We start from the raw sequence: 52,914 nt of genomic DNA, 5'->3' as shown, positions 1-52,914 counted from the left end.
TAAATTCAAGGCGTTGCATAGGTCGGGTCTCAGTCCAGGGCATAGTGAGTCTCCTCTTCTATGCCAGTTATAACTGTTACCCATGTATCCGGTCTAAAGTGTTACCCATGTTTCCGGTTCATACCCTTCGCTTACCCGGCCTACAAAACCCACACAACCGTAGGCCGGATAAGCGCAGCGCCATCCGGCAGAATCTGCGGGTTTACTCCGGCTTAAACTCCACACGTTTCTTCGAAATCAAACCGTGCCCGTTCTGGCAGAAATAATCCACCGCGCCGCAGGCTTTCAACACCTGCAGCGGCTGATGGCAATCGGGGCATAGCGCTTGCAGCGCGATATCTTTATCGCACGTTTCGCAGTGCGCCATTCCGTTGACGGGTTCCAGCTCTGCATGGCAATCCGGACAGATAACAGACATCGTGACTCCTTAAAAAGGTTTTGAGTTATTTTACCACGCCGCTCAGTGCGGGCCACGCAGCTGCTGCTGTAATTGCAGTAGCAATTCGACCTCTTCCAGCCGACGCTGAGTGGTGAGACTCACCTCCTCTGGCGCGCACTCGTACAGGCTTTTCTCGCCCAGAATATGCTCTGCCAGACAGTGCGCGTAGATGGCGCCTGGACGCGTCCAGCGCTGCACGTTTTCATCCTCAATCAACTCAATCACATCCTCAGCGCCGCGCCTGTCATGGCTAATGATTCGACCATCGCGCAAATGCAGCCGGATCCCTTTTTGTCCGCCAGCGGGTCCGGCGTACTTATTGAGCCAGATATCGACCGGAATACCGCTCACGGTCCCACGAAGATGCGCTTCGCCTTCCGCGGTGTGCAGATCGCCTTTGGCTATCGGGCGGCCAAGCCTGTCTTTTGCCGAGATTAACTGCAACGACAATTCACCACCTCCCCCCAGACCACGCAGGGTATCGCGCATCATCGCCAGAACGTGAGTGCCAATATCAATAATCACCCCATCAGGATGACTAAGCTGACGGGTATCCGGCTGGCCCGTAGCAAAGTTCAGCGCGATTGGCTCGCCCGCCGCGTTGAAACCGCTTGGCTCCTGCAGAAAGCCCTCGATTTTGACGATCTCATCAAGTTGGCCCTGCGCGACCTGTATAGCCCCCGTGCGCGCCATCCAGTGATCGAGCGCCATCACGCGAGACGCGACCCCAGGTTCTGCGAGCAGCGCTTTAAGTCTTTTGATTTGCGCCAGCGTAGCTACTACCGGTTTTTCCACCACGATACGTTGAACTGGCGAGGCTAAGGCTTGCTCCAGCGCGTCGAGGTGATGCAGTGACGAGGTGGTGATAAACAGAGTATCCAGCGGCGTCGCCAGCAGTTGTTCCAGAGTCTGGCAGCGCGTCACGCCTTCCAGCTCGCGCTCAGGGCGAAGATCATAGCCCAGGCAGCTGACTGTATGACCAAAAATCTGGCGTAACGCCGGTAAGTAGGCCGTCTCCACCACGGCGCCAAGCCCAATAAAACCTAACCGCATGTTTCACTCCACACTTAACTTGTCGGGAGACAAAAGACAAAAAACCCGACGGAGTCGGGTTTTGGATTTCGCAATTACTTGCCTTTCTTGATGTGCTTGATCAAACGCTTACGTTTACGCATCTGGTTCGGCGTCAGGGTGTTACGTTTGTTGGCAAACGGGTTATCCCCTTCCTTGAACTGGATGCGGATAGGCGTGCCCATCACGTCCAGCGATTTACGGAAGTAGTTCATCAGATAGCGTTTATAGGAATCCGGCAGGTCTTTCACCTGGTTACCGTGAATCACCACGATTGGAGGGTTGTAACCACCTGCGTGAGCATATTTCAGCTTCACGCGACGGCCACGCACCAGCGGCGGCTGATGGTCTTCTGCTGCCATGGTCATAATACGGGTCAGCATCGCGGTGCTTACACGACGAGTGGAGCTGTCGTAGGCTTCGCGAACGGATTCGAACAGATTGCCCACGCCGCTGCCGTGCAGCGCAGAGATGAAGTGCACGCGTGCGAAGTCGATGAAGCCCAGACGGAAGTCCAGCATCTCTTTAACTTGCTCACGCACTTCGTTGCTCAGACCGTCCCATTTGTTGACGACGATAACAAGTGAGCGCCCACTATTGAGGATAAAGCCCAGCAGGGACAGGTCCTGATCGGAGATACCTTCGCGCGCGTCGATGACCAGCATGACCACGTTGGCATCTTCAATCGCCTGCAGGGTTTTGATAACGGAGAATTTTTCCACCACATCGGTGATTTTCCCGCGCTTACGCACCCCGGCGGTATCGATCAGCACGTATTCGCGCTCATCGCGTTCCATCGGGATGTAGATGCTGTCACGGGTGGTGCCCGGCATGTCATAGACCACAACGCGGTCTTCGCCGAGAATACGGTTAGTCAGTGTGGACTTACCGACGTTAGGGCGACCGACGATAGCGAGTTTGATAGGCAGATCCTGCGGATTGAAATCATCCTCAGGCTCTTCTTCTGCGCCCTCTTGATCGGCTTCGAACTGTGCCCAGTATTCGGCATCTTCGTCCACTTCTTCCGGCGGGTTCACTTCGTCAACCCACGGCAGCAGAACGGTTTCGAGCAGGCTGGTGACGCCGCGGCCATGAGACGCAGCAATCGGATAGATTTCACCCAGGCCCAGGGCCCAGAAATCCGCGACCGCCTGATCGGCATCGATGCCGTCAGTTTTGTTCGCCACCAGGAAGGTAGGTTTTTCGCGGGAGCGCAGGTGTTTGGCGATAGCCGTATCGGCAGGCATCAGGCCCGCACGTGCGTCTACCATGAACAGAACAATGTCCGCCTCTTCAATCGCCAGCAGAGATTGCTCTGCCATGCGCGTTTCCACACCGTCTTCTGTACCGTCGATACCACCGGTATCGATACAGATAAACTCGCGACCTTCCACTTCAGCACGACCGTACTTACGGTCACGAGTCAGCCCCGGGAAATCCGCCACCAGCGCATCACGGGTGCGTGTTAAACGGTTAAAAAGAGTGGATTTTCCAACGTTCGGGCGCCCGACAAGCGCGACCACAGGTACCATGTTTGAAGCCTCATAAAATTCAAATAAACGTCGCAGTTGCGGCGTTTTTATAAAAGTCAAAACGGCCCCTGAGTTAACAGGAGCCGTTTATTATACTACAAACGAGACGATTAACGCGTGATCGCGTAGAGCGTACCGTCTTTTGCCTGAATCAGCAGTTTGCCGTCAGCCACAACCGGATCGGTCAGGAAACCGGAGCTGTCGACTTTTTCCTGCGCCACGAAGCGGCCCGTTTCCGGATCGATCCAGTGCATATAACCTTCGCTATCACCAACAACCAGGCTGCCATTGTACAGCGCAGGCGCGGTCAGCAGACGGTGCAGCAGATCGCTTTGCGTCCACAGCGTCACACCGCCATCGGTGTTCAGTGCCAGCAGGCGGTCGTTTTGGTCAACCAGGTAGATACGGTTGCCATCGACGATGAAATCGTTCACTGAACCCAGCTCACGTTTCCACATGACCTGACCACTGCGCAGATCCAGCGCCGTCAGGTTGCCGTTGTAGGCCAGGGCATAAACCACGTTGTCGACGATAACTGGTGTGGTATCCACATCGCTCAGACGGTCGATTTCAGTCGGACCGGTTGCCTGAGAGATACGCTGCTGCCAGATCATCTGACCCTGCTGCATCAGCACGGCGCTCACGCGACCGTTGTCACCACCGACGATGGCTGCACCAAAGGCGGTAGCCGGTGCCGATTCGCCGCGCAGAGACAGGGCTGGCATGTCCAGGTTCACGGTCCATTTCACCGCACCGTCAGCTTCGTTCAGCGCCTGCAGCTGGCCGTTGCTGGTATGAATCAGCACCACGCCGTCGCTAACAACCGGACGAGACAGGGCTTCACCCGCTACGCGAGTCTGCCATGCGATAGAACCATCGCTGGTGTTCAGCGCATAAACCTGCGCTTTTTCGCTACCGATATAAACATGGCCACCGGAAACGGTCACGCCACCCGAGAGCAGCGCCGGAGTACGGGAGAACCAACCGTCTTTCTCGGCCAGATTCACAGACCAGACTTCTTTGCCGTCGTCCGCGTTAAACGCGCGCACGGTGCCTTTGCGGTCAGCCGCATAGACCACGCTATCGGCAAACGCCGGATGCAGGTTGGAATAGAAATCACCAATACCGCTACCTACGGAAGAACTCCACGCGGTAGACGGGGTAAACTGGTTTTCAACCGTCGGCAGCGGGGACATTTTGACAACATCTTCTTCGCCACTGAACAGTGAACAGCCACTCAATAACGTAACGGAAAGCAGTCCTGGCAGAAGTAATTTACGCAATTGCATCGGGTCCCTCTCAGACGGACAAATTATTTATTTTCATCTGCATCATTTCGCTCAGTGCAGGAGAGGCGTTACTTTTCACACCCGCTTCCCACGCGCTGCGCGCGCCTTGTTTGTCGCCTTTGCTCAGCAGAGCTTCACCGCGCAGGTCAGCAACAATCGCTGCAAAACCTTCGCCTTTCACGGTGTCGAGCGTTTTCAGCGCGTCGTCGGCTTTATTCTGCTGAACCTGAATACGGGCGAGGCGTAAATTAATGACCGCTTTCAGATTATCGTCGCTGGCCGCAGCCAGTCCCTGATTCAGCTGAGCCACCGCTTTATCCAGTTCGTTTTTATCCACAAACTGCTGAGCCACTTCCAGCGCAGCCAGTGCACCGTAGGTGTTTTTGTTGTCAGCTGCAAATTTCTCTGCGGCAGCCAGCGTTTGTGGCTGATCGGCGCGAATGGCGCTCACAGTATTTTCATACGACAGGGAAGATTCGCGCGCGGAATCAGCCTGATGGCTGTTCCAGTAACGCCAGCCCATCAGCGCACCGACACCCAAAATCACACCAACCACCAGAGCTTTGCCATTTTCGGCAAAGAAGCGCTTAATCGCATCAACCTGGTCGTTTTCGTTCTCGTACATTTCCACGCTGTTCTTCCTCTTACCAAGTCAAAGCGCGCAAGTGCGCAGCAACGCTGTCCTGCGTTACGGTTGTTTGCTCACCAGAGCGCAGATCTTTCACCACTACTTCGCCAGCAGCCACTTCGGACTCGCCCAGCACCAGTGCGATAGTTGCGCCCCACTTGTCGGCACGGGCAAACTGCTTTTTGAAGTTGCCACCACCGTGGTTGGTCATCAGCTTAACGCCCGGCAGCGCATCGCGCAGACGTTCGGCAAACTGCATTGCTGCAGACTGCGTATCCGCGCCTGAAGCCACCAGGTATATATCGACAACAGATTCTGCTTTAAATTCCGGATTAACTGCCTGAACCAGCAAAACAAGTCGCTCAAGACCCATCGCGAAGCCGACCGCAGGGGCAGCACGACCACCGAGCTGTTCAACCAGACCGTCATAACGACCGCCTGCACAGACAGTACCCTGCGATCCGAGGCTGGTGGTGACCCACTCAAACACCGTGCGGTTGTAGTAATCCAGACCACGCACCAGACGCTGGTTCACGGTGTAGGCAATACCTGCATCTTCCAGCAGTTTGCACAGGCCAGCGAAATGCTCGCGGGAATCTTCATCCAGATAGTCACCCAGCGCCGGGGCATCGTTCAGCAGGGCCTGCACTTCCGGGTTCTTGGAATCCAGAACACGCAGCGGGTTGCTGTACATGCGGCGCTGACAGTCTTCATCCAGCTTATCTTTGTGCTGTTCCAGGAACGAGACGAGCGCATCACGGTAGTTCGCACGCGCTTCGAGGGAACCGATAGAGTTCAGCTCCAGCGCAACGTGCTGGGAGATCCCCAGCTCACGCCACCAGCGCGCGGTGAGCATGATGAGCTCGGCGTCAATGTCTGGCCCTTGCAGACCAAAGACTTCAACACCCAGCTGATTAAACTGACGGTAGCGGCCTTTTTGCGGACGTTCGTGGCGGAACATCGGGCCGATATACCACAGGCGCTGCTCCTGATTGTACAGGAGACCATGTTCGATGCCGGCGCGTACGCAGCCCGCTGTACCTTCCGGGCGCAGAGTCAGGCTATCGCCGTTTCGGTCCTCAAAGGTATACATCTCTTTTTCAACGACGTCGGTCACTTCGCCGATCGCACGTTTAAATAACGGGGTCTGCTCTACAATCGGCAAACGGATTTCGCTGTAACCGTAGCTGCCGAGCACCTGTTTCAGTGTGCCTTCAATGCGCTGCCAGATGGCGGTTTCGCCAGGCAGATAATCGTTCATGCCGCGGATGGCTTGAATGTTTTTTGCCACGTTTATTCTCTTTCTATATACAAAAAAGAACCCGAAGATTCATTAATCCAGGGTTCAATCATACATGGGAAGCCTTTGGCTTCCCATCACGTTATTTTTCAACTTGCTGAATGCTGATGCGCTGGGCTTCATCCAGCATCGTCGCTTTCGCGCGGATGCGGGCTTCCAGCTGATCGATCATGTCGTTGTTGTCCAGACGATCTTTACGCACACCATCTTCATAAAGGCCGCTTTTCTTGTTGCCGCCGGTCACGCCGAGCGTTGACACCAGCGCTTCACCCGGACCATTCACGACACAGCCGATAATGGAGACATCCATCGGCGTGATCAGATCTTCCAGACGTTGCTCCAGAGCGTTGACCGTACCAATCACGTCAAACTCCTGACGCGAACAGGTTGGACACGCAATGAAGTTGATCCCGCGCGCGCGAATGCGCAGGGATTTCAGAATGTCGAAACCGACTTTGATCTCTTCAACCGGATCCGCCGCCAGGGAAACACGCAGGGTATCGCCGATCCCTTCAGAAAGCAGCAGACCAAGGCCGATCGCCGATTTCACGGAGCCACTGCGCAACCCGCCCGCTTCGGTGATCCCGAGGTGCAGAGGTTGCTCGATCTGCTTCGCCAGCAGACGATAAGATTCCACGGCCAGGAACACATCGGAGGCTTTCACGCTGACTTTGAACTGATCGAAATTCAGACGATCGAGGTGATCCACATGACGCATCGCGGATTCGAGGAGCGCCTGCGGCGTCGGTTCGCCGTATTTTTCCTGCAGATCTTTTTCCAGCGATCCGGCGTTGACGCCGATGCGGATAGGGATATTTTTGTCGCGAGCACAGTCAACAACGGAGCGGATGCGCTCTTCGCTGCCAATGTTACCTGGGTTGATACGCAGACAATCCACACCATATTCCGCGACTTTCAGCGCGATTCGGTAATCGAAGTGGATATCGGCAACCAGCGGAACGTTGACCTGCTGTTTGATGAGTTTGAACGCCTCAGCGGCATCCATGGTGGGCACAGAGACGCGGACGATATCCGCGCCAACGCGCTCTAATGCTTTGATTTGATTGACCGTCGCCTCAACATCCGTGGTACGGGTGTTGGTCATCGACTGGACGGCAATGGGTGCACCATCACCAATCGGCACATTCCCAACGTAAATCCGTTTAGATTTTCTACGTTGAATCGGAGCCTGGTTATGCATGAATTGTCTCCCGCGTTACTCGCCTGTTACTGTGCTGCAGATTGTTCGGCATTAACGGTAAGACGCGCAACCTGGTTAGTTCTGATAAAACGGCTCAGATCGACAGGTTTTCCTTGATACTGGATCTGTACCGCTGCCGGAGCACCGATTTTAAGCTTATACGGCGCCTGACCCGTTAGATTTAATGTGCCATCTTTACGCTGCAGGCCGCTGAACAGCTTTTTGCCTGTCGCGTCAGTCACTTCCAGCCAGCAGTCGGCAGAGAAGTTCATCACCAGCGCGTTTGGATCGGCTGCAGTGGTGCCCGCGACGCCCGCCTGGTCAGTCGGCAGGGGTTGAGCGGTGTTAGCCGTAGCAGCTGGTGTGGTCGTTGCCGCTGGAGCGGTGTCCACATTCGCCTGAGAAGGCGCAACCACGGCGTTTTGCGCCGCCGTTTGATCCGGAGTCGTCACCGGCGCTGGCGTTTGGGTAGGTTCAACAGCCTGAGAATCGGTAGCCGCTGTTTGCGGCTCGCCAGAGGTAGCGCTGCTGTCGGTGTTTAACGGCACGCTTTGCGCGCCGTCGTTACCGGAATTGTTAAGCTCTGCAGATGACTGATCGGCCATGGTGGTGATCTCTTCCTGCTGCGCTTTGTGGTTTTGCCACCACCATGCGCCCGTCAGACCAATCACCACAAACAGCACCAGCCAGGTAAAACTCATCAGCCAGCCATCACGTTTTTTACGACGTTTGCCCAGAGAGAAGGTCTGCATCGGCGCGACTTTCGCCGCACGTACCGGTGCCTGTTTTTCCATCATTGGCAACAGTTCTTCTTCAGGGATATGCACCAGTTTTGCATAAGAGCGGATGTAACCACGCAGAAACGTTGAAGCGAGATCGGCCGGAGCCTTATCTTCTTCAATATCGCGAACCGTGGAAACCTTCAGGCATAAGCGTTCTGCAACAGCTTGCTGGCTGAGTCCGAGTTGTTCACGGGCGTTGCGAAGACGAACGCCGGTGGAGAGTGCTTCATTTTGGTCGTGAGTGGCTTCAGTATTCATTCGCTACAACTACTTACTGGTACGTGTAAATTAGGGTTCAGGCGCCGGTGAGTCACAATGCCACCCGCACCGCGAAACTTCTGGTCATTTAACCTTAGACAGACAGTTAGTATAAGACGGTCCGGCCTTAGTTGACAGTGAAGCGCTTCTCATGAGGCTAAACTGTTGTTGCGACGTTACATACTGCCTTAAAGTCGTCTGAAACGCACCGTAATTATTCAGCAATCACAATCTGGCTGACTGAATATTCAGTAAGCTAATGCGTCACGGCGTAAATCTGCACCGTGACGCATAATAATCACACAGCTTTGACGTCAATCGCCTCACCCTGCATGCGCTTACGCAGCGTACGCTTGGTGCGGTCAATCACATCGCCGGCCAGCTGACCGCAAGCGGCATCGATATCATCACCACGGGTTTTACGCACGATGGTGGTGAAACCGTACTCCATCAGAACCTTGGAGAAACGGTCGATACGGCTATTGGAGCTGCGACCATATGGCGCACCCGGGAACGGGTTCCATGGGATCAGGTTAATCTTGCACGGTGTGTCTTTCAGCAGTTCAGCCAGCTGATGCGCATGATCGGTTTCGTCATTCACATGATCCAGCATCACGTACTCGATAGTCACGCGGCCCTGATTGGCGTTGGACTTCTCGAGGTAGCGACGCACGCCCGCGAGGAAGGTTTCGATATTGTACTTTTTGTTGATCGGTACAATTTCGTCACGAATTTCGTCGTTCGGCGCATGCAAGGAGATTGCCAGCGCTACGTCAATCATGTCACCCAGTTTATCCAGCGCTGGCACAACGCCAGAGGTGGAGAGGGTCACGCGACGTTTGGACAGGCCAAAACCGAAGTCATCGAGCATGATTTCCATCGCCGGAACGACGTTAGTCAGGTTCAGCAGCGGCTCGCCCATGCCCATCATCACCACGTTGGTGATTGGACGCGTACCGGTCACTTTTGCCGCACCGACGATTTTCGCCGCGCGCCACACCTGGCCGATAATTTCAGACACGCGCAGGTTACGGTTGAAGCCCTGCTGCGCCGTTGAGCAGAATTTACACTCCAGCGCACAGCCAACCTGAGAGGAGACGCACAGCGTGGCGCGGTCTTCTTCGGGGATGTACACCGTCTCAACGCGCTGATCGCCTACCGCAATCGCCCATTTGATCGTGCCGTCCGAAGAGCGCTGCTCTTCCACCACTTCCGGTGCGCGGATTTCAGCCACTTCTTTCAGTTTGGTGCGCAGCACTTTGTTGATGTCCGTCATGTCATCAAAGTTGTCGCTGCAATAGTGGTACATCCATTTCATCACCTGGTCGGCACGAAACGGCTTCTCGCCCATCTCTTTGAAAAACTCGCGCATCTGCTGACGGTTCAGATCCAGCAGGTTAATTTTTCCATTTTTAGTAGGAACCGCGGCAATGGCGACTTCAGAGGTGTTAACTAGTTCAGACATAATATTTTCCGGCCTCGTTGTTACACGTTATGGCCCGTGGAGGGTTGAAAAGAAACGCCCCGGTAGGCGGTCTGCTTTTCCGGGGCGTTGCATTGTACAAAGTCTGGCGCAGGGATGCCACGTTTGCACGCGGCATTTACGAAATTTATACCCTTCCCTGAGGAATTAACGGGTACGTGGGCAAACTTCGCCTTCTGCGAAGAAGTACGCGATTTCGCGCGCAGCAGACTCAACAGAGTCGGAACCGTGGGTGCCGTTCTCGGTGAAGCTGTCCGCGTAGTCAGCACGCAGGGTGCCAGCCAGTGCGTTAGCCGGGTTAGTTGCGCCCATCAGATCGCGGTGACGCTGTACTGCGTTTTCGCTTTCCAGCACGGAAACCACGATTGGACCGGAAGTCATGAACTCAACCAGGCCGTCGAAGAAAGGTTTGCCGTCGTGCTCAGCGTAGAAACCGCGAGCCTGTTCAACGGTCAGATGCAGCATTTTGGTGCCAACGATTTTGAACCCTGCAGATTCAAAGCGAGCAAAGATGCTGCCAATAACGTTTTTTGCCACCGCGTTTGGTTTGATGATGGAAAAAGTACGTTCAATAGCCATGATAACCTCTGTGTTATGTTCTGTTGTTTTGCATACGTCTGTATAGATGGCGCGGATTATAGAGAGCAAAAACGCCATTGCCTATGGTTCGAAGTAACATTTTTTTAAAATAAGACGAGTTTTAGCAACAGGTCACATCTCAGACGGACGTTTCGCTACTGGAGGCTGAAATTCACCGTGGCGACTTGCCCCGTCTCATCCAATACCAGTAACTGATAATCCCCTGCTTTATCAAGCTGTAAAGTGTAAGCACGTCCTTTAACATTGAGAGGTTCCCCGTTCAGGAACCACCAGCGCTGGCTATCGCTGCCGATGGCCTGTAACGGGAGAGATACCCGTGACTCACCGGGCAGACGTTTGATCAGTGCTCCTTCACGCACACCGGAGAGCATCAGCGGCGCGGGGGAATCTTGCGACAGCGGCGGACAAACAGCCGACGAGGCCGGGATGCGCGCGGCTCTGCGCTCAGACGCAGGCAGCCAGGGTTCAAGCGGTAGCGGCCAGACGTCGAGGATTTTCTCCTGCGCACCAGGGCAGTCGGCTGCGACGCGTTTGCCTGCATTATCCAGCCAGACCGGGAATCGAATCCCGCGAATCCCCTCTTGCTCCGGCAATAACAGGGTTGGCGGCTGGCTCCCGTCGAGCAGCCAGGTCGCCAAACGGCGGCGGCAGTTCTCGCTCCCTTCCGGCAGAGATTGCCCACCCGGCCAGCAGATCACCCCACGGCTGACCGAGGCCGGACGCGGATCGCGCGGTAAACGCCCTTCGTCGACCGTCGAATTTGACTGCAGCATATTATTCACCTGGTTCAGCAGCGGCACGGCGCTGGCGAAACCAAACTGCCCGGCAACCGGCGTTCCGTCCGGGCGCCCTGTCCAGATGCCAATGATGTAGCGCGCATTGAGCCCGATAGCCCAGGCGTCGCGATAGCCGTAGCTGGTGCCGGTTTTCCACGCCAGCGGCGCAACCTGCGGCAGTGCGCCATCCGGCAGCGGCTGCGCTTCGTTGCCTAAAATTCGGCGAATGATCCACGCCGACCCCGGGGAAAGAAGCGGGCGCTCGATCAGCGGATCGCCCGGCTGCACGCGCAGCTGCCCCGCTTTCCCCTGACGGGCAAAGGCGCTGTAGGCTGCGGTGATATCGGCCAGCCGCGCGCCCGCCCCGCCGAGAATCAGCGACAAGTTCGGCTGCGCGCCAGCCGGAAGGATCAGACGTAATCCGACGTTGCTTAACATCCCGGTGAAACGTTTAGGACCGTAGGCCTCCAGCACCTGTACGGCAGGCAGATTCAGCGAGCGGACCAGGGCTTCACTCATACTGACAGGGCCGTGGAATCCGCTGTCGAAGTTGCCAGGCCGATAGTCACCCGTGCGGCGAGGCACATCCTGCAATAACGAGGCGGGATGGATCAGGCCATCGTCCAGCGCCATGCCATAGACAAAAGGTTTAAGCACCGATCCCGGCGATCGGATCGCGCTCACCATATCGACGTGGCTAAACCGGCTGTCGTCACTGATGTCCACCGATCCCACCCAGCCGCGCACTTTCATATTGGTATGATCGACCACGATCATCGCCAGAGAGCTGCGCGGCGGCAGGCGGGATTTCCAGTTCATCGCCAGCTCTTCGAGCTGTCTTTGCAGCGAGGCATCCAGCGTGGTGACAATTTTGTTGTCACGGCTTTTACCGAGCATCATGCGGGAGAACAGCGGCGCCAGCTGCGGCATTTGCCGCGGGGCCAGCCAGACCGGCTCCTGACGCGACTCTTTCACCTGCTGCGCGCTCCAGACGCCCTGCGTCACCATGCGTTCGAGCACTTTATTGCGTGCGGCTTCCGCGCGATCCGGCCAGCGGTCCGGGCGCAGACGGCTCGGCGCCTGCGGGAGTACCGCCAGCAGCGCGGCTTCGGAGTAGCTTAACTGCGCCGGTGATTTCCCAAGATAGGCCCAACTGGCCGCCCCGACGCCCTGCAAAGTTCCGCCAAAGGGGGCGCGGTTGAGATAGAGGGTAAGAATGTCGCGTTTGGAAAGATGCCACTCCAGCTGCATTGCCCGCCAGAGCTGGCGAACTTTACCGCCAAAGGTACGCGGATGCGGATCGAGCAGTCGCGCCACCTGCATGGTAAGCGTACTGCCGCCCGAGACCACTTTGCCGGAGCTTAAATCCTGCCAGGCTGCGCGCAACACGGAGAACGGATTGACGCCCGGATGATCCCAGAACCAGCGATCTTCATACTGGATCAGGGCATCGAGATAGCGAGGCGAAACCTCTTCGATGGTAACCGGATAGCGCCAGATCCCGTCGCTGTCGGCAAACCGCCACAGCGGCGTACCTTTTTCATCGACCACCACGCGCGCCGGGTTGACCTCTTTCAAAGGCAATGGCCACAGGCGATCGGCGACGACAATCAGCCCCCATAAAACGAGAATCGCTCCCGCCAGCCACAGCCAACGGGAGCGAATGAGTCGGGATAATCTCACCTTACGGAACGATAATCAGCGGGCCGCTGGCGGCACCCGTTGCCCGCCACTGCGGAACATACATGGATTCCACCATCGGCACCGGCACCTCGTAGGTTCCAGGCGTCACGGCACGCGCCAGGTACACCAGCGTTACCGGCTGGCCTTCGTTCACCGGAACCGCCGCGACAAAGCGATCGTCGCGGAACTCCATGTGCTGAATATCGGCCTGTTGCATCTGATTAAGCAGGTTCTGCACCTCGCTGCCGCTGTCCTGAAGGCTGGCGCTGCTGCTGGCGAGATTCTGGTTTTCCAGCTCAAGCCCTGCCGGGAGCAGATCAACCACCAGCGCATCCGGTACGTTTTGATTGGCCTTCACTTCCAGCCAGACCAGCACCAGCTCACCGCTCTTCAGGGAAGAGAGGGATTTAGTGCTGCCGTCGGTCGCCAGAATATGGCGCTCGATTTGCAGAACGTTGGACGAGGGTTGCGGTGCATATTCCGGATAACCGGTGCTATCGAGGCGCACCCACAGCGGTGTGGTACCGCTGTTGGTTACCTGCAGCGTGCCCAGTTGATCGCCAGTCACATTTTGCACCTGAGACTTGTCGCTGCTCAGCGCTTTGTCAGAGAGACTGGTGGTCGCTTGCCAGGCACCGGAGATCGTCTGGAGCGAACGTCCGGCCAGGAACAGGGCATTACTTTCCTGGGTCGAGAGCCAGCGCTGGCTGAACGCCTGCTGAGACAGCGTATTCAGCAGCGTGTTTTGCGCATCTGGCAGCAGCTTGTACTCTTCCAGCAGGGAGAGCATCAGGGCGTTATCGCGCAGTTGACTGCCGTAATCCGCCATCCAGTTTTTGCTGTCGCTGCGCGGGGTTTTCATCGCCAGATCCAGCGCCTGCTGGCTGCGTGGCGCATCGCCCATCAGTTTCAAAGCCATCCCGAGCTGCATCAGAGGCAGGCCCGAACCGGTCTGCGCACGACGATCCCAGATTTCACGCAGTGCGCCGAGCGGTGCTTTTTGCTGGCGCGCCAGCACCAGCGCGGCATACGCCTGTACGGCAAATTTACTCGCCTGGGTGTCATCGCTGTAGCGAATGGACATCATGCCTGGATCCTGCAGATAGCGCAGCAGGCGGCTGTTCGCATTGTTCACCGCGTCGGCTGGCACGCTGTAACCCTGCTCACCCGCACGGACCAGGAAATCGGTGACGTAGGCCGTCAGCCAATACTCTTCCGGACCATTTTTATCCCACAGGGCAAAACCGCCGTCATCGCGTTGCATCTGCAGCAAGCGGGAGATCCCGATATCAATCGCCGCGCGACGTTTGTCATCCGTATCACCTTTGATGCCGAGCGCGCTCAGCTGTGCGGCGTTGGTGTAGAGCGACGGGAACAGGCCGCTGGCGGTTTGTTCCAGACATCCATACGGATACGCCTGCAGTTCGCGGATATAGCGCGCCAGATTGAGCGGCGGTTTACCGCTGAGCAGCAGTTGCCCTTGCAGCGTGGCCGGAGAGAACCCGGTGATATGCTGCGCCGGAGCCGTCCAGCTTTCGCCTGGGTTTAGCATCGCGCCGGTATTGACCGTCTGCGCCGGGAATGCCGGACGCACGCCGATTTTCCAGCTCTTCTGCTGCGGCGCGAAGGTTTCGCCCGGCAGCTGAAGGCCGGTCACCTGGGCCGTAATTTCACCGTCGCCGTACCCTTCCAGCGCACGCACTGGAATGAACAGTGTGGTACGCACGCCCGGATCCAGTTGAACAGGCTGCGGCTGTGCGCCTTCGAGCGACATTAAGCCCGACGCGGTGAGCGCGACGTTCAGCGTCTGCGGTTTGTCGGTCAGGTTGGTCAGATCCAGCGTCAGCCGGGTGGCATCACCGCTTGCCAGGAAGCGCGGCGTATTCAGTTCGGTAATCACTGGCGCGGCGACAATCACTTTGCCTTCGTTACTGCCAAAATCATCCTCGGTCCAGGCCTGGGCCATGACACGCAGCTCACCGTTGAAATCGCCAATCGGTAAAGTGATCGTCCCTTCACCGTTCGCATCCAGTGCCACAGGCTGCGCCTGTTGAGCGATAATGGTGACGTGATTCACCGGCGGTTTACCGCCGCGTTTCAGCTCATCACCATCACCACCAAAGCGCAGCGCCGCCATACGACCCTGTCCTTCAATGACCTGGCCGTAGATATCATAGATGTCTGCGCCGTAACGTTTCTGACCGAAGAATGCCTGCCACGGATCGGGGGTGTCGTAATCGGTGATATTCAGTACGCCGCTGTCCACCGCAGAAACCAGGACGTTCGCTTTCTGCGGCACACTACCCTCTTTCACGCTGGCTTTCACTTTCACCGACAGCGTCTGATTAGGGCGCATTTTCTGCGGAGTATCGAGGGCAATATTCAGACGACGGTTTTCATCGCCCATCGGCAGATGCAGCAGACCGACGGCGCGTTTAGGGGTCGCTGATTTGGATTTATCTCCCGGACGTACCACCAGCGTGCTGAGATACAGATCGTGACGCTTCCAGGCTTTGTCGACTGGAATAGCCATATCCAGGCCATTGGCCGGAACGTCGATCTCTTTCCACCACAGCGGGCCTTCGCTGGATTCGATCATCGCGTAGCCTTTACCTGCGGCAGGTGCGGCGATGTGCAGTTTTATGGTGTCGCCTGGCTGGTAAGACGGCTTATCCAGTTTCAACATCACCCGGTCCGGGCGCGCCGCGCCGGTGCCGTCGCTGTTATCCTGCCAGCTGTAACCCGCCCAGAAGCGCACGCTGCTGACTATCTCGTCAGGCGCTTTGACTTCCAGACGGTAAGAACCCCACTCCACCGGGAAGGTCACTTTGCCGGTTTCGTCGGCCTTGAGCGTCAGTTCCTGCTCGCCCTCCACCAGATCTTTTTGATCGAACTGAGACAGCCAGCCGTCGCTTTCCGACCAGTTCCAGTAGTAATCGCGACGCTCGCGGATCAGGCGAACCTGAAGATCCGAGACCGCTTTTTTGGCCCCGCTGGCATCGGCATAGACAATGTCAAAACTGGCGTTGCCGTTTTCATCGACAATCGGCTGATTCACCGTGGTGTCGGTACGATAGTCATACACCGCTTTGCTGGCAAACTGCGGACGAATGCCTGGCAGCGTATCGGCAGGCCAAATAGCCTGCTCCGCGCGGCGGGTGATCGGACGACCGCCCGACTCCAGCAGGCTGGCCTGGAGGATTAGCTGCAGCGGCGAGTGGGTCTCTTTCCACTGGCTTTCCGTCGAGACCTGGCCGCGCCCCTGATCGTTCAGGGTGAGCTGGACTTCATCCAGACTGCGGCTGAGGTTCTCTTCAGCGATGTCACCAAACTGGAAGCCCGGTAACGCACTCACCGCCTCGCGCAGCGGACGCAGGAAAAGCTGCCCCTGCAGGCTGTTGCCGTTAGCCGGTGCGCCGTACAGGTAGTAACCAACAACATCGAAATTGACTTCATCCTGGGTCGAAACGGGGATTTTCTGACCGGTCAGATTCAGCGCCATGCGCTCAGGCATGAAATCTTCGACGTGAAAATCCCACAGTCGCTGCTGGTTGTCGCCGGTGTTGGCGCGAACGTGCCACATCCCCGTTTGCGCGCCGCTGTCCAGCGGATAGTTAAAGCGATAGAGACCGTTTTCCGGCTGGGCCACCACCGTGCGCGCTACCTGTCCATCCGGACGCAGCACTTCGAGTTTGACGGGCTGGTCCGGGAGCGGTTTGCCGTCGCTGTCGCGCAGCAGACCGTTGAGGATCACCGTTTCGCCCGGACGATAGAGATCGCGCGGACCGAACATGAAGAATTGCTTGCTGTAACCTGGCTCACCGGCGATATCAAATTCCGCCAGGTCGAGCGCAGGGAGTTTGAGATCCAGAAGCGTAGTCTGGCCGTCTTTGCGGGCCAGAATCAGCGCTGCCTCTTTGTCGGTTTCGAGCTTCGCATGGCCGTCAGCGTCGCTGGTGCCCTGCGCCAGCGTCTGGCCTTTATCGTTGAGCAACAGGACTTCAACGCCGGACTGCGCCGCGCCGTTTTCCAGGCTCTGAGTGAAAATATCGAGACGATTGTGATAGCGGTGCGCGGATAAACCGACGTCACTGAGCGTAAAGAGCGTGGCGGCGTTGCTGTAGTTGTAATGCCCTGCCTGATTCATCACCGCGATGTAAACGCCGGACTGTTGCAGCGGTTTGATATCGCGCAGCGGCAGCAGCAGTTTTTCACGGGTGTTACGCGCCGGATTGAGATCGAATCGTCCGGTGTAAACCAGCTCAGCCATCTTCAGAAGATTGTCAGATTCCCAGTTGGTCAGGGAGTTACGGTACTCCCACTGGCTGACAAAGGAGGCCAGCGATTCGGGCTTCACGCGGTAGAAGTTCACATCCACGTTGTTGACGTTAAGCGCCATCACCGGCAGGCCTTCAACGACTTTGCCCGGCAGGAGCGAGCCGCGGCTGGCAAAGCCGACGGTCGGTTCGATGTCCCGCGTGGTGATCGCTTTTTCGTAATCAATGCCGAAGGTGGCTTTGTTAAGTGCCTGCAAGTCACGCTCAACGGTGACCACCAGATTGCGGTTCGGCTCCAGATGGCGCAGACGCAGCTCTTTCAGATTAGGAGCCAGTTCCCATGCACCGTCCACTTTGCCGCTCTTTTTATCGACGACGTGAACCGTGCGGGCGAAATCCTGTTCGGGATTTAGCGGGACGGAGAAAGTCAGAACCAGGGTAGATGCGCCATCGAGCTGCACTTCGGAAGCATCCAGCAGCGTCAGGGCTTTGCCTGCACTTTGCGAAGCCAGCTTCGCGAGCTTTTCAGCATCCGGTTTTTCAGGCGTTTTCGGTGTGGTCGCGGAAGCGGCTGGTGCAGCCGCCTGAGGTTTATCGTCGTTGTTATCGCAACCGACGAGCGTAAACGTGGTGAGTAGCGCGAGAGAGAGCGCAGCTAAGCGAAACGGTGTCATCCTTTATCCCTGGTCCGTGGAGCCTGTTAGTCGTCGTCCGACTAAGTATTATCCGCAAGTTTCACTAATACAAAAGTCCAATTTTAGAATCTGGAAAGCGCCTCGCACATTGCTCGCGGAAAACGCGCGGCAGCCACCGGGATCACAGTGTCGAAGGTTACATGTTACCTTTCGCGTCATTTGTTTTTAAAACAATAAGATAGCTGGATAAGTTGACGCGCCACCTGCTAGCTTAATACTCAGACGCACCCTGAGTGCGCGGTTCACTTAGAGAGATAGCCATGAAACGAGCCGTGAACGCCCTACAAAATTTCGGAAAATCATTGTACGGACCGGTACTTATCTTACCGATTGTCGGGCTGTTTATCGCCTTCGGCAACGTATTGGGTAACGGTAATCTTGCCGAGTATGTGCCATTTCTCGGCCATCCTCTGATTCAACATACAGGACAGCTGATTGCTAAATCGGCGGTCTCGGTGCTTGTGAATCTGGCGCTGGTCTTTGCGGTCGGCATTCCCATTGGCCTCGCCACGCGTGACAAAGGTTACGCAGCGCTGATCGGCCTGGTGACTTTTGTGGTGTTTATCAATGCCATGAATGTGACCCTCCAGCTGCAAGGGCATCTGGCCCCCGCCGATCAGATGAAAGCCGCCGGGCAGAGCATGGTGTTAGGCGTTCAGGTGCTGGAGATGGGCGTGTTCGCCGGGATCCTCACCGGTGCTCTGTCGGGATATCTGTACAACAAATACTCCGGCGTACAGTTTAACGGCGCGATGGCGATCTACTCCGGGCACTGCTTCGTGGCCATTGTGATGCTGCCGGTGTCGATGGTCCTCGGCGTGGTGATGAGCGAGCTGTGGCCTTTTGCCCAGCACGGGATTAGCGCCATGGCGCTTGCGATCAAAGGGTCTGGTCCGTTTGGCGTCGCGATTTACGGTTTCCTGGAGCGCATTCTGGTGCCAACCGGCCTGCATCACCTGGTTTATACCCCGTTCCTGTATACGGAGCTGGGCGGGACGCAGGAGGTGTGCGGCGCCGTCTATCAGGGCGCGCGGAATATCTACTTCGCCGAAATGGCCTGCCCGGAAGTGAAACAGCTCAGCAGCACGGTGGTGTGGGATGCGCGCGGGATCAGCAAGATGTTCGGTCTGCCCGCCGCGGCGCTGGCGATGTACGTCACTGCCCGACCGGAGCGTAAAGCGCTGGCGAAAGCCATTCTGATCCCGGCGGCGCTGACCTCGCTGCTGGTCGGCGTGACCGAGCCGCTGGAGTTCTCTTTCCTGTTCGTCGCCCCGCTGCTGTTTGTGGTTCACGCGGTGCTGACCGGTCTCGGCATGATGCTGTTCTACCTGTTTGGCGTCCACGCCATCGGTGCCAACGGCATTATCGATTTCATTCTCTACAACCTGCCGCTGGGCACGGAGAAGTCGAACTGGCCGATGTACATCGTGGTCGGGATGATCATGTTCGCCCTCTATTTCATCGTGTTCCGCTTCCTGATCCTGCGCTTCAACATGAAAACGCCGGGTCGCGAGGATGACGAACAGGAAACCCGTCTGTACAGCAAGCAAGAGTATCAGGCGAAAGGCAGCAACGACGGACTGGGCGAGTCCATCGTGGTCGGCCTCGGCGGGCGGGAAAATATTGAAGTAGTGGATAACTGCTACACCCGACTGCGCGTCACCGTCAAAGATGTCGACATCATCGACGAGCCACGCCTCAAGGCGACGGGCGCGAAAGGCATTATCAAGCAAGGTAACAACGTTCAGGTGGTCTACGGGCTGCACGTCAAAAAAATGCGAGAAGCCGTTGAGACGTTTCTCTGAAGGAGCCAAACATGTTTAAACCTCCCTTTATTCTCTCCATTGCCGGTGGCGGCAGCACCTACACGCCGGGCATTGTGAAAAGCCTGATGGTCCAGCTGCAGGATTTCCCGCTGGCGGAAATTCGCCTGTACGACATCGACGCCGCTCGCCAGGACACCATTGCGCCAGTGGTCGAAAAAGTGATTCGCGACCACAGTCAGAGCATCAAATTTACCGTTACCCACGACCCGGAAGTGGCGTTCAGCGGGGCACACTTTGTCTTCGCCCAGATGCGCGTCGGGCAGTACAAAATGCGCGAGCAGGATGAGAAGATCCCCCTGCGACACGGCGTAGTCGGCCAGGAAACCTGCGGTCCCGGCGGGCTGGCCTATGGTCTGCGCACCATTTTACCGATGGTGGAGCTGATCGACCTGGTCGAGCGTTACGCTCACGAAAAAGCCTGGATCGTGAACTACTCCAACCCGGCGGCGATTGTGGCGGAAGGCGTGCGTCGCCTGCGTCCCAACGCCCGCGTGCTGAACATCTGCGATATGCCGGTGGCAGCGATGCGTAATATGGGCGCGATTCTGGGTGTGGATCGTCACAAGCTGGAAGTGGACTATTTCGGCCTGAACCACTTCGGCTGGTTTACCCGCGTGCTGGTGGACGGCGTCGACCGATTGCCGGAGCTGCGCCGTCACATCGCGAAGTACGGCCTGCTGACGGAAGACGCCGCCAAAACCGACCCGCAGCACTCGGACCCGTCGTGGGTGAAAACCTGGCGCAACATTAAGCCGATCATGGATAACTTCCCGGAATACTTGCCGAACCCGTATCTGCAGTATTACCTGATGCCAAACCAGATTGTGGAGCATCAGAACCCGGACTACACCCGCGCCAACGAAGTGATGAACGGGCGCGAGAAAAAGCTGTTCGCGGCGGCGGAAGAGTACAAACGTACCGGTATTCTCTCCGACGCTTTCCACGTCGGCGTGCACGGCGAGTTTATTGTCGATGTGGCGCGTTCGCTGGCGTTCAACCTGCGCCAGCGTCATCTGGTGATGGTCGAAAACCGTGGGGCGATCACCAACCTGCCGTACGACGCGGTGGTGGAAGTCCCGGCGTATATCACCTCCGAAGGGCCAGAGCCAATTCGCGTGGGCCAGGTTCCGCTGTTCCATCAGACGCTGCTCCAGCAGCAGCTCGCCTCTGAGCAACTGCTGGTGGAAGCGACCATCGAAGGCAGCTACGAAAAAGCGTTGCAGGCATTTACCCTGAACCGCACCGTGCCGACGATGGAGCACGCGAAAGCCATTATCGATGAGATGATCGAGGCCAACCGCGACTACTGGCCTGCGCTGCAAAAAGCGTGGCAGGACGGCGAAGCGGTGAAAAAATAAGGGCTTGCTCGCGAGTTGAACGTGGTGTGCTTGTCGGTGTCAGATAAAACACCGACAATCCTTTTTTAAGGAAAAAATGGAGGCACCCATGTCCACCTCATATTTTGTCGCAGCCGACTGGCTTATCGAACACAGCGACGATCCGGAAGTGCAAATCCTCGATGCGCGCATGGCCCCGCCAGGGCAAGAGCATCGCGACGTTCCCGCGGAGTACCGCGCCGGACATCTTCCGGGCGCGGTCTTTTTTGATATCGAAGCCCTCTCCGATCACACCTCTCCCCTGCCCCACATGCTGCCGCGCCCGGAAGCTTTTGCCGTGGCAATGCGTGAGCTGGGCATCAGCCGCGATAAACACCTGGTGGTGTACGACGAGGGCAATCTGTTCTCCGCCCCGCGCGCGTGGTGGATGCTGAAAACCTTCGGCGTCGAGAATGTGTCGATTCTGGCCGGTGGACTGGCGGGCTGGCAGCGCGACGAACTGCCGCTCCAGCAGGGTAATGTTTCCCTTGCGGAAGGTGATTTTGACGCCACGCTTGACGCGAGTGTGGTGAAACGGCTGACTGACGTCCTGCTTGCCAGCCACGAGAAAACGGCGCAAATCGTCGATGCCCGCCCGGCTCCCCGCTTTAATGCCGAGGCCGACGAACCGCGTCCCGGCCTGAAACGCGGCCATATTCCCGGCGCGCTCAACGTGCCGTGGGGCGATCTGGTGTTTGAAGGCGAGCTGAAAACCACCGACGAACTGAGCGAGATTTTTGAGCGTCAGGGTGTGGATTTGCACAAACCGGTGATTGCCAGCTGCGGCTCCGGCGTCACGGCCTGCGTGGTAATTCTGGCGCTGGCAACGCTCGGCGTGACCGACGTGACGCTGTACGACGGGGCGTGGAGCGAATGGGGCGCACGGGACGATCTGCCGATCGAACCTGCTCAATAATGGATAACCGACTGGCAACGCTGCTGACGCGCGGGGAGTCTCTGACCCGCGCGGAATATCGCGTCCTGGCCCATCTCACGGAACATCCGCTGCTGGTGGGCAATATCACGGTACGCGAGCTGGCGCAGGCGACCTTCGTCTCAACGGCGACCATCATGCGTCTGTGCCAGAAGCTGGGGTTTAGCGGCTTTAGCGAGTTCATCTGGCACTGCAAACAGTTACTCACCGATACGCCGCACATTGCGAGCGAGGCTCAGGATTTACCCCACCTGCCCGCCCTGTTCAGCCAGTTTATCGCCAACTATCAGCAGACCTTTCAGTGGGTGACGGAAGAGAAGCGCCGTCAGTTTGCGACGCTGCTGCGCGAGAAAGAGAGTTTCTTCCTCTACGGGGCCGGGTTTTCCTATCTCTTCGCGGAGTACCTGACCAAAAAGCTACAGGTGCTGGGCAAAACGGCGTTTATTTCCGGGCCGGGCGACAGCCGGAATATCTTTCTGAGTAACGCCGCGCGCTATCAGGTGTTTATCGCGGTGTCGCGCAGCGGCGAGACGGAGCAGGTGCTGGATAAAGCGCGGATCGCCAAAAACGTCGGCATGACGGTGATCGCCTTTACCCGCGCATCAGCGAATACCCTGGCCGGGATGGCGGATTTGCATTTTGCGCTGTATGACGAAGCGGTGCATTTCGCCGCCGAGGCCGCAGGGGTGACGTCGTTTGAATCGAATCTGGTGTTACTGATGGATTTGCTGTTGCTGGAAGCGACGGGGTGAGTGCTCACCCCGACCGCTTTAGATAATGCGGGTAGTTTTCAGATCGCGCAGGAAGCCGCCCCAGCGACGTTCGTAGAACGGCGTGATGTGCTCGGTAATAAAGTGGCTGATGCCCTTCTCACCTTTCACGACCTGACAGATATCAATCGGCTCGTCGCCCGGTAGGGTGTCGGTGGCCACGCTGCCTGCCGCCTGAATGATCTCTTCGATGTCGCCGTCCGCTTCAATGCCGATCAGCAGAACGGGCTGTTCTTCGGCGCTCTCTTTGATCGAGCAGAGAAACGCGCGCTTCACCGGCTTGATGGTTTTAAACAGCGTGGTCAGGGAGTCGATCATCTGCGCCGGGGGTTCGGCCACTTCGGAGAGCAGCAGCGTTTCGCCGCCTTCCAGCACTTCCTGCGTGCTCAGCGGGTTGCCCTCTTCACCAATCAGATGGCTGATTTCGCGCGGGGTGAACTCTTTCCCGGTCGGGAGTTTGGCGTTGAGGAACAGGGTTTCGCCGAGCGTCATTTCAAACAGTGTGCGCACGGGCATGACCACGAACGCCTGTTCGTCTTCGACCGCCTGCTGCAGGGCTTCCAGCGAGGTGAAGAACGGGATGACGGAAGTGCCGTCGTCTTTCTCCCAGTGCAGCAGATCCAGCGCGCTGTCTTCAACAACCTGCTCGCCTTCCGCCGCGGTTCCCGGCACCCAGACGGTGGATTCCAGCAGGGTGCGGAAAAATGCCGGACGGTGGGCGGGTTCAGTCGCCGCCTGCTCCAGCAGGGTTTCTAATTCGTTTTTGGTTTCGGACATAGTTTCGTTACGTTTATCGCCCGGCGGCGCTGCGCTTGCACGGGCCTACGGGTTTTGTAGGCCGGGTAAGCGCAGCGCCACCCGGCATTAAGCCAATTATTCAGCCGTCAACAGATTCGCAATAGTACGCACACCCAGACCGGTGGCGCCCGCAGACCACTGCTCGACGCCCGCTTTACGGTAGGTCGCGGAACAGTCGATGTGCAGCCAGCCTTCGCGATAGTTTTCAACGAAGTGGGACAGGAAACCTGCCGCGGTGCTTGCGCCTGCCGGGTAGGCTGCGCTGGCGGTGTTGTTCAGCTCGGCAAAGTTAGACGGCAGCTGGCTGCGGTGGAATTCCGCCAGCGGCAGACGCCAGAACGGTTCGTTCTCAGCGGCGGCACTCGCCAGCAGACGCGCGGCCAGTTTGTCGTCGAAGCTGAACAGGGCGTGATAGTCGTTGCCCAGGGCGGTTTTCGCCGCACCGGTCAGGGTCGCCATGTCGATGATCAGCTCTGGTTTCTGCGCGGAGGCGTCAATCAGGCCATCGGCGAGTACCAGACGGCCTTCGGCGTCGGTGTTCATCACTTCAACGTTTTTACCGTTGCGATAGCGAATGATATCGCCCAGCTTGAAGGCGTTGCCGTTCACCATGTTGTCGGCGCAGCACAGGTAGAGTTTCACGCGCTTGTTCAAACCACGGGTGATGGCAAACGCCAGCGCGCCGGTGATGGTGGCTGCGCCGCCCATATCGGATTTCATGGAGTCCATGAAGGCGCTCTGCTTCAGGCTGTAGCCGCCGGTATCAAAGGTAATGCCTTTCCCGACCAGGCACGCAAAAACAGGAGCCTGTTTGTCGCCGGTTGGGTTGTAATCCAGTGCCAGCAGGACCGGTGGACGCTCAGAGCCGCGACCCACGGTGTGAATGCCCATGTAATTTTGCTCACGCAGATCTTCACCTTTGGTGATGCGATACGACATTTTGTCGCCCGCCGCTTTGCACAGCAGATCGACCGCGCGCTGCGCCAGCTGCTCAGGACCGAGCTCTTCCGCCGGAGCGTTGATGGTGTCGCGCACCCAGTCGATGATGGTCAGACGGTTTTCCAGCTCTTTCTGCGCGGCTTCATCGAGGTTTGCCCACTCGACTTTACGGGTGCCTTTCGGGCCTTTGTAGCCCGCCCAGAATGCCCAGCTGCGATCCGTGTCCCAGCCAACTCCAGCCAGCGTGACGTGCTTGATGCCCAGACCGTCGATTTTACGCGCGGCGCGCTGGATCAGGCCCAAATCATCGGAATCGTTCAGGTGCAGGGTAATGCCGTCATTGTTAATGCTGTAGGTGGCTTTGTCGCCCCAGCGTGCGTCCGCAGGCTGTGTAGAGAGCGTAATTTTCATCGCTTCGGTCATTTTATTTTTCCTTATTAGCAACTAGCAAACGGGCCGCCAGAGGCAGCCCGTATGATCTTTCCACTAAACGTCTGCTTCATCTAACCAGACTAACAGAATCGCCTCCAGAATTTTTTCATTGGATGCGCTGGGATCGTCGTCAAAATCTTCCAGGTCGCAGATCCACTGATGCATATCGGTGAATCGTACGGTCTTCGGATCGAGATCCGGGTTGGCGTCGTATAGCGCCTCGCCGATTTCGCGGCTGTCGGTCCACTTCAGTCCCATACTACCCCCTGTTAGTGCTCGCGCGCATGGTTGATAGTGTAACGCGGGATTTCGACCACCAGGTCTTCATCGGTGACGCGCGCCTGGCAGCTTAAACGGCTGTCTGGCTCCAGACCCCATGCTTTATCCAGCATGTCGTCTTCGTCTTCGGTGCTTTCCGCGAGGGAGTCGAAACCTTCACGCACGATGCAGTGGCAGGTGGTGCAGGCACAGGATTTTTCACAGGCGTGTTCCACTTCAATACCGCCCCGCAGGGCAACATCGAGGATAGTTTCGCCGGTCTCAGCTTCCAGAACTGCGCCATCCGGACAGAGGTCCGCATGAGGCAGAAAAACAATCTTTGGCATATTAAACCTCGTCCACGGACTGGCCTTTCAGCGCGGTACGGACAGACTGGTCCATACGGCGTGCGGCGAAATCCTGGGTTTGCTTATCAACGTTTTTAATCGCTTGTTCTATTGCGTCAGCGTCATCGCCTTCGGCCACGGCGCGTAACTGCGCAACGGCGTCGTCAATCACCTGGCGCTCTGCGGCGCTTAGCAGCGCGGCATCAGCAGTGAGTGCGCCTTCCAGACTTTCCAGCACGCGCGCGGCTTCGACTTTCTGCTCCGCCAGCATACGTGCCTTCACATCCTGTTCGGCATAGCTCATTGAATCCTGAATCATGGAGGCGATTTCGCCATCGGTCAGACCGTAGGACGGTTTCACCTGAATGGAAGACTCCACGCCGGTCGATTTTTCCATCGCCGTGACGCTCAGCAGGCCGTCAGCATCCACCTGGAAGGTGACGCGAATATGCGCCCCGCCAGCTGGCAGCGCCGGGATACCGCGCAGCGCGAAACGCGCCAGCGAGCGGCAATCCTGAACCAGCTCGCGCTCGCCCTGCATCACGTGGATGGACATCGCCGTCTGACCGTCTTTGAAAGTGGTGAACTCCTGCGCGCGGGCCACCGGAATGGTGGTGTTACGCGGGATCACTTTCTCGACCAGGCCGCCCATGGTTTCCAGCCCTAAGGAGAGCGGAATCACATCGAGCAGCAGCATTTCGCTGTCCGGCTTATTGCCGACCAGAATGTCCGCCTGAATCGCGGCGCCAATCGCCACCACTTTATCCGGGTCGATAGAGGTGAGCGGCGTGCGGCCAAAGAATTCACCGACGCGTTCGCGCACCAATGGCACGCGGGTTGAACCACCGACCATCACCACTTCCAGCACCTCGCTGGCTTCAACGTTAGCGTCTTTCAGCGCGCGACGGCAGGCCAGCAGGGTGCGTTTTACCAGCGCGGCAATCAGTTCGTTGAACTGGTCGCGGGTGATTTCCCCGCTCCAGCCCGCCACGTTAACGGTGACAGACTGCGCGTCGCTGAGCGCAATTTTGGCGTCGATAGCGGCGTCGAGCAGCTCGCGCTGCACGCGGACGTCGCTGCGATCGGCAATGCCCGCCTGTTCGCGAATGTAATCCGCCAGCAGATGGTCGAAGTCGTCGCCGCCGAGGGCAGAATCGCCGCCGGTCGCCAGCACTTCGAACACACCGCGGCTGAGGCGCAGAATGGAGATATCAAAGGTGCCGCCACCCAGATCGTAAACGGCAATCACCCCTTCCTGACCGGAGTCGAGGCCGTAGGCAATCGCCGCAGCGGTCGGTTCGTTGAGCAGGCGCAGCACGTGCAGGCCCGCCAGACGCGCGGCGTCTTTGGTGCCCTGACGCTGCGCGTCGTCGAAGTAGGCCGGAACGGTGATCACCACGCCGTCGAGTTCGCCTTCCAGCGTGGCGGTCGCACGGGCGGCCAGCGCTTTCAGGATGTCAGCGGAGACGCGAATCGGGTTGAGTAAACCGGCATCGGTTGCGATCATCGGCAGGCCATGTTCACTGGCCTGCAGCTGATACGGCAGATGCGGGTAACGTGTCTGGATATCGACCAGCGAGCGGCCCATCATCCGTTTTACCGAGCTGATGGTGTTGGCAGGGTCTTTCGCGGCATTGGCGCGCGCGTCGTATCCCACAGAGTGGCCATGCTGCTGGTAGTAGACCACAGAGGGCAGCAGGTGACGCCCTTCGGCGTCTGCCAGGGTTTCGGCCTGGCCGCTGCGCACGGTCGCGACGAGAGAATTGGTGGTACCTAAATCAATGCCCACCGCCAGACGACGCTGGTGCGGTGCGGCGCTCAGACCAGGCTCACTAATTTGTAATAAGGCCATGTTAAGCTTCCAAAATCAGAAATCGAGCAGCTTTTCTTCGAGTTGTTCAGCACTGCTTCGCAGTTTATCGAGAAAACGCAGCTTGCGTACAGTGTCCGCCGCTACGTCCCACGTCTCGTTATTCAGTTGTTCAACCATCTGCTGATGGCGGGTATCGAACATCGCTTTCACCCGTTTGATGAAGCTTTCAAGACGGACTTCGTCTTTCGCCTGTTCGATCTCATCCAGCTCTTCGCGAAGCTCCAACTGTTCCATCAGGAAAGCGGTGTCGCGAACGGTGTGTTGCTCACTTGCCAGATCAAAACCGTGGAGTGAAAGCAGATACTCTGCGCGCGCGAGCGGGCTGCGCAGGGTTTGCCACGCCTGGTTGATGGTGGCCGACTGCGAAACCGCAGCCAGTTGCTCCGCCGGTGACCCGCTGGCAAATTTATCCGGATGGAATTGACGTTGCAGATCCTGGAAACGAACCGTCAGGGCCTGGATATCGATCGGGTACTGGGCGGGCAACCCAAAGAGGGTGAAGTAATCCATAACAATCTCAGGGTTAGCCAGTTAGAACAAACCCCACACGTAGCCAGGCCACGGTGGGGTTTCGGTTAACGCGCAGTTAAACGTGGAAGCTTTCGCCGCAACCGCACTCGTCTTTTACGTTCGGATTGGTGAATTTAAAGCCTTCGTTCAGGCCTTCTTTCACAAAATCCAGCTGAGTGCCGTTGAGAAATTGCAGGCTCTTGCCATCGACTACTACCTTCACGCCTTTGTCTTCAAACACGGTGTCATCCGTCGCCGGTTCGTCAACAAACTCCAGTACATAAGCCATACCGGAACAGCCGGAGGTACGTACGCCCAGTCGCAGGCCAAAGCCTTTACCACGGTTCGCCAGAAAGGCGCTTACTCGCGCGGCAGCGCTGTCGCTAAGGGTAATCGACATACTCAAACCTCAATTATTTTGCTTCACGTTTGCTTTTATAGTCCGCAATGGCGGCTTTGATCGCGTCTTCTGCCAGGATAGAGCAGTGAATTTTCACCGGTGGCAGTTCGAGTTCGTCAGCAATATCAGTGTTTTTAATTGCCTGTGCTTCGTCCAGAGACTTGCCCTTCACCCACTCGGTGACCAGGGAGCTGGATGCGATCGCAGAACCGCAGCCGTAAGTCTTGAAACGTGCGTCTTCAATGATACCTTCATTGTTGACTTTAATCTGCAACTTCATCACGTCGCCACAGGCCGGTGCGCCGACCATGCCGCTACCAATGCTTTCGTCGCTGTTGTCGAAAGAGCCAACGTTGCGTGGGTTCTCGTAATGATCAATAACTTTTTCGCTGTAAGCCATGTTGAATTCTCCTTCGTACCGATTAGTGATGTGACCATTCAATGCTGTTCAGATCCACGCCCTGTTTGAACATTTCCCACAGTGGAGAAAGGTCACGCAGACGGCCGATGGAGTTACGAACCAGCTTGATGGTGTAGTCAATCTCTTCTTCGGTAGTGAAGCGACCTAAAGAGAAACGGATAGAACTGTGTGCCAGCTCGTCGGTCATGCCCAGCGCGCGCAGCACGTAGGATGGCTCGAGGCTTGCAGACGTACAGGCAGAACCGGAAGAGACGGCCAGGTCTTTAAGGGCCATAATCAGCGATTCACCTTCAACGTAGTTGAAGCTGACGTTAAGAATGTTTGGAGCACCCTGTTCAAGGTCGCCGTTCAGATACACTTCTTCCATATCTTTCACGCCGTCCCACAGACGGTTGCGCAGCGTGCGCAGACGCGCCATCTCGCTTTCCATCTCTTCTTTTGCAATACGGTAAGCTTCGCCCATGCCGACGATCTGGTGAACAGGCAGCGTACCGGAACGCATGCCGCGCTCGTGACCGCCGCCGTGCATCTGTGCTTCGATGCGGATACGTGGCTTACGACGAACGTACAGCGCGCCGATACCTTTCGGGCCATAGATTTTGTGGCCGGAGAAGGACATCAGGTCCACTTTCAGCTGGCTCAGGTCGATAGGCAGTTTGCCCACGCTCTGGGTGGCATCTACGTGATAGATGATGCCGCGCGCACGGCAGAGTTCGCCGATGGTCGCGATATCCTGCACCACGCCGATTTCGTTGTTAACGTGCATGATGGACACCAGAATGGTGTCGTCGCGCATCGCCGCTTCGAGCTCTTTCAGGTCGATAATACCGTTGCTCTGTGGGGCGAGATAGGTGACCTCAAAACCTTCACGCTCGAGCTGGCGACAGGTGTCCAGCACGGCTTTGTGTTCGGTTTTGCTGGTGATGATATGCTTGCCTTTTTTCTGATAGAAGTTGGCCGCACCTTTAATCGCCAGGTTGTCGGATTCGGTCGCACCGGAGGTGAAAACAATTTCACGCGGATCGGCGCCAACCAGCTCAGCAATCTGATTACGGGCGATATCAACCGCCTCTTCAGCATGCCAGCCAAAACGGTGTGAACGGGAAGCTGGGTTACCAAAGTTTCCGTCCAGGGTCAGACACTGCATCATTTTCTCGGCAACACGCGGGTCCACCGGCGTGGTTGCGGAGTAATCGAGATAGATCGGTAATTTCATTGTTCTATAAACTCCGTACATCGCTCTAATGCAAGGAATCAGGCTAACCGGCTGGATGTACGACCGAGTAGACGGGGCGAGTTAACGCCCCGGCCTGATTCTGAAATTCTTATCGTTTTTTTAAGCGCGTAATTTGACGTCGATCGCGTCTTGTCCGCGGGTGCTGCGTTGTGATTCATGGCTGTGCTGGCGACCAGAAACATCCAGAACTTCCTGGTTATTCACCAGTTCACCGAGGGTGATGTTGTTCAGGAAGCCGGTCAGACGGTCGCTCAGATCGCGCCACAGCGCGTGGGTCAGGCATTTATCGCCGCCCTGACAGCCGCCTTTGCCCTGGCAACGGGTCGCATCTACCGACTCATCAACAGCGCTAATGACTTCGCCTACTGCAATACTGCCCGCGTCTTTACCCAGCAGATAGCCGCCGCCTGGGCCACGCACGCTGGAAACCAATCCGTTTTTACGCAATCTGGAGAACAGCTGTTCCAGATAAGAGAGGGAAATTCCCTGACGTTCAGAAATATCAGCCAACGGAACCGGGCCCGATTCAGAGTTGAGCGCAACGTCCAGCATCGCGGTCACAGCATAACGCCCTTTAGATGTCAGTCTCATGTCTTACTTAACCTCAAACTCGCCCCTGCCCGGGGTTTTTTATTGTAAAATGGGGGGTATTGCATAGCAGGGCCAAGTCTGACATTCCCGACTAAATTGGTCAACTATTTACTTGACTGTTTTAGTCAGGTATTTAGCCATATGTGCGCTCAAAGCCTTGCCGGGTGGCGCTTCGCTTACCCGGCCTACAAAATCGTGCGCATTACTCTTTATTCTTCTGCTCAATAATCGACGCCAGCATCCCGCGCAGAATGTTCAGCTCCTGCGTTTCCGGGCGAGCGCGGGTAAACAGACGGCGCAGCTTGTTCATCACCTGACCTGGGTGCGACGCGCGGATAAAACCGGTGGTCAGCAGCGTTTGTTCCAGATGACCGTAGAAACGCTCCAGATCGTCCACCAGCGGATACGCGGCCTCTTCTTCCTGCTCGGCGCTGACGCCTTTTTCCTGAGTCGCCAGCCACGCCATACGTACTTCGTAGGCGATAACCTGCACCGCCATCGCCAGGTTCAGGGAGCTGTATTCCGGGTTTGCGGCAATCGCCACGTGATAATGACACTTCTGCAGTTCGTCGTTGGTCAGACCGACGCGCTCACGACCAAATACCAGGGCGATAGGCGCCTGCTGAGCTTCGGCGACGCTTTTCAGGCCGCATTCGCGCGGATCAAGCATCGGCCACGGCAGCGTGCGCGAACGCGCGCTGGTACCAACCACCAGGCTACAGCCCGCCAGCGCTTCGTCGAGGGTATCGACGATCTGCGCGTTGCCGATCACGTCACTCGCGCCTGCTGCCAGGGCGATGGCCTGAGAATCTGGTTTCACCAGCGGATTGACCAGCCACAGATTAGTTAAACCCATGGTTTTCATAGCGCGGGCGACAGAGCCCATATTGCCGGTGTGCGATGTTTCGACCAGTACGATTCGGATGTTTTGCAGCATAATGAGTTTTTCGAAAGCCAGTGTCTGAAGAATATTCGGCCATATTATCATAAACGAGAGACATGATCCGAACTCGCTGCTATACTCTGGGCCGTTTTCGTTTCCCTGTTCTTTAACATCCAGTGAGAGTAACCGATGCAACATCCTATGTTGACCATCGCCGTGCGCGCAGCGCGCAAGGCGGGTAATGTAATTGCCAAACACTACGAAACGCCAGATTCTGTAGAAACCAGCCAGAAAGGCAGCAATGACTTTGTGACTAACGTCGATAAAGCCGCAGAAGCGATTATTGTCGAAACCATTCGCAAATCTTACCCGCAGCACACCATCATCGCTGAAGAAGGCGGTGAAATGACAGGCGAAGATCAGGATGTTCAATGGGTAATCGATCCACTGGATGGCACCACCAACTTCGTTAAACGCCTCCCACATTTCTCTGTTTCTATCGCTGTACGCATCAAAGGCCGTACTGAAGTGGCCGTGGTTTACGATCCAATGCGTAACGAACTGTTCACCGCAACCCGTGGTCAGGGCGCACAGCTGAACGGCTACCGTCTGCGCGGCAGCAACTCTCGCGATCTGGATGGCACTATTCTGGCGACCGGTTTCCCGTTCAAGGCGAAACAGCACGCTCAGACCTACATGAAGATCCTCGGCAAGCTCTACACCGAATGCGCGGATTTCCGTCGCACCGGTTCTGCTGCGCTGGATCTGGCTTACGTGGCCGCGGGCCGCGTTGACGGTTATTTCGAAATCGCGCTGAAGCCGTGGGATTTTGCCGCAGGCGAACTGATTGCCCGTGAAGCAGGCGCCCTGGTGTGCGACTTCACCGGCGGTCATAACTACATGATGAGCGGTAACATCGTTGCCGGTAACCCGCGTGTCGTGAAAGCGATGCTGGCGAACATGCGTGACGAATTGAGTGAAGCGCTGAAGCGTTAATTCCTTTCGGTTCCCTCTCCCTGTGGGAGAGGGTTAGGGTGAGGGCATCAGCGCTCACCCTACTAAAATTAAAACGGTCGTAACCCCCGCCCCACCGGCACCGCGCTGACCCACATCGTCACCGCCGCCACCAGTAAAATCACGCCTCCCGCTAACGCCAGCGTTGTCCAGCCCACCTGCCGCCACAGTACCGGCGTTTTATTGCCGCTCAGTTTCACCGCCAGCTGGCGAAAACTGTGGACCAGCAAGGCCAGCGACGTAATCGTCAGCGACGTCCCCGCCGCCATCGCCAGCGCGGAGATCACGCCCCAGCTAAACACCCCAATCACCTTACTGAACAACAGCACCATGATCGCCCCGGAACAGGGCCGCATCCCCATCGACAGGATAATCACCAGCCGCGCGCGCCAGTCGTCCCCGCTTTGCAGCTGCTCCTGCGTCGGCAAATGCTGATGCCCGCAGCCACAGTGTGCATCGTGAACATGATGCGGCGTAAACGCTTTGAATTTGGGTTTCTGCAGCAAGGCCCGCAGTTTTTTGACCGCTCGCCAGCAGAGCAACAGCCCCAGCACACCCACCAGAGCATAGCTGCCCTTCTCCAGCCAGAAGCTGCTCATGTGCAGCTGGCGAGCCGGAAGTTGCAGCACCGTCAGCACCACAACCACCAGCGCAATTGCCACCAGCCCCTGCAATAAAGAAGAGGCGAGCGTCAGGCCAATACTCGATTTGAGCTTTGAAGGATGGGTCGCAAGCCAGGTGGTGATCACAATTTTCCCGTGGCCCGGCCCCAGGGCGTGCAGCACGCCGTACAGAAAACTGAAGATCAGCAGCGAGCCACCCGCTTTGGTCGGATTCTCCGCCACCGCTTTGAGCAGCCCGCTCATCTGCTGATTGACTTCGCGCTGCCAGATAATGCTTTTCATCATCACCTGCGGCCACGCCTGCCAGAGCCAGAGTGCGCCAACGGCAGCCAGAACCAGAAACAGGAATAGCGGCCAGAGATGCAGCCAGCGGCGTTTTTTACTGAGTGAGGAGACAATCACTGACATTGCACGGTCACCTGCTGCGCAAACTGTTTACCCAAATCCATATCCTCCGGCGGCGCGTCGGCTTTATCGAGGGATAGCGCAAAATTCATCGTCTCTTCGCTCGGCGTTGGCGTATGGACCGCAATTTTGCAGCGCTTTTGCAGCGCGGCGGGAAGGGCCGCATCTTTGTCCTCTGCATAGCTCATGTCGACGTAGTAGCTCGGGTCAAAGGTCGAAAACGTGTATTTCTGCCCGGCGAGCGGCTGCGGTTCCGCCAGCGGCAGAATAAAGGTTAACACCGCCTGATGACCGTCGCGCTCCATCCCGTAGGTGGTGGGCCGATTGAGGAATTTCACTTTCTGGCCGTTATGCCAGAACTCGGTGAAGTAGTGCTGCCCGAGCACGTTGGCCATCACCTCCGCCGCCAGCTTTTTCCAGATCTCATCGCCCGGTTTCGCATTGCCCGCGTCATAGAGCAGATCGGATGATGTAATTTCATCCATCGTCCAGCGCATTTTCAGCCCGCTGAGGTGCGTATCATCCGCGACAATTTCCGTCTGCAGGCTGATAAAACTATGAGGATGCGCGGCAGCGGCAGAAGATAAAACCGCCAAAAATAGCGCCGTCGCGCTGTGTTTAACTATTTGCATCGATTCCTCACGTCAAAAATTCTGTGATGTTCTCCCGCATTCCTGACGGAAAGACCCGCGGGTGCGCTTTCCTGCGCACATCCTTTAGCTATTCTTATCGAATACCCCTACTGGATACCCGACAGATGATGACGACACTCGAAAACCCATCTGTGCTTTCCAGTTCGCAGCGCCGCTGCCAGGTGCTTTTGATGCTTTACCTGCCAGGTTTTGCCGTCACCCCGCAAAGCATTATCGATATCAATGGGGTCGACGACGACATCGCACGGCAAGATATAGCCGAGACGCGCGATGAGATCCAGCGCTATCACCGGCTGAACATCGTGACGCATCATGACGGCAGCTTCCGAATTGAAGGTACGACGCTCGATCAACGCCTATGCCTGCTGCACTGGTTGCGCCGGGCGCTGCGGCTTTGCCCGCATTTTATTAGCCAACAGTTTACCCCGGCGCTTAAAACGGAGCTTAAACAGCTCGGCATCGCGCGCACGCTGTACGACGACACCAACCTGCGGGCGCTGATCGGCTTCTGTTCGCGCCGTCTGCAGCGCCACTTTGAGTGCCGCGACGTGCAGTTTCTGCAGCTCTACCTGCAATATTGCCTGATCCAGCATCATCTGGGGCAGACGCCGCAGTTCTCCCCGGTGCAGCGCCACTGGGCGCATTCGCGCGGTGAATACCTGGCGGCGCAGGAGATTGTCCGCCACTGGCAGCGCCGCGTACACCAAAGCCCGCATGCGGATGAGCCGCTGTTTCTGTCGCTGCTGTTTATGATGCTGCGCACCCCCGATCCGCTGCGCGATGCCCATCAGCTGGACCAACGCCTGCGCCACGCCATCTCACGCATGATTGGCCGTTTTCGCGGCCAGACGGGCATGCGCTTTAGCGATGAACAGGGGCTGACGGATCAGCTCTACATCCACCTTTCCCAGGCGCTGGATCGTTCGCTGTTTGGCATCGGCATCGACAACAGCCTGCCGGAAGAGATCGGTCGCCTCTACCCGCGCCTGATGCGCACCACAAGGGACGTGCTGTTTGAAGTGGAAGCGGAATTCGGCCTGCGTTTTTCTGATGAAGAGATGAGCCTGGTGGCCGTGATTTTTGGTGCCTGGCTGATGCAGGAGACCGACCTGCATGAGAAGCAGGTCGTGTTACTGACGGGGGATGATAAAGCCTGCGAAGTACTGATTGAGGGGCAGCTGCGCGAACTGACGCTGCTGCCGCTGAACATCCGCTATGTGTCGCTTCAGACGTTCCAGAAAGAGGGCGCACCGCGCGAGGCGGCGCTGATCATTACCCCTTACGCCACCGCCCTGCCGCTGTTCTCGCCGCCGCTGATCCACGCCGTGGAGACGCTCAACCCGCAGCAGCAGGAACATATTCGCGCCATGCTGGAATCATAACGCCACGTTTTGCGCTGCCACTTTGGGACGAACCACCAGAGCCGGCAGCGCCACCAGCGCCATTACCCAGAACACGCCGTGGCCGAGATGCTGATACAAGAAGCCCGCGAACACCGTCATCACCGCAATACTGCCGCCCATCGCCACCGCCGAATAGACCGCCTGGAGACGAATGACTTCGCTGCCCTGACGCGCGGCGATATAGCGCATCGCCGCCAGATGGCAGACGGTGAAGGTCCCGCAGTGCAGGATCTGAGCGACTATCAGCCACGGCAACTCGGTGGTCCAGCCCATGATCCCCCAGCGCAGCACGCCGCACACGGCGGAGAGCAGGAGCAGATCGCGCGCGCCAAAGCGGCGGAACAGCTTTTTGCTCAGCGCAAAAATGATAACTTCCGCCACCACGCCGAGCGACCATAAATACCCGACCGCCGAGGCGGAATATCCCGCGCCCTGCCAGTAAATCGCGCTAAAACCGTAGTAGGCCGCATGCGCGCCCTGCAACAGACAAACGCAGGCGAGAAAACGCCAGCTTTGCTTAATCAGTGTGCTCCACGCAGCCCAGCCGGTGCTCTCCTGATGGCGGCTTTCGCCCTGCGGTTTGACCGAGGGTTGCAGCAGCATACCCAGCAGCATCGAGGCAATGCCCACGCTGAGCAGCGCCAGAATCGCCCGATAGTCATAGAGACTGACCAGCTTGCCCACCAGCGCCGAGCCAATCACAAAGGCCACCGATCCCCACAGACGCACACGCCCGTAGTCCATCGTCACCTGTTTTTGCCAGGTGTTCGCCAGGGCATCCGTCAGCGGAACCAGCGGCGAGAAGAAGAGGTTAAAGCCGACCATTACCACCATCAGCCAGGCAAACTGCTGGCTGACCCAGAAGCCCGCGAGGAAGACCAGTGTGAGAAGCGCGAGAATGCGCATGGCTTTTATGAGCAGAGAGGGATCGCTGACGCGCGGCGCAATCAGCAGGCTGCCGAGGAATCGCGCTACCAGGCCTGCGCCCAGCAGCACGCCGATGGTTTCCGGCGTCAGGCCGATACCTTTGAGCCACACGCTCCAGAAAGGCAGAAAAATACCGTAGCTAAAGAAGTAGGTAAAATAGCTGAGCGCCAGCCAGCGCGTGGAATGCAAACCCATGAATCCCTCCCGTTTTGGAGGCGCTAGTCTGGCGCTAAACAGGGGCTGGCGCAAGCGTGTATTAACAGCCGATTAACAGGAACTTATCGCCGTATCGACGGCAATTTCCATCGCCAGACGGGTGCTGTCACCCCGGCCTAACGCCACTAATCCTGGCTGTCCGGCCTGATGATGGGCGTTCACCGGATGGCTCTGGGGTTCGAGGCATAAGAATGATTCACCCGACATTCGAAACAGCATCAGCCACGGAGTTTGCGATGATAATGTGACCGTCATCACATCGCGCTGGATCTGCGCCACCCCGTTCCAGCCGGAATAGCCCACATTCAGCCAGCCGCTCTCGCCGTGTTTTGCCTCGCCGAAGTCGATCGCCGGTGGAATTTCCCCCTGCCATGCCAGCGGCAGATGTTTCTCCCCTTCCGGCCAGTAGCCGCTGGCGGAAAACTGCACGCGGCTGCCCTCATCAAACACAAACCACGGATGGAAGCCGAGACCGTAGAGCATCGGGTTTTGGCCGAAGTGCGTGAGAGTTAATTCTGCCCGCAGAACGTTTTCCCGCAACCCGTAGCGCAGCTCAGCCAGATAGTCGAAACCGCAGGAGTGCTGGCTGCGAAGCAGAAGCAGGCACTCCGTGTCGGAGACGGATTCGACTGTCCAGCGCTCGAGCCAGCCGTTACCGTGCAGGAAGAACTCATCATCGACCGGGCTGTGCGGCAGCGCAATCTCTTGCCCCCGAAACGAAAAGCGATTCCCGGCGACGCGGTTGGCCAGCGGCAGCATCGGGAACAGCGCGCTGTCGCCGTGCTCCCACAGAACGGGCGTGTGATGTGTGAGGGAAAACAGCTCGCGCAGCCCGCCGCCCTGCGGATTGACGCTAAGGCGCAGATGCGCGTTTTGCAGCAGTAATGAGTCTGTCATCAGTGCACCCGCCCGGCATTCGCCGCGTGAGCGGTTTTGCTGTGCTGTTTCTCAAGCTGTTCTTCCAGCGCTTCGAGGGTTACGCCTTTGGTTTCCGGGACGTTACGCAGAATATAGAGGAACCCGGCCGCACAAATCACGCCGTAGAGCAGGAAGCTGCCCGCCGCGCCCAGCCCGGCATTGAGCAGCGGGAAAGTGTAGGTCAGCAGGAAACAGGCCACCCACAGGGCCAGCGTACCAAGGGACATCGCCAGGCCGCGCACGCGGTTGGGGAAGATTTCCGAGAGCAGCACCCAGGTGACCGGGGCCAGCGTCAGGGCGTAGATCGCAATCGCCGCCAGCACCAGCAGCAGGACCGGCCAGCCCATGATGTTCATCGCATAAGCGCTGGCGATCAGCACATAGATAATCGTCAGGCCCGATGCGCCCAGCAGCATCAGCTTGCGGCGACCAATTTTGTCCACCAGCGGCAGCGCGGCGACGGTAAAGACGAGGTTGATAATGCCCGTCGCCACAATCGATTTCAGCGTGTCGTTGATATCAAACCCGGCGGAGGCAAAGATCTCCTGCGCGTAGTTGAAGATCACGTTGATCCCACACCACTGCTGGAACATCGCCAGCACCATCCCGATGATCACAATTGGTTTGATTTGCGGCTGCAGCAGCGTCGAGTAAGAGACTTTCTGGGTGTCTTTTTCCAGCGTATGGGCGATCTCTTTCAGCGTCTGGCTGGCGTATTGCGCGGTGCCAATACGTTCCAGCATGGCGCGCGCGCGTTCCGGTTTGCCGACTTTCATCAGCCAGCGCGGAGATTCCGGTACGAAAAACATCAGCAGTAAAAAGGCCAGAGCGGGCACCAGCCCCGCGCCAAACATCCAGCGCCAGCCGATTTGCCCGTTCCAGCTGTGGAGGATGGTCTCCTGCGTTGCCCCTGCCGCTACCGGCTCGGCGATCATCAGGTTCACCAGCTGCGCGGCCAGCACGCCGACCACGATGGTAAGCTGGTTGATCGCCACAAAGCGACCGCGTTTTTCCGCCGGGCTGACTTCGGCGATATAGAGCGGGCTGAGCGCCGAGGCAAGCCCAATCCCGATGCCGCCGATAATGCGAAACACCACGAAAATCTCAAAATTGCTCGCCAGCGCCGTGCCCAGCGCCGAGATACTGAACAGCAAAGCCGAGAGAATGAGTGGGCGCTTACGCCCCAGTTTGTCAGCGCACCAGCCGGAGATCAGCGCGCCAACAATACAGCCCACCAGCGCGGAGCTCATCGCCCAGCCGGACTGGGCCGGATCGGTTATCGAGAACCAGGCTTCATAGAAGGGTTTGGCCCCGCCGATCACCACCCAGTCGTAGCCAAACAGCAGCCCGCCGCAGGCGGCGACCAGGCAGATGGTCCAGACGTAGCCCATTTTCAGTTGTGTCTGTGCGTCATTATTCATCGTGATTCCTCTTTAAGGGAATGCAGGGAACAGAGGGTTAACAGGCGGGTTTCCCCGCCTGTCGGGTCAGTTAGTGAAAAATGCCAGCCGCCTGCGCGTGCTGAACGAAATGCGCTTTGTCGTGCGCCGGATTCAGGGTTAACAGGGTATCGAGGCACCGCTGGCTGGCGGTGAAATCCCCCAGTCCCGCGTGGCCGAGCGCCTCGATAAACAGGCAGTGCTGCTGATGCTGTAGCCCGGCGGGCGCGTCTAGCACCACCAGATCCGGCAGCGACACGGCAAAGAAATCGGCCTCAGGCACCTCGTCGTGATGCGCTTTCGCCCAGGCCAGGAACCCGTTGAAGTGGCGCTTCGCTGCGGCGCTGTCGCCCAGGGCGCGCATCGCCATTCCCTGCCAGAAGAGATAATCCGCAGGCTGGTCGTTGTAGTAGCGCCCGGCATCGAGCGACGATCCGCCCTGCGCCGCGCGGGTGAAACAGCGCTGCGCCTCGGCCTGGCTGTCGAGCCGCGCGTGGCAGTACCCGAGCAGATACCCGATATCGTTATCCGTTTGCCCCGGCAGACGCCCTTCCCCGAGGTTATGCGGATAGCGGAGCGCGGCCTGCAGCAGGTTTATCGCCTCAGCAAAATTCCCGCTGGCAATGTGCTGCAAAGCGCGATGCTGCTGGTTGAGCAGATACTGGCCGGTGACTTTGCCTTCCCCGCCCTCCCACGGGTGGAACTCACGGGTTTTGAGGACATTTGCCGCCTCGGCATAGCGCCCGGTCCCGTTCCACAAACTCAGCAGTTCCGCCGTCAGGTCGTCGCGTTTCAGCGCCACGCTTTGCCGCGCAGTCAGCATGGCGAGGCGTTTTGCTACCGGCTGCCCGGTGAGTTTATTGAGGTAGTCGAGTTCAAACAGGAAGCGCGGATTTTCCGGTTCCAGCTCGACGGCGCGCTGCAGATAGTGCTGCGCCAGCGCCAGATCGTGCTGTTTGTTCCAGGCGTAAATACCAAGCAGACGCTGGGCAGGCGCGAACTGCGGCTCCCGTTGCAGAGTGAATTGCCAGCAGGCCACCGCCTCGTCATAGCGACGTTTGCTGTACCAGAAACAGCCCAGCTGATAGCGGGCAAACGGATCGTCCTGCAGGCTTTGCAGCATTTGCACTTCGTCGAGGGCGTTCGGGAAGCGCACGCGATTGGGCTCGCAACGCCGCGCGGCAGCAAGGTAACGAGCGCGGACATCCGGGTTTTCGCTTAAGGCCGCGCGCCACAGCAGCGGGAGCGTCTCCTGGCTGTCGAGCAGATCCAGCACCTCGCGCGCCGCATCGCTCATCCCCATCGACGTTAACCAGCCCGCCAGCACGCAGGCGTTCGCCCCGCGACAGCCTGTCACCTGACGCAGTTTTTCCCGCGCGACGTCATCCCGGGCGATCGCCCAGCGCGCATAGTGCAGGGCGTAGCTGAGAGGATGGGTGTGCAGACCGGCATCGATAAACGCCAGCGCGTCCACTTCGCGCCCGAGTTTTGCCAGCGCCAGCGCCTTCAGCCCCATCGCCAGGTTATTGCTGGCATTGATCCCGAGACTGACCTCGACTTTTTCCAGCGCGTCAGCGTAGTCACCGCGTTTCATCGCCAGACGCGCCAGGGACCAGAACGCCGCGTCGCGACAGTTGCCGCTCCACGAGGCTTTGTAGTAGTGGTCCCAGGCCTTGTCGTTATCGCCCTGACGCTCCAGCGCCGTCGCCAGAAGCTGGCTGGCCTCGCCATCGCGCGGGTTTTTATTCAGACGATGCGCGCGAACCAGCGCCGCCTCGGCGCACTGCTGCGCCAGCGCCCAGTCGGCGCGGTTGAGCGCCAGCGTGCCGAGGGCGACGTTGTTGCGATAGTCATGCGCATCGAGTTCCAGCGCGCGGCGGTAGTAATCCTCCGCGTAACGGCTGGCGTGGTTGTACTGCTCCAGATGCTGGCCGATGAAATAGAGTTCATCGCCGTTGACGATGTTTTCCGGGAGCGCCGGTGCGGTGGCCGGTGCGGGCAGCGGCGTCTCTTCGGGAATGTGCTCCTGATAGCTCAGCAGCGTGCGGCCTGAGGCGTCTTTGACCGTCAGGGTTAAACGTGCGTCGTGGCCTGCCAGCGTCTGCTGGTGGCTCTCGCCCGGCATCAGGCTGAGGCGCGTTTCCCAGAGCGTGTGACCCTCGGCGCTCAGTTCGAGACTGACGTCCTCCAGCGGCGCGATGGCATAAATCCCCAGCTCGATTTGCGGCGCGTGGCGCTCCAGTTTTAACGCCAGCTGGGTATTGGCGTTCTGCACCATGCCCAGATCGCTGTAGGGCAGAAAATTCTGCACGAACACTTTCTCTTCGTACGGCGCAAGCCAGGTGAAATCGGGCTGGTTATCCGTGAAGACGCCGGTCATCAGCTCGATGTACGGGCCGTTTTCATCCGTCAGATGGCGATCCCAGGCGCGGCCAAACTCTTCATAGCCCCAGGTCCACTGCTTTTTGCCCGGTGAAACGTGGTGATCGGCGACGTGAAGCAGGCCGCCCCGCTCGCCGTGGTGGTACGCCCCGACGAAATCGTAATCAGATTTCTCGGCCATGTAGGAGGTCGGCACCGGCACGTTTTTGTAGCGCGAGATATCCACGCCAACCGAATAGTCGACTTTGTAGTAGGTTCCATGAGCAATCGGGAAGGCTGAGACGTCGCGTTTACCGTGATCGAAGACCGCCGTTACGTCCGGCGGGAAGACGCTCTGATGATCGTCCCCGCCCTTCACCGCCGGGTTGGCCCACCACAGGAAGTGGCGCGGCGTGGCGTTGGGGTTGAACACTTTGCCGGTGATTTCAATCAGGGCGCGATCCGGATAGAGGGTAAAACCGGTCATCACCTGCAGGCCGCGCATCGGTTCGGCCTCGCCCATCCAGACGGTTTGCGCGCCGTTGTCGGCGGGCTGGATGGTGACATCGACGGGCATAAAGGTGGTCGGGCGATGGTGCTGCGGCCAGTTGAATTCGATGCCGCCGGAGATCCAGGGCCCGAGCAGGCCCACCAGCGCAGGTTTCACCACTTCGTTGTAATAGACAAAATCGCGCGCTTTGACTTTGTCATAAGCACGGTGAATTCGTCCGCCCAATTCCGGCAGCAGCATAATGCGGATAAAGTCGTTCTCCATCCACACCGCCTGGTACTTGCGCATTTCGCGTTTGCCCGTCAGGGTGTCGGTGACGCCATAGGGATAGACCGCGCCGGACGAGCCCTGATAGACCCGCTTTTCAAGGAACATCGGGTTGGTGTCTTCGCTGCCTGTGGTCCAGGTGGGGAGAGAGAGAGTTTCTTGCCAGACTTTAACAACTCCGTACATAGCCATTCTCCAGTAAACAAATGTTAGTGAATGAGGGGATGGCAACAGTCTGGCGGAGAGTGATATGTTTTAATTGCTCAAAGCTCACGCAATACAGTTAACGAGGTTTAGTGAAATGCAGGAGTCAGGTCTGAACAATCAGCGGGTGCGACAGCTCAATCGCCAGACCCTGCTGAAACTGGTGTGGAAACACAAGCAGCTGAGTAAATCGCGCTTCGCGCAATTTACCGGTCTGTCGATTCCTGCGGTCAGCAAAATTCTCGACGAGCTGGTGGAGGACGGAAAACTGAGCCACTCCAGTGAAAATTTGAGCAGCAGAGGATTGAACGGCGGCAGTTATCAAATCCCGCCGGAGGGCGATTACATTCTTTGCATGAATGTGACCCCCACCAGCATCGAAAGCCAGCTTTGCGATGCGCAGCTGTCGGCGCTGGGTGAGTTTGAGCGCCGCGCCATCTCCGCCCCCACGCCGCAGGCCCTGTTGGCGGCAATTGAAGCCATCTGGCAGCAGCAGTCCAGAAACTGGCCGCGAAAAACCATCAATCTGGCGCTGGGCATACACGGCCAGGTCGACCCGGTGACCGGGGTGTCACAAACCATGCCGCAAGCGCCGTGGCGCGGGAACGTAGAGATTAAATATCTTCTGGAAGAGAAGCTGCGCGTGACGGTGAAACTGGATAACGACTGCGTGATGCTGGCCCTGGCGGAGAAGTGGCAAAACGCCCAGAACCGCGAGGATTTTTGCGTGATTAACGTCGATTATGGCATCGGCTCGTCGTTTGTGATCAACGGACAGATCTATCGCGGGAATCTGTACGGCAGCGGGCAGATCGGGCACACCATCGTCAACCCGGATGGGGCGATGTGCGACTGTGGCCGCTACGGTTGCCTTGAGACGGTGGCCTCGCTTTCCGCCCTGAAAAAGCAGGCGCGGATCTGGCTCAAAAACCACCCTGCCTCCCCTCAGCAGGATCCTGAAACCTTGAGTTCACAGCAGCTGGTGAACGCCTGGCATGCGGGGGACGAACACGTGATGCGCTGGGTGGAGGAGTCGGCCCATGCGATTGGCCTTAGCCTGTATAACTTCCTCAATATTCTGAACATTAATCAAATCTGGTTTTATGGCCGCAGTTGCGGATTTGGCGAGAGCTGGCTTGAGGCAATTAAACAGCGCATCGGTTTTAATCCCTTTGATCACAGCGACGGCTTAAAACGCAATGCCACCCAGATTAACTTCGGCGGTTTAACCCGCGCCCAACAGGTGATGGGCATTGGTTATTTATATGCCGAAGCCGCGCTGGAAAATGAAGGCTAACGCGATTCAGCTTTTCATTTAATATATTTACCGGAGAAATGTTTTATTACTTCAAATAGTGTTTTAGGGTTTCGATTAGTAATCCGTGTTTACTGAAATATAAACTCCCGCGCAAAGTCCGTTTCATTTTTGCCTCCTACAATTGCCAGCATTCAATTCTCTCCGGGTTCAATAAAATGAATCCACGCTTCCTGGCAATTAGGAGTTTTCAGAATGGAATTAGCACAAGTCAATGAACAAAAGAGCGTGAATAAGGATAATTTCGCGAGCGATAGAGTCTCCTGGAGCACCGCTATTTCATACGGAATGGGAAGCTTTGGGGCAAATGTGATGTATGCCTTCATTGCTATCTATCTGATGCTGTATTACACCGACAGTTTTGGCATCAAAGCCGCGGCGGTGGGATTATTGTTTTTAATCGCTCGTCTTGTGGATGGCGCGACGGATATCGCCCTCGGTATTCTGGTGGATAATACCCACACAAAAATGGGGAAATTCCGCCCGTGGATTTTGGTCGGCAGTATTCTGGTTTCCCTGACCACCGTCGCCTGTTTTCTCAGTCCGAATCTTTCTGAGGCGGGAAAGCTGGTCTACGCCTACTCGACCTATATTTTGTGGAGTATCTGTTTCGCGATTATCGATATTCCTTACTGGTCGCTCTCTGCCGCCATCACGCAGAACCCCACCGAGCGCACCAAAGTGATTACTATCCCCAGAACCATTGCCACCTTTGGCTTTCTCTCCGTCAGCGCCTCGACGCTGTGGCTGGTGAAGTATGTCGGAAGCTGGTGGGCGGTCGCCATTATTTACAGCGTGGTGTTTCTGGTTTGCATGCTGATCACCTTTTTTGGCGTCAAAGAAAAGCATACGGTGCCGCGCAAAGAGCGACAGAGTTTTAAAGGATTCTGGACGCTGTTAAAGCAGCACCGCCCGCTGCGGTTATTACTAATCGGGATGTTCTTATTAGAGATGATTGGCGTGATCCGCGGGACCTTTCAGCTTTACTTCTTTATCTATAATTTAAATGCCGAAATGATGTTAGGGGTTTTCCTGACGGTCTCAATGATTGCGCAGGTTTTAGGTGCCGTCGTTTCTCCGTTTATTTCTGCCAAAATAGGCAAAAAGAATACCGCTATTTACAGCAGCGCGGTCATGGCTTTGGCCTGTATGCTGTTATTCTTTTTCCAGTCAAATATCATAATGATTTTTATCGTCGGTGCCTTAGCGCCCTTCTGCGGCGGAATTGGACAAATCTCCCTCTATTCTATGGTCGCAGATTGTGTGGAATACGGCGAATGGCGCAGCGGTAACCGCTCGGAAGGCATGGTCTTTTCTCTCAATATTTTTAAAACCAAACTCTCCGGAGCCATTGGCGGCGCAATCGGCGGATTTATGCTGTCGTGGGCTGGATATATTCCGCATCAGGTTCAGGCGAGCGAAACCGCCATGTGGATTGGCCTGTTATTTACCCTTATTCCGGGCGTATTAACCCTGTTAAGTCTGGTCCCGCTGGCCCGCTACGAAATTACGGAAAAACGCTTCTACGAAATTCTGAGCGATATCCATCAACGTAACGCCGCGTCCTCAGTCGAGGTGAAAGCATGATTATCTGGAACCCTGAGAAACAGTTTTTCCACCTGCAGAACAGCCAGACAAGCTATGTGATCGGGATTGCGCATCAGCGTTACCTGGTTCACTGCTACTGGGGGAAACGTATTGCCGACTGTTCACAGCCCCATGATTACCCGACGCTCGACCGGTCATCGTTCTCCCCCACGCCGGCGGGCTGGCCGGACAGAACCTTTTCGCTGGATACGGTGTTGCAGGAGTATCCCGGGCACGGCGCGGGCGACTATCGCGAACCGGCCTTTGAAGTGCGCTATGCCGACGGGCATCAGGTGTCGAATCTGCACTACGTCTCGCATCGGATCCTGCCGGGCAAACGCGCGCTCGACGGACTGCCTGCGACATGGGTCAGTTCGCCGGAGGAAGCAGAAACGCTGATGGTCACGATGGCCGATCCCGTCACGCACCTGCAGGTCGAACTCAGCTACACAATTTTTCGCGATCTGCCGGTGGTGACGCGCCACGCGCGGATCACAAACCCTGGCGACACACCGCTGCGTCTGCTGCGCGCCCTGAGCTGTTCGCTGGATTTCCCCGACAGCCAGTTTGAGCAGATCCAGTTCCCCGGCGCGTGGGCGAGAGAGCGTCAGCTGCATCGTCAGCCGCTGAACCCCGGCATAACGGTGCTCGACAGCAAACGCGGGGCGAGCAGTACCCATCAGCAGCCGTTTATTGGCCTGGTTCGCCCGCAGACCACCGAAATGCAGGGCGAGGCGTGGGGGTTGCATCTGGTCTACAGCGGCAACTTTACCGCCCGTACGGAAGTGGATGCGTATCAACAGACCCGCGTTCAGCTCGGGATAAACCCCCATGGTTTTGGCTGGGAGCTGCAACCCGGTGACAGTTTCCAGACCCCGGAAGTGGTGCTGGCCTGGTCGGACGCGGGGCTGAACGGGCTTTCCCATGCGCTACACACACTCTATCGCGACCATCTGGTGCGCGGCCCGTATCGCCATCAGACCCGCCCGGTTCTCGCCAATAACTGGGAATCGACCTACTTCGATTTCAATGAGGAGAAATTGCTGCGCTTTGCGCACAACGCCAAAGCGCTGGGCGTGGAGCTGCTGATGCTCGACGACGGCTGGTTTGGCGAGCGCAATGGAGATACGTCGTCGCTCGGCGACTGGTTTGTGAACCGGCAGAAATTCCCCAACGGCCTGCGCCCGCTGATCGACCAGGTTCATGCCCTGGAGATGAAATTCGGACTGTGGTTTGAGCCGGAAATGGTGTCCCGGCGCAGCAAGCTGTTTGCGAAGCACCCGGACTGGATCCTCAATGCGGGCGATCAGCCGCTGTCCGAAGGACGGAACCAGTACATCCTGGATCTGGGCCGCCCGGAGGTGCGAGACAATATTCTTGAACAGCTGAGCACTTTTCTCGCCAGCCATCCCGTGGATTACATCAAGTGGGATATGAACCGCAACATGACCGAAGTCGGCTCGTCGACAGCGCGGGCCGCACAGCAGCAGGAGACGGCGCATCGTTACATGCTGGGCCTGTACGCCCTGCTCGAGGCGCTGACCACCCGCTTCCCGCACATTCTGTTCGAGTGCTGCGCGGGCGGCGGCGGGCGGTTCGATCCGGGGATGCTGTTTTACATGCCGCAGGCCTGGGTTAGCGACAATACGGATGCCGCCTCGCGGGTGCATATCCAGTACGCCACCAGCATGCTCTACCCGCCGGTTATGCAGTGCGCCCATGTTTCCGAAGTGCCTAACCATCAGATGGGGCGCTCCACCAGCATGGAGATGCGCGGGGCCGTCGCCATGAGCGGGAACTACGGTCTGATGCTCGACCTGATGCACAGCAACGCCGAGCGCGATGACGCCGTGCGCCAGCAGATCGATTTCTACAAACAGCACCGCGAACTGCTGCAGTTCGGCACATTCTGGCGGCTTATTTCGCCCTCGGAAAACCCGGATTTTGCCGCCTGGATGTTCGTCTCCCCCGATCGCAGCGAAGCCCTGCTGATGGCCTTCTCACTGGTGAGCCGCGCCTCGGCCCCCCTGCGCAAAATCCGCCTCGCCGGGCTGGATCCTGACGCGCAGTACAAACTGGACGATCGGCTTCTGGGCGGAGATGAGCTGATGTATCGCGGGATCTTCATCGACCCGCCGCTTAGCCGGGATTACGTCAGCCGCATCTGGCACTTAAGGCGTCAGCCTTAACATTCGGGGGCGTCCGCCCCCTTCATCGTGCTGTTCTGATTATCGATCTTCACATGGAAGAGGAGTAACCCTATGCACTTATCGCGCCCTACTGCGCTGCTTGTCGCCCTGTTTGTGAGCTTGCCCACACTGACCTTTTCAGCCCCCGTGAAGGCGGAGGGATTTGTTGATGATTCCCATCTCACCGGCGGGATTTACTATTCCCAGCGCTATCGCGATAAACGCGATATGACCGTCGGCAGCGAGGATTACGGGCATTACGTGGAAGATCTCCACCACGCCACCTTTAACGCCAATCTCGATTTCGTCTCCGGGTATGCGGCGGATCTGATTGGCCTCGACGTGGCGGGTTTTGCCGCCGCCAACCTCGCCACTGGCAGTGCGGCGCATCCGAACGAAATCAGCCTGAGCTCGGCCAATCAGCGCTGGGGCGAGGACTGGTCCGGCGATAAGGGCGGTTTCAACCTCTACAAAGCAGCCCTGAAAATGAAGTATGAAGATTACTGGATGCGCGCGGGCTACATCCAGCCGTCCGGCCAGACGCTGCTCGCCGTGCACTGGGGCTTTGTGCCCGGTGCCTATCAGGGGGCGGAGATTGGCGGTAACTGGGACTTTGGCGAGCACGGCGCGCTGTCGAGTTCTTACCTGTGGTCGGATAAATACAAAGCCCCGTGGTACACGGAGATGTACGAGTTCCGCGCAGCGGATAACACCACCAAAATTGATTACGTTCACTCCCTTGGCCTGCGGTACGACTTCAAAAACAAGCTGGTGCTGGAGGCCTCGATGGCTCAGGCGGCGGATTTTATGGATCAGTATTTCGGCAAAGTGTCGTACAGCTTCCCGGTGGCCGGAAATGACCTCCGCGTCAGCTATCAGTTCTACGGCGCTAAAGACAAAGTGGGCGATAACACCATCGCTGCCTACGGTTCGGTCAACGATGAGTACGACGGCCTGGCCTGGCTGCAGGGCATCACCCTCGGTTACACCCTGGATACGCTGGATTTTCGCCTCGAAGCCCAGACCGTAAAAGCAGACGGCAATCAGGGCTTCTTCCTGCAACGTATCACTCCGGCCTATGCGAGCTCTAACGGACGACTGGATATCTGGTGGGATGCGGCCTCTGACTTTGATGCCAATGGGGAAACCTCGGCCTTTGCCGGAGTGACCTATGACCTGAAAAATTACGATCTCCCCGGCTGGGCGATTGGCGCGGGCTACGCCTACGGCTGGAACGGTAAACCCTGCACTACCTGTACCGTCGACGGCAAACTGGCCGATCAGAGCCAGCGCATCGATGAATCCGCCTGGACATTCAATATCGCCCACACGGTGCAGACCGGCCGCCTGAAAGGCACGCTGTTTAATCTGCACTACATCAACTACGACAACCACGGCAGTAACCCCAACTACAGCGGCGGTTACAACAACATGTTCCAGGACGAAATCGATATCAAATTTAACGTGATTGCGCCATTCACGATCTTTTAATCGCCGACACTGCACAGGAGAAAAGTGATGAAAATAAGTGGCATAGTGATGAGCATTTTACTGCTGGCAGGCTGCCAGACCCCGCCGTCAGAACGGACCCCGGAGACCATTTCGCCGACGGATTATCAGGCCTGTATTCAGGCCGCCAAAAGCGGGAACGGCGCGGAAAGCGAGGCGAAGTGTGAGAGGGTGATGGAGGATACGCGCTAAGGGTTAAGCGGCTGATTCTTTGGTCTTATGGCGGAGTTCCGGGTTGTGTATTAGCTTTATGATAGATCCCACCCAATAACGAGCCTGCCATGAACACTCTACGCTATTTCGATTTCGGTCAGTCCCGCTCGCTGGTTCTGCTGATTGCACGTATCGCGGTTGTTGTGTTGTTTATTATTTTTGGTATTCCGAAAATGACCGGGTTTGATGGAACGGTGCAATATATGACGTCCCTCGGCGCACCGATGCCGATGCTGGCGGCGATTATTGCGGTGATCATGGAAGTGCCCGCCGCGATTTTGATTGTGCTCGGGTTCTTTACCCGACCGCTGGCGGTGTTATTCGTCTTCTATACGCTGGGGACGGCGGTGATTGGTCACCATTACTGGGATATGAGCGGCGATGCGGTGATGCCGAATATGATTAACTTCTACAAGAATGTGAGTATTGCCGGGGCGTTTCTGTTACTGGCGGTGACCGGGCCGGGGGCGATATCGATTGACCGTCGGTAACACCCAGCCCGATGGCGCTTCGCTTATCGGGCCTACATTCGCAGACAATAAAAAAGGCCGCTTATGCGGCCTTTTAAACTGAAGCGAAAACTTACGCGTAAACAGGGAAACGTGCGCAGATATCCAGCACTTTACCTTTGATACGTTCGATCACCGCTTCGTCGTTGATGTTGTCGAGAACATCACACATCCAGCCAGCCAGCTCTTTCACTTCGGCTTCTTTGAAACCGCGGCGAGTCACAGCCGGAGAACCGATACGGATACCGGAAGTCACAAACGGGCTCTTCGGATCGTTTGGAACGCTGTTTTTGTTGACGGTGATGTTAGCACGGCCCAGCGCGGCATCGGCTTCTTTACCGGTCAGGTTTTTGTCCACCAGATCCAGCAGGAACAGGTGGTTCTCAGTGCCGCCAGAAACCACTTTGTAGCCGCGGTTCAGGAACACTTCCACCATCGCTTTGGCGTTTTTGGCAACCTGCTGCTGGTAAACTTTGAACTCTGGCTCCATCGCTTCTTTCAGTGCCACCGCTTTGGCCGCGATCACGTGCATCAGCGGGCCGCCCTGTGCGCTTGGGAACACGGCAGAGTTCAGTTTCTTATACAGATCTTCGTCACCACCTTTCGCCAGGATCAGGCCGCCGCGCGGACCCGCCAGGGTTTTGTGGGTGGTGGTGGTCACGACGTGCGCGTGTGGAACCGGGTTCGGGTAAACGCCTGCCGCGATAAGACCAGCAACGTGTGCCATATCCACGAACAGGTATGCGCCAATGCTGTCTGCGATTTCACGCATTTTTGCCCAGTCAACCACGCCGGAGTAAGCAGAGAAACCACCGATGATCATCTTCGGTTTGTGGGTCTGCGCCTGCTTCGCCATGTCTTCGTAGTCAATTTTGCCGGACTCATCAATACCATAAGGGATGATATTGTACAGTTTGCCGGAGAAGTTAACCGGGGAACCGTGAGTCAGGTGGCCACCCTGCGCCAGGTTCATACCGAGAACGGTATCGCCCGGCTGCAGCAGCGCGGTGTAGACCGCGAAGTTAGCCTGAGAACCAGAGTGCGGCTGAACGTTCGCGTAGTCTGCGCCGAACAGCTCTTTTGCACGGTCAATCGCCAGTTGTTCAACGATATCAACGTATTCGCAACCGCCGTAGTAGCGCTTACCTGGGTAACCTTCTGCATATTTGTTGGTCAGCTGAGAACCCTGCGCCTGCATCACGCGCGGGCTGGTGTAGTTCTCGGAGGCGATCAGTTCGATGTGCTCTTCCTGACGTACTTTTTCCTGCTCCATAGCCTGCCACAGTTCGGCATCATAATCGGCAATGTTCATTTCACGCTTTAACATCCGCATCTCCTGACTCAGCTAACAATAAAATTTGGCCTAAAAAAGGCTGTCCTGATAGACGACGGGCAACAGTATAACCGAATAGTGTTGCGATAACAGGTCTTGACAAAGGATTTTACGCAAACGTTTACCTCCACGCCACGCAAGGGTTTGAGGAATAAAGACCTCGTGCTTTTCAATGGATTTCTTTTCAGGTTTGTGATGCAACTATTTCATGATGCAAAGAACCATTTACAACACAGGGTTATTTTTCATAAGATGCATTTAAAATACATCATTAAAATAACCGTCAAAGGAAGTTGCTATGTTAGACGCTCAAACCATCGCTACAGTGAAAGCCACCATTCCCCTGCTGGTCGAAACCGGCCCTAAACTCACCGCCCATTTTTACGATCGTATGTTTGCGCATAATCCGGAGCTCAAAGAGATTTTCAACATGAGCAACCAGCGCAACGGCGATCAGCGCGAAGCCCTCTTTAACGCCATCGCCGCCTATGCCAGCAATATTGAAAATCTGGCTGCGCTGCTGCCTGCCGTTGAAAAAATCGCTCAGAAGCACACCAGCTTCCAGATTCAGCCCGAGCAATATGACATCGTCGGCGGCCATCTGCTGGCGACGCTGGATGAGATGTTCAGCCCGGGCCAGGACGTGCTGGACGCCTGGGGCAAAGCCTACGGCGTGCTGGCCGGTGTGTTTATCAACCGTGAAGCGCAAATCTACAGCGAGCACGCCACAAAAAACGGCGGCTGGGAAGGCACGCGCGCGTTCCGTATCGTGGAGAAGACCCCACGCAGCGCGCTTATCACCAGCTTTGAATTTGAGCCGGTCGACGGGCAGCCGGTCGCGGATTATCAGCCGGGCCAGTATCTCGGCGTGTGGCTGAAGCCTGAAGGCTTCCCGCATCAGGAAATTCGTCAATATTCTCTGACTCGTAAAGCGAACGGCAAAGGCTATCGCATTGCGGTGAAACGTGAAGACGGCGGTCAGGTCTCTAACTGGCTGCATAACCATGCCAGCGTTGGCGATGTCGTGCATCTGGCGGCTCCGGCGGGTGATTTCTTTATGGCGGTGGAAGCGAATACGCCGGTGACGCTGATCTCAGCGGGCGTCGGGCAAACGCCGATGCTGGCGATGCTGGATACCCTCGCGGCGTCAAACCACAGTGCGCAGGTTAACTGGTTCCACGCGGCACAAAACGGCCAGGTACATGCTTTTGCTGACGAAGTGAAAACGCTGGGTGCCTCGCTGCCGCGCTTCGCGTCTCACGTCTGGTTTAATCAGCCTGAAAGCGGAGACCGGTTTGATAGCGCAGGGCTGATGGATTTACGGGCTCAGGAAGGGTTGTTCAGCGATCCGGCGATGCAGTTTTATCTTTGCGGTCCGGTCGGGTTTATGCAGTTTGCAGCGGGTCAGCTGGTTAAGCTGGGTGTGAATGCAGAGCAGATTCATTACGAATGCTTTGGTCCGCATAAGGTTCTGTAAGCCAAAAAAGCCGGGTGGCGGCTTCGCCTTACCCGGCCTACAGGGTAAATGCAAAACGGCAACATCGTTGCCGTTTTTAATGTTTTCGCCCTCTCCCCGTGGGAGTGTACGGTCCGGAGACATGGTAGACAGGTGTTCGGGGACATGGTGAACACTATTTAACATCCTTTACCCATGGTGATCGACCTTTTCTTCAGGTCGATCACCCCCACTTTCGTGCTGTACCACCACA

At 57.3% G+C, this 52,914-nt stretch carries 43 protein-coding genes; 13 read left to right on the top strand and 30 right to left on the bottom strand.

What is annotated here, in order from left to right; translation table 11 throughout:
* Nucleotides 1–202 precede the first annotated feature (202 nt).
* From QQF33_RS22155 to QQF33_RS22100, 12 genes are all read right to left on the bottom strand, one after another.
* The gene (locus QQF33_RS22155; protein WP_285158607.1) at nucleotides 203–418 is read right to left on the bottom strand and encodes a zinc ribbon domain-containing protein; all 216 of its coding nucleotides are present in this window, start codon (nucleotides 416–418) and stop codon (nucleotides 203–205) included.
* A 42-nt stretch (nucleotides 419–460) separates the two neighbouring features.
* The gene (locus tag QQF33_RS22150) at nucleotides 461–1,492 is read right to left on the bottom strand and encodes a Gfo/Idh/MocA family oxidoreductase (RefSeq protein ID WP_285158606.1); all 1,032 of its coding nucleotides are present in this window, start codon (nucleotides 1,490–1,492) and stop codon (nucleotides 461–463) included.
* Nucleotides 1,493–1,566: 74 nt separating this feature from the next.
* Nucleotides 1,567–3,042: a ribosome biogenesis GTPase Der gene (gene der / locus QQF33_RS22145; protein ID WP_100780837.1), complete on the bottom strand. Its 1,476-nt coding sequence runs from the start codon at nucleotides 3,040–3,042 to the stop codon at nucleotides 1,567–1,569.
* 110 nt (nucleotides 3,043–3,152) lie between these two features.
* On the bottom strand, nucleotides 3,153–4,331 hold the full coding sequence (gene bamB, locus QQF33_RS22140; RefSeq protein WP_285146871.1) for an outer membrane protein assembly factor BamB: 1,179 nt from the start codon (nucleotides 4,329–4,331) through the stop codon (nucleotides 3,153–3,155).
* Between the two features lie 10 nt (nucleotides 4,332–4,341).
* Nucleotides 4,342–4,962 carry a YfgM family protein gene (locus tag QQF33_RS22135; protein WP_285146872.1) on the bottom strand — a complete coding sequence of 207 codons (621 nt, stop codon included), beginning with the start codon at nucleotides 4,960–4,962 and terminating at the stop codon, nucleotides 4,342–4,344.
* Between the two features lie 13 nt (nucleotides 4,963–4,975).
* The gene (gene hisS / locus QQF33_RS22130; RefSeq protein ID WP_285158605.1) at nucleotides 4,976–6,250 is read right to left on the bottom strand and encodes a histidine--tRNA ligase; all 1,275 of its coding nucleotides are present in this window, start codon (nucleotides 6,248–6,250) and stop codon (nucleotides 4,976–4,978) included.
* Nucleotides 6,251–6,341: 91 nt separating this feature from the next.
* Nucleotides 6,342–7,460 carry a flavodoxin-dependent (E)-4-hydroxy-3-methylbut-2-enyl-diphosphate synthase gene (gene ispG / locus QQF33_RS22125; RefSeq protein ID WP_282495511.1) on the bottom strand — a complete coding sequence of 373 codons (1,119 nt, stop codon included), beginning with the start codon at nucleotides 7,458–7,460 and terminating at the stop codon, nucleotides 6,342–6,344.
* A gap of 26 nt (nucleotides 7,461–7,486) precedes the next feature.
* On the bottom strand, nucleotides 7,487–8,500 hold the full coding sequence (rodZ, locus tag QQF33_RS22120; protein WP_285158604.1) for a cytoskeleton protein RodZ: 1,014 nt from the start codon (nucleotides 8,498–8,500) through the stop codon (nucleotides 7,487–7,489).
* Nucleotides 8,501–8,798: 298 nt separating this feature from the next.
* Nucleotides 8,799–9,965 (bottom strand): bifunctional tRNA (adenosine(37)-C2)-methyltransferase TrmG/ribosomal RNA large subunit methyltransferase RlmN, encoded by a 1,167-nt coding sequence (locus QQF33_RS22115; protein WP_282495513.1) that lies wholly within the window; start codon nucleotides 9,963–9,965, stop codon nucleotides 8,799–8,801.
* 165 nt (nucleotides 9,966–10,130) lie between these two features.
* Complete coding sequence (gene ndk / locus QQF33_RS22110) at nucleotides 10,131–10,562, bottom strand: nucleoside-diphosphate kinase (protein WP_282495514.1); 432 nt, start codon at nucleotides 10,560–10,562, stop codon at nucleotides 10,131–10,133.
* A gap of 155 nt (nucleotides 10,563–10,717) precedes the next feature.
* A complete protein-coding gene (gene pbpC, locus QQF33_RS22105) occupies nucleotides 10,718–13,042 on the bottom strand; it encodes a peptidoglycan glycosyltransferase PbpC (protein ID WP_285149797.1) in 2,325 nt (774 codons plus the stop codon).
* Nucleotide 13,043: 1 nt separating this feature from the next.
* Nucleotides 13,044–17,993 (bottom strand): alpha-2-macroglobulin family protein, encoded by a 4,950-nt coding sequence (locus QQF33_RS22100; RefSeq protein WP_285149796.1) that lies wholly within the window; start codon nucleotides 17,991–17,993, stop codon nucleotides 13,044–13,046.
* A 281-nt stretch (nucleotides 17,994–18,274) separates the two neighbouring features.
* Here QQF33_RS22100 and QQF33_RS22095 point away from each other — a divergent pair, with 281 nt between their 5' ends.
* The 4 genes from QQF33_RS22095 (at nucleotide 18,275) to QQF33_RS22080 (ending at nucleotide 22,902) form a co-directional block, all read left to right on the top strand.
* Nucleotides 18,275–19,819, top strand: a complete 1,545-nt coding sequence (locus QQF33_RS22095) for a PTS transporter subunit EIIC (protein ID WP_285158603.1) — start codon at nucleotides 18,275–18,277, stop codon at nucleotides 19,817–19,819.
* 11 nt (nucleotides 19,820–19,830) lie between these two features.
* Entirely contained in the window at nucleotides 19,831–21,198 is a 1,368-nt protein-coding gene (locus QQF33_RS22090; RefSeq protein WP_285149794.1) for a 6-phospho-alpha-glucosidase, read from the top strand.
* An 88-nt stretch (nucleotides 21,199–21,286) separates the two neighbouring features.
* The gene (gene sseA / locus QQF33_RS22085) at nucleotides 21,287–22,132 is read left to right on the top strand and encodes a 3-mercaptopyruvate sulfurtransferase (protein WP_285149793.1); all 846 of its coding nucleotides are present in this window, start codon (nucleotides 21,287–21,289) and stop codon (nucleotides 22,130–22,132) included.
* Nucleotides 22,132–22,902, top strand: a complete 771-nt coding sequence (locus QQF33_RS22080) for a MurR/RpiR family transcriptional regulator (RefSeq protein WP_282495520.1) — start codon at nucleotides 22,132–22,134, stop codon at nucleotides 22,900–22,902. Before sseA ends, QQF33_RS22080 begins: the two co-directional genes overlap by 1 nt.
* An 18-nt stretch (nucleotides 22,903–22,920) precedes the next feature.
* Here the strand turns inward: QQF33_RS22080 and sseB are convergent, their stop codons facing one another.
* The 11 genes from sseB to trmJ form a co-directional block, all read right to left on the bottom strand.
* Nucleotides 22,921–23,697 carry an enhanced serine sensitivity protein SseB gene (gene sseB, locus QQF33_RS22075; RefSeq protein ID WP_285146882.1) on the bottom strand — a complete coding sequence of 259 codons (777 nt, stop codon included), beginning with the start codon at nucleotides 23,695–23,697 and terminating at the stop codon, nucleotides 22,921–22,923.
* Between the two features lie 96 nt (nucleotides 23,698–23,793).
* Complete coding sequence (pepB, locus tag QQF33_RS22070; protein ID WP_285149792.1) at nucleotides 23,794–25,080, bottom strand: aminopeptidase PepB; 1,287 nt, start codon at nucleotides 25,078–25,080, stop codon at nucleotides 23,794–23,796.
* A 63-nt stretch (nucleotides 25,081–25,143) separates the two neighbouring features.
* Nucleotides 25,144–25,347 (bottom strand): Fe-S cluster assembly protein IscX, encoded by a 204-nt coding sequence (gene iscX / locus QQF33_RS22065; protein ID WP_100779311.1) that lies wholly within the window; start codon nucleotides 25,345–25,347, stop codon nucleotides 25,144–25,146.
* Between the two features lie 11 nt (nucleotides 25,348–25,358).
* Complete coding sequence (fdx, locus tag QQF33_RS22060) at nucleotides 25,359–25,694, bottom strand: ISC system 2Fe-2S type ferredoxin (RefSeq protein WP_282494196.1); 336 nt, start codon at nucleotides 25,692–25,694, stop codon at nucleotides 25,359–25,361.
* A 1-nt stretch (nucleotide 25,695) separates the two neighbouring features.
* Entirely contained in the window at nucleotides 25,696–27,546 is a 1,851-nt protein-coding gene (hscA, locus tag QQF33_RS22055; protein WP_285158602.1) for a Fe-S protein assembly chaperone HscA, read from the bottom strand.
* 15 nt (nucleotides 27,547–27,561) lie between these two features.
* On the bottom strand, nucleotides 27,562–28,077 hold the full coding sequence (hscB, locus tag QQF33_RS22050) for a co-chaperone HscB (protein WP_282494194.1): 516 nt from the start codon (nucleotides 28,075–28,077) through the stop codon (nucleotides 27,562–27,564).
* A 76-nt stretch (nucleotides 28,078–28,153) separates the two neighbouring features.
* Nucleotides 28,154–28,477, bottom strand: a complete 324-nt coding sequence (gene iscA / locus QQF33_RS22045; RefSeq protein WP_282494193.1) for an iron-sulfur cluster assembly protein IscA — start codon at nucleotides 28,475–28,477, stop codon at nucleotides 28,154–28,156.
* A 13-nt stretch (nucleotides 28,478–28,490) separates the two neighbouring features.
* Nucleotides 28,491–28,877, bottom strand: coding sequence for a Fe-S cluster assembly scaffold IscU (gene iscU / locus QQF33_RS22040; protein WP_285158601.1), 387 nt, complete (start codon nucleotides 28,875–28,877; stop codon nucleotides 28,491–28,493).
* A gap of 22 nt (nucleotides 28,878–28,899) precedes the next feature.
* Complete coding sequence (gene iscS / locus QQF33_RS22035) at nucleotides 28,900–30,114, bottom strand: cysteine desulfurase (protein WP_282494192.1); 1,215 nt, start codon at nucleotides 30,112–30,114, stop codon at nucleotides 28,900–28,902.
* Nucleotides 30,115–30,234: 120 nt separating this feature from the next.
* Nucleotides 30,235–30,726 (bottom strand): Fe-S cluster assembly transcriptional regulator IscR, encoded by a 492-nt coding sequence (iscR, locus tag QQF33_RS22030; RefSeq protein WP_282494191.1) that lies wholly within the window; start codon nucleotides 30,724–30,726, stop codon nucleotides 30,235–30,237.
* Between the two features lie 202 nt (nucleotides 30,727–30,928).
* Entirely contained in the window at nucleotides 30,929–31,663 is a 735-nt protein-coding gene (gene trmJ, locus QQF33_RS22025) for a tRNA (cytosine(32)/uridine(32)-2'-O)-methyltransferase TrmJ (RefSeq protein WP_285146889.1), read from the bottom strand.
* A 135-nt stretch (nucleotides 31,664–31,798) separates the two neighbouring features.
* Between trmJ and suhB the strand changes: the two genes are divergently transcribed.
* Nucleotides 31,799–32,605: an inositol-1-monophosphatase gene (gene suhB, locus QQF33_RS22020; RefSeq protein WP_282494189.1), complete on the top strand. Its 807-nt coding sequence runs from the start codon at nucleotides 31,799–31,801 to the stop codon at nucleotides 32,603–32,605.
* Between the two features lie 68 nt (nucleotides 32,606–32,673).
* Here the strand turns inward: suhB and QQF33_RS22015 are convergent, their stop codons facing one another.
* Nucleotides 32,674–33,654: a nickel/cobalt transporter gene (locus tag QQF33_RS22015; protein ID WP_282494188.1), complete on the bottom strand. Its 981-nt coding sequence runs from the start codon at nucleotides 33,652–33,654 to the stop codon at nucleotides 32,674–32,676.
* Nucleotides 33,645–34,283, bottom strand: coding sequence for a DUF1007 family protein (locus QQF33_RS22010; protein ID WP_285149790.1), 639 nt, complete (start codon nucleotides 34,281–34,283; stop codon nucleotides 33,645–33,647). The genes QQF33_RS22015 and QQF33_RS22010 overlap by 10 nt, the downstream gene beginning before the upstream one ends.
* A gap of 125 nt (nucleotides 34,284–34,408) precedes the next feature.
* Between QQF33_RS22010 and csiE the strand changes: the two genes are divergently transcribed.
* Complete coding sequence (gene csiE / locus QQF33_RS22005; protein ID WP_285146892.1) at nucleotides 34,409–35,686, top strand: stationary phase inducible protein CsiE; 1,278 nt, start codon at nucleotides 34,409–34,411, stop codon at nucleotides 35,684–35,686.
* Here the strand turns inward: csiE and QQF33_RS22000 are convergent.
* From QQF33_RS22000 to QQF33_RS21985, 4 genes are all read right to left on the bottom strand, one after another.
* Nucleotides 35,681–36,829, bottom strand: a complete 1,149-nt coding sequence (locus tag QQF33_RS22000) for a 3-phenylpropionate MFS transporter (RefSeq protein ID WP_285149789.1) — start codon at nucleotides 36,827–36,829, stop codon at nucleotides 35,681–35,683. The genes csiE and QQF33_RS22000 overlap by 6 nt on opposite strands.
* Nucleotides 36,830–36,901: 72 nt before the next feature.
* Nucleotides 36,902–37,747, bottom strand: a complete 846-nt coding sequence (locus QQF33_RS21995) for an aldose 1-epimerase (protein WP_285158600.1) — start codon at nucleotides 37,745–37,747, stop codon at nucleotides 36,902–36,904.
* Entirely contained in the window at nucleotides 37,747–39,189 is a 1,443-nt protein-coding gene (locus QQF33_RS21990; protein ID WP_285149787.1) for a sugar porter family MFS transporter, read from the bottom strand. Before QQF33_RS21990 ends, QQF33_RS21995 begins: the two co-directional genes overlap by 1 nt.
* A 70-nt stretch (nucleotides 39,190–39,259) precedes the next feature.
* Nucleotides 39,260–42,532, bottom strand: a complete 3,273-nt coding sequence (locus QQF33_RS21985; RefSeq protein ID WP_285158599.1) for a DUF5107 domain-containing protein — start codon at nucleotides 42,530–42,532, stop codon at nucleotides 39,260–39,262.
* Nucleotides 42,533–42,647: 115 nt separating this feature from the next.
* On the opposite strand from QQF33_RS21985, the gene QQF33_RS21980 reads away from it, so the two are divergent.
* The 6 genes from QQF33_RS21980 (at nucleotide 42,648) to QQF33_RS21955 (ending at nucleotide 49,854) form a co-directional block, all read left to right on the top strand.
* Nucleotides 42,648–43,847: an ROK family protein gene (locus QQF33_RS21980; protein ID WP_285158598.1), complete on the top strand. Its 1,200-nt coding sequence runs from the start codon at nucleotides 42,648–42,650 to the stop codon at nucleotides 43,845–43,847.
* A gap of 213 nt (nucleotides 43,848–44,060) precedes the next feature.
* On the top strand, nucleotides 44,061–45,452 hold the full coding sequence (locus tag QQF33_RS21975; RefSeq protein WP_285149784.1) for an MFS transporter: 1,392 nt from the start codon (nucleotides 44,061–44,063) through the stop codon (nucleotides 45,450–45,452).
* Nucleotides 45,449–47,641 (top strand): alpha-galactosidase, encoded by a 2,193-nt coding sequence (locus QQF33_RS21970; RefSeq protein ID WP_285158597.1) that lies wholly within the window; start codon nucleotides 45,449–45,451, stop codon nucleotides 47,639–47,641. The genes QQF33_RS21975 and QQF33_RS21970 overlap by 4 nt, the downstream gene beginning before the upstream one ends.
* A gap of 72 nt (nucleotides 47,642–47,713) precedes the next feature.
* Nucleotides 47,714–49,132, top strand: a complete 1,419-nt coding sequence (locus QQF33_RS21965; protein WP_285158596.1) for an OprD family outer membrane porin — start codon at nucleotides 47,714–47,716, stop codon at nucleotides 49,130–49,132.
* Nucleotides 49,133–49,159: 27 nt separating this feature from the next.
* Nucleotides 49,160–49,342 carry a ChiQ/YbfN family lipoprotein gene (locus QQF33_RS21960; protein WP_282494177.1) on the top strand — a complete coding sequence of 61 codons (183 nt, stop codon included), beginning with the start codon at nucleotides 49,160–49,162 and terminating at the stop codon, nucleotides 49,340–49,342.
* 89 nt (nucleotides 49,343–49,431) lie between these two features.
* Nucleotides 49,432–49,854 (top strand): DoxX family protein, encoded by a 423-nt coding sequence (locus QQF33_RS21955; protein WP_285149780.1) that lies wholly within the window; start codon nucleotides 49,432–49,434, stop codon nucleotides 49,852–49,854.
* 91 nt (nucleotides 49,855–49,945) lie between these two features.
* On the opposite strand, the gene glyA is transcribed toward QQF33_RS21955, so the two are convergent.
* Nucleotides 49,946–51,199, bottom strand: a complete 1,254-nt coding sequence (gene glyA / locus QQF33_RS21950) for a serine hydroxymethyltransferase (RefSeq protein WP_095282924.1) — start codon at nucleotides 51,197–51,199, stop codon at nucleotides 49,946–49,948.
* A gap of 304 nt (nucleotides 51,200–51,503) precedes the next feature.
* Between glyA and hmpA the strand changes: the two genes are divergently transcribed.
* Nucleotides 51,504–52,682, top strand: coding sequence for an NO-inducible flavohemoprotein (hmpA, locus tag QQF33_RS21945; protein ID WP_285158595.1), 1,179 nt, complete (start codon nucleotides 51,504–51,506; stop codon nucleotides 52,680–52,682).
* Nucleotides 52,683–52,914: the final 232 nt, after the last annotated feature.

Origin of the sequence: Lelliottia wanjuensis, from assembly GCF_030238365.1 — a bacterium.
Classification (GTDB): Bacteria; Pseudomonadota; Gammaproteobacteria; order Enterobacterales; family Enterobacteriaceae; genus Enterobacter; species Enterobacter wanjuensis.
Note: the sequence above shows the minus strand (reverse complement) of the source record. Positions and strands in the feature narration are given on the sequence as shown.

Excerpts from the sequence above, each read along its gene's own strand:
- QQF33_RS22100 (WP_285149796.1), bottom strand. The coding sequence starts at position 17,993 with ATGACACCGTTTCGCTTAGCTGCGCTCTCTCTCGCGCTACTCACCACG.
- QQF33_RS22010 (WP_285149790.1), bottom strand. The coding sequence starts at position 34,283 with ATGCAAATAGTTAAACACAGCGCGACGGCGCTATTTTTGGCGGTTTTA.
- suhB (WP_282494189.1), top strand. The coding sequence starts at position 31,799 with ATGCAACATCCTATGTTGACCATCGCCGTGCGCGCAGCGCGCAAGGCG.
- QQF33_RS22000 (WP_285149789.1), bottom strand. The coding sequence starts at position 36,829 with ATGGGTTTGCATTCCACGCGCTGGCTGGCGCTCAGCTATTTTACCTAC.
- pepB (WP_285149792.1), bottom strand. The coding sequence starts at position 25,080 with ATGACCGAAGCGATGAAAATTACGCTCTCTACACAGCCTGCGGACGCA.
- QQF33_RS21995 (WP_285158600.1), bottom strand. The coding sequence starts at position 37,747 with ATGACAGACTCATTACTGCTGCAAAACGCGCATCTGCGCCTTAGCGTC.
- QQF33_RS22015 (WP_282494188.1), bottom strand. The coding sequence starts at position 33,654 with ATGTCAGTGATTGTCTCCTCACTCAGTAAAAAACGCCGCTGGCTGCAT.
- iscX (WP_100779311.1), bottom strand. The coding sequence starts at position 25,347 with ATGGGACTGAAGTGGACCGACAGCCGCGAAATCGGCGAGGCGCTATAC.
- sseA (WP_285149793.1), top strand. The coding sequence starts at position 21,287 with ATGTCCACCTCATATTTTGTCGCAGCCGACTGGCTTATCGAACACAGC.
- hscA (WP_285158602.1), bottom strand. The coding sequence starts at position 27,546 with ATGGCCTTATTACAAATTAGTGAGCCTGGTCTGAGCGCCGCACCGCAC.
- hmpA (WP_285158595.1), top strand. The coding sequence starts at position 51,504 with ATGTTAGACGCTCAAACCATCGCTACAGTGAAAGCCACCATTCCCCTG.
- QQF33_RS22080 (WP_282495520.1), top strand. The coding sequence starts at position 22,132 with ATGGATAACCGACTGGCAACGCTGCTGACGCGCGGGGAGTCTCTGACC.
- sseB (WP_285146882.1), bottom strand. The coding sequence starts at position 23,697 with ATGTCCGAAACCAAAAACGAATTAGAAACCCTGCTGGAGCAGGCGGCG.
- rodZ (WP_285158604.1), bottom strand. The coding sequence starts at position 8,500 with ATGAATACTGAAGCCACTCACGACCAAAATGAAGCACTCTCCACCGGC.
- QQF33_RS22155 (WP_285158607.1), bottom strand. The coding sequence starts at position 418 with ATGTCTGTTATCTGTCCGGATTGCCATGCAGAGCTGGAACCCGTCAAC.
- QQF33_RS21985 (WP_285158599.1), bottom strand. The coding sequence starts at position 42,532 with ATGTACGGAGTTGTTAAAGTCTGGCAAGAAACTCTCTCTCTCCCCACC.
- QQF33_RS21975 (WP_285149784.1), top strand. The coding sequence starts at position 44,061 with ATGGAATTAGCACAAGTCAATGAACAAAAGAGCGTGAATAAGGATAAT.
- QQF33_RS21965 (WP_285158596.1), top strand. The coding sequence starts at position 47,714 with ATGCACTTATCGCGCCCTACTGCGCTGCTTGTCGCCCTGTTTGTGAGC.
- glyA (WP_095282924.1), bottom strand. The coding sequence starts at position 51,199 with ATGTTAAAGCGTGAAATGAACATTGCCGATTATGATGCCGAACTGTGG.
- ispG (WP_282495511.1), bottom strand. The coding sequence starts at position 7,460 with ATGCATAACCAGGCTCCGATTCAACGTAGAAAATCTAAACGGATTTAC.
- QQF33_RS21990 (WP_285149787.1), bottom strand. The coding sequence starts at position 39,189 with ATGAATAATGACGCACAGACACAACTGAAAATGGGCTACGTCTGGACC.
- iscU (WP_285158601.1), bottom strand. The coding sequence starts at position 28,877 with ATGGCTTACAGCGAAAAAGTTATTGATCATTACGAGAACCCACGCAAC.
- bamB (WP_285146871.1), bottom strand. The coding sequence starts at position 4,331 with ATGCAATTGCGTAAATTACTTCTGCCAGGACTGCTTTCCGTTACGTTA.
- QQF33_RS22115 (WP_282495513.1), bottom strand. The coding sequence starts at position 9,965 with ATGTCTGAACTAGTTAACACCTCTGAAGTCGCCATTGCCGCGGTTCCT.
- QQF33_RS22150 (WP_285158606.1), bottom strand. The coding sequence starts at position 1,492 with ATGCGGTTAGGTTTTATTGGGCTTGGCGCCGTGGTGGAGACGGCCTAC.
- hscB (WP_282494194.1), bottom strand. The coding sequence starts at position 28,077 with ATGGATTACTTCACCCTCTTTGGGTTGCCCGCCCAGTACCCGATCGAT.
- QQF33_RS21955 (WP_285149780.1), top strand. The coding sequence starts at position 49,432 with ATGAACACTCTACGCTATTTCGATTTCGGTCAGTCCCGCTCGCTGGTT.
- QQF33_RS21960 (WP_282494177.1), top strand. The coding sequence starts at position 49,160 with ATGAAAATAAGTGGCATAGTGATGAGCATTTTACTGCTGGCAGGCTGC.
- iscS (WP_282494192.1), bottom strand. The coding sequence starts at position 30,114 with ATGAAATTACCGATCTATCTCGATTACTCCGCAACCACGCCGGTGGAC.
- trmJ (WP_285146889.1), bottom strand. The coding sequence starts at position 31,663 with ATGCTGCAAAACATCCGAATCGTACTGGTCGAAACATCGCACACCGGC.
- iscA (WP_282494193.1), bottom strand. The coding sequence starts at position 28,477 with ATGTCGATTACCCTTAGCGACAGCGCTGCCGCGCGAGTAAGCGCCTTT.
- QQF33_RS22095 (WP_285158603.1), top strand. The coding sequence starts at position 18,275 with ATGAAACGAGCCGTGAACGCCCTACAAAATTTCGGAAAATCATTGTAC.
- csiE (WP_285146892.1), top strand. The coding sequence starts at position 34,409 with ATGATGACGACACTCGAAAACCCATCTGTGCTTTCCAGTTCGCAGCGC.
- ndk (WP_282495514.1), bottom strand. The coding sequence starts at position 10,562 with ATGGCTATTGAACGTACTTTTTCCATCATCAAACCAAACGCGGTGGCA.
- der (WP_100780837.1), bottom strand. The coding sequence starts at position 3,042 with ATGGTACCTGTGGTCGCGCTTGTCGGGCGCCCGAACGTTGGAAAATCC.
- QQF33_RS21970 (WP_285158597.1), top strand. The coding sequence starts at position 45,449 with ATGATTATCTGGAACCCTGAGAAACAGTTTTTCCACCTGCAGAACAGC.
- QQF33_RS21980 (WP_285158598.1), top strand. The coding sequence starts at position 42,648 with ATGCAGGAGTCAGGTCTGAACAATCAGCGGGTGCGACAGCTCAATCGC.
- iscR (WP_282494191.1), bottom strand. The coding sequence starts at position 30,726 with ATGAGACTGACATCTAAAGGGCGTTATGCTGTGACCGCGATGCTGGAC.
- fdx (WP_282494196.1), bottom strand. The coding sequence starts at position 25,694 with ATGCCAAAGATTGTTTTTCTGCCTCATGCGGACCTCTGTCCGGATGGC.
- QQF33_RS22090 (WP_285149794.1), top strand. The coding sequence starts at position 19,831 with ATGTTTAAACCTCCCTTTATTCTCTCCATTGCCGGTGGCGGCAGCACC.